We start from the raw sequence: 54,703 nt of genomic DNA, 5'->3' as shown, positions 1-54,703 counted from the left end.
CGGTCTCGTGCAGGTGATGAGCCGCAGTGCGGGGCGCATTTCCGCCGCACTCGGCCACAAACCGCGGTGAGCGTGGGCCCTCCGGTCCCGGTCAGCCGCCGAAGTGGTGGATGGCGGTGCGCACGGCGGTCTCGTCCAGTCCGGTGCCGGGGAACCGCGCAAGGCGGACGCGTGGGATGGCGCGCAGCATCCGGCCGTGCTCCGGGTCGGTGAGCGCCTCGCCCATGCCCATGCCGTCGAACTGCTGCAACAGCCACTCGCGGGCGTCGGCGCGGGCCAGGAAGTCCTCGGCGGTCGCGTCCATCGACAGCGGCGCCGCGCTGCCGTCGCCGTCGAGGTGCACCGTTGCCGTGCACCGGATGTCGCGGCTCGAGGACCGGTGGTCGACATGTCCGGGAGCGAGCCCGCCTCCACCGTAACCGCGTGGCCGGGGGCGGCCGCCGGACGTAGATTGGTCGGCGACCCCCCGTACGAGCACCCAGGAGCCAGCACCCTCATGCGAACCGTCCCGTTCGGACCGACCGGCCGGAATGCCGCCAACATCGTCGCCGGGATGATGCGGATCTCCGGCAGCACGGACGAGGAGATCCGTGCGCTCTACACCGCCGCGCGCGAGGCTGGGGTGGACGTGTTCGACCACGCCGACATCTACGGCGGCGAGCGGCATCTGTGCGAGCGCATGTTCGGCCGGGCGGTGACGCTGACACCGTCCGAACGCGAGCAGATCATGCTGCAGAGCAAGACCGGCATCATCGCCGGCGAGTCGTACTACGATTCCTCCTACGAGCACATCGTCACCTCGGCCGAGGAGTCGTTGACCGCGCTCGGCACCGACTACCTCGACGTGCTGCTCATCCACCGGCCCGACGCGCTCGTCGAACCCGACGAGGTGGCGCGGGCGTTCGACGACCTCGAGGCGAGCGGCAAGGTGCGGGCGTTCGGGGTGTCGAACCACACGCCGCGGCAGATCGACCTGCTCAGGACGGCGGTCACCCAGCCCATCACGGTCAACCAGATCCAGCTGTCGATCACCCATTCCACGGTCGTCGCGCAGGGCCTGGCGTCCAACATGGCCGGTGAGGAGGACTCGGTCACGCGCGACGGCGGCGGCATCCTCGACTACTGCCGACTGCACGGCATCACCGTGCAGGCCTGGTCGCCGTTCCAGAAGGGCGTCGAGCCCGGCGTGTTCCTCGGCGCCGACGAGTATCCGCAGCTGAACGCCGAACTGGACCGGCTCGCCGCCGCCTACGACGTCACGCCCACGGCCGTCGCCACGGCGTGGATCACGCGCCACCCGGCAGGCATGCAGGTCGTGCTCGGCACGACCAGGCCGGAACGCATCGGTGAGGCCGCCGCCGGATCGGACCTCCCGCTCACCCGCGCCGAGTGGTACGGCCTGCTGAAAGCTGCCGGACACACCATCCCCTGACACACGTCCACACGGCGGCGAGGCAAGTGCCGTCGCAGTGCCGCGTCCGCTCGGTGCTCCCACCGCCCCTCGGGTGACACCGTCCCTCGGATGTCCGATTTTTCTCGAAAATCCCTTGTGATCTCGAGAGGCCCGTGCTTACCGTCGGGGTGGGCAGATTGCCGCGGCACGAGGAGGTCGTCGGATGTCCGAGGGCATCGAGCGCAAGCGGGTGGCGCTGACGTTCGACAACGGGCCCACGCCCGGTGTCACCGAGGCGGTACTCGACGAGCTGGCGGCGCGGGACATCACCGCCACGTTCTTCATGGTCGGCACCCGACTCCGGGAACCCGGTGGGTACGACCTCGCCCGGCGGGTCGCGGCCGCCGGGCACCGGATCGGGCACCACACCGCCACCCACACCGTGCAACTGGCTCCGCCGACGACCCGGAGGAGGCCGTGGCCGCCGAGATCAGCGCCATCGAGTCCGACATCGACGCCCTGTCCGGGGCGAGCGACACCACCGGCGAGCGGCTCTTCCGGCCCTACGCCGGCGGAGGCGTCCTCGGCACGCACGTGTTCAGTCCGGCAGCCGTGGACTACCTGCAGCAGCACCGCTACACGTGCGTGCTGTGGAACGTCCTGCCCCACGACTGGGACGACCCGACCGGCTGGGTCGACACCGGATTCGAGCAGACCGCCGGCACCGACTGGTCGGTGGTCGTCCTGCACGACATCGACACCGGTGCCATGCGGCGGCTTCCGGAATTCCTCGACGGCCTCGACGCCCAGGGCGCCGAGTTCGTCACCGAATTCCCCGGTTCGTGCGTGCCCATCAAACAGGGCCGGCCGCAATGGTCCATGGCCCACCTCACCAGCAGCCCCGATCACAGGCGACGGAGTTGATCAGGATGACCCAGACCCTTCCCGCCCGACTGCACCATCACGCGTGGATGGTCGAGGACCAGGAAGTCAATCGGCAGTTCTACGAGGACATCATCGGTTTGCCGCTGGTGGCCACGTGGAGCGAGACCGAGGAGCTGTTCGGCGCCGAACGCGTGTACTGCCACACGTTCTTCGGCCTCGCCGACGGCAGCGCCCTCGCCTTCTTCCAGTTCGCCGATCCGGAGGACCAGAAGGAGTTCAAGACCGACGTCAACTTCACCCCGATGCGCCACCTCGCGCTCAAGGTGGACCAGGACGTGCAGGACTCCATTCGGAAACGCATTGCCGACGCCGGATACACCGAACCCGACACGTTCGTCCTCGACCACGGATATTGCGTGTCGCTCTACATCAAGGATCCCAACGGATTGATGCTCGAATTCGTCGTCGATCACCCCGACATCGAACGGATCAACGCCGAACGGGCGAAGACCGCGCACGCCGACCTCGAACGGTGGCTCGGCGGCGACCACACCACCAACAACGATTTCCGCTGACGGGTCGACGATGCCACCGGGCCGGACCAAAGCCGACGCGCTCTTCACCCGCCTCCGCGGCGACATCCTGACCGGCGCACTGCAGCCGGGACAGCGCTTGCGGTACGGGCAGCTGTGCGAGCATTACGGCACGAGCATGGGTGTGCTGCGCGAGACGCTGGTCCGGCTCGCCGAACTGGGCCTGGTGCGCGGTGAGCAGCAACAAGGCTTCCAGGTGACCCCGCTGTCGGCGGCAGACCTTCGGGAACTCACCGACACCCGCGAGGAGATCGAGGGTCTGGCGGTCCGCCGCGCCATCACCGACGGCGACGTCACCTGGGAGTCCGAGCTGCTCGCCGCGCACCACCGGCTCGAACGCACCCCCGTCACCGGAGGCGACGGCGAGGCGGCCGATCCGCCCCAGGTCAGCGAGGACTGGGCCGAGGCGCACGCCTGTTTCCACCACACCCTGCTCGACGGGTGCGACAACCGGCGACTCAAGACCTACGCCGCGTCCCTGCGCGACGCCGCCGAGGTGTACCGCCGCTGGGCCTTCACGGTCGGCCACGACCAGGACCGCGACATCGCGGCCGAGCACGCCGCCATCCTGGAGGCGGCCCTGCAACGCGACGCCGACCTGGCCGTGGCGCTGCTCCGCGCGCACATCCGGCGCACGACCACCACGCTGCTTGCCGCGATGGAACGGCAGTGGCCGGACCAGGCCTGACCAGATTTTCGAGAATCCGACCGAGGTCCACCAGCCGAGGAGTCCGCACCCATGCGCATCGCCAACGTCGAAGGGCGGCTGACCCTGCTGACCGCCGGTGGGGGCGTCGACGTCGCCACCGCGTCGAACGGCCGGTTCTCCGCCGACCCGCAGGCCGCGTACGAGGCGTGGGACGAACTGCGCCACTGGGCCGCCACGTCGGGCGCGCAGGAGTCCACAGTGGACATCGATGCGGCGGCGTTCGGCCCGCCGGCGCCGTGGCCCCGGCAGGTGTTCGCCGTCGGCCTCAACTACCGCGAACACGCCGCGGAGGGCGGCTACACCACGCTGCCCGACGAACCGGTCGTGTTCACGAAGTACGCCAGTTCGCTGACCGGGCCGGTCACCGAGGTCGTGCTGCCGGAGGGGTCGGTCGACTGGGAGGTCGAACTGGTCGCCGTCGTGGGCCGCACCGCGCGGCACGTCGACGCCGGCCGGGCGTGGGACCACATCGCCGGACTGACCGTGGGGCAGGACCTGTCCGAACGACAGCGGCAGAAGTGCGGCCCGGCACCACAGTTCGGCCTGGCCAAGTCGCACCCCGGTTTCTCGCCGACCGGCCCGGTGCTCGTGACCCCCGACGAACTGGCCGATCCCGACGACGTCGCGATCGGCTGCGCGCTGGGCGGTGAGGAGATGCAGAAGGCGCGGACCTCGGACATGATCTTCCCGATTCCGCACCTCGTGGCGCACCTGTCGTCGCTCCTGACCCTGCTGCCCGGCGACCTGATCTTCACCGGCACGCCGGCCGGGGTGGGCGTGGGCCGCACGCCACAGCGGTTCCTCGCCCCGGGCGAGGAACTCGTCAGCTGGGTCGACGGCATCGGCGAACTCCGCCAACGCTTCACCTGACCGCCTCGCGTACTTGATCGTCGTGGAATCGGTAGGACCGACGTGGCGTTGTCGTCAGCATGAGTCTTGACGACGAGCGCATAGAGATCGTTCGCGACTACTTTCGCAAGATCGACGGCGGCGACCCGAGCGTGATGGACCTCTACACCGAGGACGTCGAGTTGTATTTCCCCAAATTCGGTTACGGCACAGGCAAGGCCGATATGGCGGAGTTCGCCCGTAGGCTCGGGCAGGAGCTCGGCTCGTTGGAACACGACATCGATGGACTCGAGATCATCGTTGCTGGTGATCGTATCGTCGTGGAGGGCCGCGAGTGGGGGACAACCGCCGACGGCAGGTCCTGGCCGGACGGGATCATTTCGACGGGCCGCTTCTGCAACGTGTTCACCTTCCGCGACACGCTGATCAGCAGCGTCCACATCTATGTCGATCCGGACTTCACCAGCAGCCACAGGGAGAAGGTCGATCAACTCCACCGTGGGTGAACTGCGGTGGTCGGGCGCGTCGTTAGCCGGCGCGGTCCTGGGCGTGGAGTGCGGCGAGCAGGTCGTCGCGAGCGCGGGCGATCCGGGAGCGCAGGGTGCCGACGGGGCAGCCGCAGATCTCGGCGGCCTCGGCGTAGCTGTAGCCGAGGATCTGGGTCAGCACCAGCGCTTCGCGGCGGTCGGGTTCGAGTTGGTCGAGCAGCAGCTGGGTATCGACGGCGGCCTCGAACCCGGTCGCCCGGTCGTCCCCGGTGGTCGGCAGCTGCTCGGCCACGTCCTCCCAGGTGCGGTGGGCGCTGCGGGGTCGCACCGTCTCGCGCCGGACGGTGTCGACGAACACCCGGCGCGCGATGGACAACAACCACGTCCGCGACGACGCCCGGCCCGCGAACCGGGGGAGCGCCGTCACCGCGCGCAGATACGTCTCCTGCGTGAGGTCGTCGGCGGTCCGTGGACCGTTCAGGTGCACGAGAAAGCGCCACACCTCGGCCTGGGTCGCTCTGACCCACGCCTCGAACGCGGCCCGGTCACCCCGGGCCGCGGCGATCGCCAACTCGGTCACCTGCTCGTCATCGCGCTGTGCACGAACACTCACGCTCGGTGACCCTAGCGTAGTCCGGCCCTGCCCGGGAACTGCCGATCCCGAATGTCCGACCATTGCGGTGTGGACTGTACGAATTATCGGGATGCACTGTCCGCGCGCCTGGACGGCGAGGACGAGCATCGGGACCCCGTGGCTCCCACCGGCGCCACGGGCGCGGGGGACACCGCGGCGGTGGATCGGCACCTCGCCTCGTGCGGGTCCTGCCGCGACTGGTGGGACCACAGCAACCGGTTGCGCCGCATGATGCGCCTGACGCCGGCGCCGGACGTGCCCGATCTGACCGACCGGATCACCGCGGTCGCCGTCCCGCCGCGGCGGGAACACTGGGGGCTGCGGATCCCGCTTGCCGTCGTCGGACTGCTCCAAAGTGGACTCGGATTGTCCCAATTGCTCGGTTCGCCCGACGGCCACGGGGCGGTCTCCGGCATGGCGGCCCACCTGGGACACGAGAGTGCCGCATGGAACCTCGCCATCGGGTTCGCCCTGCTGTGGGCGGCGCTGCGGCCCCACGCGACCACCGGCCTGCTGCCGCTGTTGACGGTGTTCACCGGCGTGCTGGGGGTCGTGTCGGTCGTCGACCTCATCGGGGGCGCCGCCACGGCCGGACGGGTCCTGTCTCACGGCATCGTCGTGGCCGGGGTCTGCCTGCTGGCGCTCCTGCGCCGCCGGGACCGCGACAACGGCCCCACCCCGGCGTCGGTGGAACCGGCCGCCGACACGGCGGGGCGCGCCGCCACCGGCGTGACGTCCGCGGCCTGACGTCAAGGGTTCTGTGACATGACTCCAAACCCCGCGCCGCCGTGAACTCCGGGCCCTGGCCCGGCGACCACTGCGACGGACCGCACCGGTGAGGAGGCCGTGTCGTGATCGATGCTCCGGTACTGCGTTGGCTGTTGACCCTGCTGTTCGTCGGCACGACCCTGTGGCACGCGGCCGTGGCCGTCCTGCCGCGCGTGCGCTCGGCCGTGCGGGTCGACGCCGTGTGTCACACGTTGATGGGCGCGGCGATGGTGGCGATGGTGTGGCCGTGGGGGATGGCCGTGCTCACCGTCCCGCAGACCGTCCTGTTCGTCCTGGCCTGCGGCTGGTTCCTCGGCCGCACCGTCGTCGGATCCGGCCACGACCACGCCGACGCGTTCGCCGTGACCCGCGGCGCGGGGGTGCATCACGCCGCGATGATGGCGGCCATGGCGTGGATGGTCGCCAGCATGCCCAGCCTGATGGGCGGACACGGATCCGGCGGCGGGCACCACCACCATGCGCTCGGCACGACCGCGGCGGTCGGGGCCGAGCCGGCCGTCCTGGCGGCACCGGCCGCGATGATCACCGCGAACGTCGTCCTCGGTGTCGTGTTCGTCCTGGCATGTCTGCCATGGCTCGCGCAGGCCTTCGACCTCGGCCGCCGACTGCCCGATCCGCAGGCACCGGGGCTGGGCCGGGTCGTCGCCGACCGCACCTGTCACGCCGGCATGACCCTCGGCATGGGCGTCATGTTCCTCGCCACCGGCGGCTGAACCACGCCGTGGTCATCCGATCGGGTCAGTTCCGGATTTCCGTGTGGCGCCCGGGAACTCGGCACCCGCTCCGCCCGACCTCCTCGCGTGTGGACCGGACGACGACAAGGACGGATGAACCGGTGAATCAGACGACGTACACGGTGGCCGGGATGACCTGCTCACACTGCGTGGCCTCGGTGACCGAGGAACTGACCGCGGTGAGCGGCGTCGAGCAGGTCGACGTCGACCTCGAGACCGCCCAGGTACGCGTGACGAGCGACAGGGTCCTGCCGCTCGAGGTCATCGGTCAGGCCGTCACCGAGGCCGGCTACGAGCTGGTCGGCTGAGAAGGAGAGAACCATGGAACACATCGCGACGTTCTGCGGGAACTGCGACTGCGGATGCCCGGAGCTGTACGTGAATCCGGACGCCGCCGAGGAGCGGCGGATCGTGATCACCGACGACTTCGGGCAGCGGATCGAGATGAGCCGCGAACAGCTGGCGGTGCTCGTGGCCGACATCAAGGCCGGCGCCGTCGACGGGGCGGCCGAACCGGTCACCGCCTGACGGGAACCGCCTGATGGTGGCCGCCTGACTGGAACTGCCTCAGGCGCTGCAGGGGATTCAGCCGGGCGTTCCCGCCCGCTCGGGACGCCCGGCGCGTCCTCGCCGTCCGGGGCGAACACCTCGCGTGGTTCGGGGAATGCCCACAACAGAAGCGGATACAGCGTGGCGGCCGTGCCGAGCGTGACCACCATGCTGATGTCCACGCCGCCGGCGATGTCGCGCAGCGGTCCGGCGATCATCGGGGTGTTGGCCGTGAGCAGACCGAGTGCGGTCGCGGGCAGCCACGCGCCCATCGCGCGCCAGTTCACCCCGCCGGTGAACCAGTAGCGCCCGCCCTTGCGGCCCTCGTTGAACACCTGCAGATCGTCCGGGTCGTAGTAGCCGCGCCGTGTGACGTAGCCGATCATCATGATCACCATCCACGGCGAGGTGGACAGCACGATCAGCGTGGCGAACGCGTTGATGCTGCCGACCATGTCGAGCGCGAACGTGCCGACGAACACCAGCGCCACGGCCAGGGAGCCGACGAGCAACGTCGCGCGCACCCGGCTCAGTCGTGGCACGAGCGAGCTGAAGTCCAGTCCCGTCCCGTAGAGCGCGGTGGTTCCGGTGGACAGGCCGCCGATGAGCGCCACGACGATCAGCGGGAACGCGTACCAACCGGGGGAGATCTGCGTGAGCCCGGTGATGTAGTTGTGCACGTCCGGCACCAGCGTGGCCGTGGCCAGTCCGAAGCCGAACGGCAGCAACGTGGCCACCTGGGCCACCAGCGGCGCCGCCAGCAGCGAGCGCGTGCTGTGGGTGGCCGGGATGTAGCGCGACCAGTCGCCGAGGAACGCGCCGAACGAGACGGGGTTGGCCATCACCGTCAACGCGGCGAGCAGCCACGTGGGCCAGAAATCGCCGAGTGCGTAGTCGCCCGTGCCCGCGTAACCCGGATCGAACTGCCCGCCGTAGGCCACGAACCCGAGCAGCATGATGAGGCTGCCCAACACCACCGCGACCCGGTTGACCAGCAGCATGAACCGGTATCCGTACAGGCACACCACGAGCACGGCCACGGCGATCACCCCGTAGGCGACGCCGCGCAGAACGGCGCCACCGTCCACACCGAACAGTCGGTGCGCGGCGCCGGCGACCGCGTCACCGCTGACCCATACCGAGATCGCGAAGAACGTCACCGCGGTCAACAGGGACAGCAACGAGCCCACACAACGCCCCACGACACCGAAATGCGCGCCCGAGGACACCGCGTTGTTGGTGCGGGTACGTGGTCCGAACAACGCCATCGGCGCGAGCACGAGTGCACCGACGAGCACGCCGGCCACCGTCGCGGCCGCCGCCTCCGCGAAACCGAGCCCGAACGCGATCGGCAGCGTGCCGAGGATGATCGTGGCGAAGGTGTTGGCGCCGCCGAAGGCCAGCCGGAACAGGTCCCGCGGGCGGGAGGTCTGCTCCCGCGGCGGGATCGGATTGATGCCGTGCTCCTCGACCTCGGTGACCCTGGCCGTGCTGCTCATGGTGTCCACAGTGTCCGTAATGCCGCTCAGTGCCGGCTCATGACGTGCTTGACGCGGGTGTACTCGGTCAGCGAGTAGGCCGACAGGTCCTTGCCGTGTCCGGAGTGGCCGAACCCGCCGTGCGGCATCTCCGGAACCAGCGGGCCGTGGGTGTTGAGCCAGACGCAGCCGAAGTCCAATGCGGACGACACGCGCATGGCCCGGCCGTGGTTGGCGGTCCACACCGACGACGCCAGCCCGTGGCGGACGTCGTTGGCCAACGCGATCGCCTCGTCCTCGTCGGTGAACGGCTGCACGGTGACGACGGGGGCGAAGATCTCCTCCTGCACGATCTCGTCGTCCTGCGCGGCGCCGGTGATCACGGTGGGGGAGAAGAGGAATCCGTGCTCACCGACGGCCGTGCCGCCGGTGCGGATCTCCGTGTGCGGGCCGAGCCGGTCGACGAGTCCCTGCACGCGCGCCAACTGGGCGGCGCTGTTGAGCGGTCCGAAGTCGACGCCCGGGCGCGTTGCCGCCGCGACGGCGGTCAGCTCGGCCACCAACGCGTCGTGGACGGACTCGTGCACGAGCACGCGGCTGCCCGCGGTGCAGTCCTGGCCCGCGTTGTAGAACGCGGCGTCGCAGATGCCGCGGGCGGTCTCGGCCACGTCGACGTCGTCGAAGACGACCAACGGTGCGTTCCCACCGAGTTCCAGATGGGTCCGGGTGAGGTCGGCCGCCGCGGTCGTGGCGACGTCGATGCCCGCGCGGGTCGACCCGGTGATCGACACCAGTTCCGTCGCCGGATGCGCCACCAGCGCGCGCCCGGTGTCCCGGTCGCCGAGCACGACGTTCAGCACGCCCGGCGGCAGGTGTCGGGCGGCCGCCTCGGCGAGCAGCACCGCCGTGCTCGGCGTGGTCTCCGCAGGCTTGAGCACGATCGTGTTGCCCGCGGCCAACGCCGGTCCGATCTTCCACGCCGCCATCATCAGCGGGTAGTTCCACGGCGCGATCTGCACGCAGACGCCCACGGGCTCCGTGCGGATGAACGAGGTGTGCCCCGGCAGGTACTCGGCGGCCGCCGAACCCTCCAGCAGTCGCGCCGCACCGGCGAAGAACCGCAGCGAGCTCACCGACTCGGGGATCTCCTCGTCGAGCACGACGGCGCGGGGTTTGCCCGTCTCGCGGATCTCCGCGTCGGCGAACGCCTCGGCGTTCCGCTCGATCTCGTCGGCGATGGCCAACAGGGCGCGTTGCCGGTCGGCGGGCGTCGCGCGGCGCCACGTCGCGAACGCCTCGGCCGCGGCCGTCATGGCCCTGTCCACATCGGACTCGGTCGAGTTGACCGTCGACCCGCACGGCCTGCCCGTCGCCGGGTCGACCAACTCCAGCATGGCGGTGCCGTCGGCAGGAACGGCCCGGCCGCCGACGATGTTGGTGAGCATTCACTCCTCCAGATGGGTGGGGGCGAACAGGCGCTGCTGCGCCGGCAGGACGACGACGTGCGGGCCCGGTGCGGCGAACGCGGCGGCGACATCCGCGCGCAGGGTGTCCACGGACGACACGGTGGCCGGAACGCCGAACGCCGCGGCAAGCGCGGCGAAGTCGGGCCGCGCCAATTCGGTGGCGGTCGTCTGTCCGAACGCACCGGTGAGGTACTCGCGCAGGATGCCGTAACCGCCGTCGTCGACCACGAGCCACGTGACGTCGAGCTCGTGCTGCACCGCGGTGGCCAATTCGGCGAGGCCGTACATCGCGCCGCCGTCGCCCGACACGGCCAGTGCGGGACCGCCGGTCGCCGCGGCCGAACCCAGGGCCGCCGGCAGACCGAATCCGAGCCCGCCCGCGCCCTGCGCGCTGTGCATCGGCGCGTCGTCGGGATTCCACGCCGACCACGCCCAGTACCCGAGGATCGTCATGTCCCAGAAGCTCGGCGTCCCCGGCGGCAGCGCGGCGCGGACGTCGGCGAGTACGCGCCGTTCGATGTCGAGGTCCTGGTCGTCGAGTCGCTGCCGCACGCGGGCGAGCAGGTCCGCGACGGCGGCCTCGGCGCGCCCGTCCGCCTCCCGCGGCGGCACCCGCTCGGCCAGTGCCGCGAGGGCGACCCGCGCATCGGCGTGGATACCGAGCGCGGGATGGTTGGCGCCGAGCACGCCGGCGTCGGCGTCGATGTGGATCACGCGCCCGCGCGGGGCGAACGTGCGGTAGTTCGTGGACAGTTCGCCGAGCCCGGACCCGACGACGAGCAGGGCGTCGGCGTCCTCGAGGAACTCCGTGGAGTACCGGTCCTCGAGCCACGACTGGCCGGACAGCGGATGGTCCCAGCCGAACGCCCCCTTGCCGCCGAACGTCGACAGCACCGGCGCGCGCAGCGCCACGGCGAGCGTGCGCAGCTCGTCCTGTGCGCCCGCGCGCACGACCCCGCCGCCGGCGAGGACCACCGGATTCCGCGCCGCCGCAAGGAGTTCCGCCGCGCGCTCCACGAGTCCGGGCTGAGGGTTCAGGCGGCGGGGTGCCGCGGGCAGCGAGGAGACCGGCGGGTGATCGGTCGGTTCGAGCAGGACGTCCTCGGGGATCTCCACCCACACCGGACCTGCGGGGCGCTCGCGGCAGCCTCCCACGCCTCGCGCAGTGCCGACGGGATCGCCGCGACCGACCGCACCACGTGTGTCGACTTGACGATGTCGCGGAACGCCGCCTGCTGATCGGGCAGTTCGTGCAGGTAGCCGTGCCGGCCGCCGCCGAGCCCGGCGGTGGGGATCTGGCTGCCGATGCCCAGCACCGGCACCGACGACGACCGCGCCTCCTGCAGGGACGCCAACGTCAGCAGCGCACCCGGACCGGTCGAGACGACCATGGGTGTGACGGCGGCGCGGGTGCGGGCGAACCCGTCGGCGGCGAACGCGAGGTTGTTCTCCACGCGGCCGCCGATCAGGCGCAGGTCGGGTGCCTTGCGCAGCGCCTCGAACAGGCCGAGCGCGTGCTGTCCCGGCAGACCGAACACGGTGTCCGCGCCGAGCGCGCGCAGGGTCTCGACGACGATGTCGCCCCCGATGCGGGTCATCGCTGCTCCTGCAGGGCCAGCAGGCTGACCAGGTCGTAGGCCACGTGCGAGGCGGCGATGGCGGTGATCTCGGCGTGGTCGTAGGCCGGGGCGACCTCGACGACGTCGGCGCCGACGATGGTGCAGTCGCGCAGCCCGCGCAGGATCTCCAACAGCTCCCGGCTGGTCATGCCGCCCGCCTCCGGCGTTCCGGTGCCGGGCGCGTGCGCGGGGTCGAGCACGTCGATGTCCACCGAGATGTACAGCGGCCGGTCGCCGACCCGTTCCTTGAGCGCGGCCACGATCTCCGGCACGCCGCGGTGCAGGACGTCGGCCGAGGTGACGATGCCGAACCCGAGTCGTTCGTCCTCGGCCAGGTCGGCCTTGCCGTACAGCGGGCCGCGGGTGCCGACGTGGCACAGCGCGTCCAGGTCGAGCAGCCCCTCCTCGGAGGCGCGGCGGAACGGCGTGCCGTGGGTGACCGGGGCGCCGAAGTAGGTGTCCCACGTGTCGAGGTGGGCGTCGAAGTGCAGCAGTGCCACCGGACCGTGTTCGGCCGCGGCGGCCCGCAGCAGCGGCAGCGCGATCGTGTGGTCGCCGCCGACCGTCACCAGTCGGCTGCCCGCCGCGGCGAACTCGCCCGCCCGGTGCTGCAGGGTCTCGACCGCTTCGCCGATGTCGAACGGGTTGAGCGCGATGTCCCCGGCGTCGGCGACCTGACAGGTCGCGAACGGCGAGACGTCGAGCCCGGGGTGGTACGGACGCAGCAGGCGGCTCGCCTCGCGGACCGCGGCGGGCCCGAAGCGGGCGCCCGGCCGGTACGAGACGCCGGCGTCGAACGGGACGCCGACCACGGCGATGTCGGCGTGGGAGACCTCGTCGATCCGCGGCAGGCGCGCGAACGTCGCGAACCCGGCGAAGCGCGGAACCTGGGACGAGTCGATGGGTGGAACGGGCATGCGATCCTCTCTGTCGCGGTGTTCTTCGGGTCAGCGTTCGGACGTACCGGCCAGTCGGCGTCGCCAGGTGTCCAGTTCGGAGTCGGGGGTGCGCGGGGTGGCGAGGCTGACCACGACGTAGGCCACCAGGCTGGCACCGAGTCCGAAGTAGATCGGTTCGGTGGCCATCAGTCCCTGCGTGATCATCGAGACGATCACCACGACCGTGCCGGTGACCATCGACGCCAGCGCGCCGGCCCGGGTGCCGCGCCGCCAGAGCAGCGCACCGAGGATCGCGACGAGCAGACCGCCGACGAGGATGTTGTAGGCGACGGTCAGTGCCGCCACGACGTCGCTGACGAGCATCGAGATCCCGATGGCCCCGAGGCCGAGCACGAGCGTCGTGATGCGGTTGGCCGCCACACCGCCACGCTCGCCGCTCGTGGTCGTGTCGCCCGAGTTCTCGCCCGTGGTGTCGGCCGTGGTGTCACCGCCGCGCCGGAGCAGTCGCGGCAGTAGGTCGCTGGTGGTCACGGTCGAGCAGGCGAGCAGTGCGCCGCTGGCGGTCGACATCAGCGCCGACAGGGCGGCGGCGAGCACGAGGCCGCGCACGCCGGTCGGCAGCAGGTCGTTGACGACGGTGGCGAACGCGTCGTCGGCGTTGCCCAGGTTCGGGTACAGCGCCTTGGCCGCCATGCCGATGACCGCGCCGGCGAGGGCGTAGACCACGCAGTACAGCGCCGAGGTGATGCCACCTGCCGTCGCGACCTTCGGACTGCGGGCGGTGAACACCCGTTGCCAGATGTCCTGGCCGATGAGCAGTCCGAAGCCGTACACCAGCACGTAGGTGACGATCGTGGCCCCGCCGATGCTGGTGAACGAGAAGAAATCGGCGTCGAGATCGGCCTCCATGCCGGAGAATCCGCCGGACGCGCTGAGCGTCATCGGCAGCAGGATCAGCAGGAAACCGATCGTCATGATGACGAACTGCGCCATGTCGGTCAGCGTGATCGACCACATGCCGCCGAGCGCGGCGTAGAACACGACGATGCCGCCGCCGATCGCCACGGACGCGGCCGTCGGCAGTCCGTAGAGGACGCTGAAGATCGTCGCGAACGCCAGCATCGAGGTGACGGTGAGCATGAGCGTGTAGCCCCACATCACGACACCCGAGATCGCCGGCGTCGCACCGCCGTAGCGCAGGTGCAGCAGTTCCGAGACGGTGGTGAGCTTCAACCGCACGAGCCGGCGGGCGAACACGGTGTGGAGCACCAGGATGCCGAGGCCGATCGTCAGCACCAGCCAGGCGCCGGAGATGCCGTAGGTGTAGCCGAGGCCCACCCCGCCGATGGTCGACGCGCCGCCCAGCACGACCGCCGACATCGTGCCCGCGTACATGACCCCGCCCAGGCGACGGCCCGCGACGAGATAGTCACCGCGCGTCTTGGCAAGGCGGAGGCTGTACCACCCGATGCCGATCATGCCGGCGATGTAGAGCGCGATCACGGCGTAGTCAGCGGCCATGGCGGCCTCCCTTCCCGGTTTCCGAAACCGTAGATGCGCGGATGCCGATGGTTGAATGGGATATTCCATCCCAATGTCGAGAGATTCAGGTTGAGATGAACAACGATGTATCGGTGCCGTTACGGGTGGTCCTCGACGACGCCGATCTGGCCCTCGAGCTGGTGCCGGAAACCGAGGGTCCCGGCGCCGTCGAGGCCCCGGTCCGCTGGGCGCACGTCAGCGAGCTGCGTGACCCCGCGCCGTACCTGCTGGGCTCCGAGGTGCTGCTGACGGCGGGGGTCAACCTGCCCGCGGCCAGGGCGGAGGTCGACGAGTACGTCCGCAGGCTCCGCGAGGCGGGCGTGACGGCGTTGGGCTTCGGGATCACGCCGACCGTGCACGACGAGCTGCCGCCGCGGCTGCGGCACGCGTGCGCGCGGCACCGGCTGCCGTTGCTGGTCGCGGCGCCGAGCACGCCGTTCCTGGCGATCAGCCGGGCGGTGGCGATGGCGCTGGAGGAGGCCCGGCACCGCGAACAGCATCGCGTCACCGAGGCCTGGGAGGCGTTGACCCGGTCGGCGGCCGGGGGACTGCGTGAGGTGGCGCGCGGACTGGCCCGGCGACTGTCTGGCTGGGTCGCGTTGGCCGGTCCGGACGATCAGCCCGTCGTCGAGGACGGTGCGCCGCGGCCCTGGCCGCCCGAGATCCGCGAGATGCTGGCCCGACTGCGGTCCGGGACCGGCATCCGCAGCGCGACGACCGAACTGCCCGACGGCACGGTCGTCGTGGGGCAGCCGGTGTACCCGCAGGCGACGGCGGCGCACCTGCTCGTGGTGGGCCGCGCGGCCCGCTTCTCGGCCGCCGACCGGTCGATCGCCGCCGCGGGCGCGGCGCTGTTGGGGCTCGCCGCGAACGCCGGTACGGAGGCCGCCCGGCTCGGCGCGGTGACGACGGCGCTGCTGACCGGCGAGGCGGCCGAGGACCCGTTGGCGGGCATGTTCACCGCCGACGCCTACCGGGTCGTCGCGGGCGTCCGCGCGCGAACAGCGCCGAGTGGCACAGACCCCGAGGCCGAGCACGGCTGGTTGCGTGCGGCGCTGGGGACGCCGCTCGTGCGACTCGAGAGCCACCGGTTCACGGCGGTCGCGCCGTCGGCGCCGGGCGCCGCGGCGGTCGACGACCTCGAGTCCCACGGCTGGCTGGTCGTGGCGGCGGCGCCGCGCCCCGCGCACCGACTGGCCGAGGCGCGCGGCGAGGTCGCCCTACTGCTGGAACGCGCACGCGTGCTCGGTACGGCCGTGACCGAGGTGGGCGAGGACCTGGCCGATCTCGTCTCCCGCGATGCCGGGGAGGGTTTCGCCGAGCGGATGTTGGCCCCGTTGTCCGCGCGCGGGGACCAGGCCGCGTTGGTGCCGACGCTGCGCACCTGGCTGGCCTGCCACGGCCGCTGGGATCGCGCCGCCGCCGCGCTCGGCGTGCACCGCAACAGCGTGCGGCACCGCATCGGCCAGGTCGAACGCGCGCTGGGCGTGGATCTGGCCGACCCCGACGTGCGGATGCGGCTCTGGTTCGCCCTGCGCTGGTCCGAGTAACGGCCGCCGCGGCTCAGTCGGCGGCGGGCGGCCGGGGCAGGATCACCGGGGCGCCCGTGCGCGGGTCGTCGATGACGTCGCAGTTGAGGGCGAAGACCGCGGCGATCGTCTCGGGGGTGAGGACGTCGGCGGGCGCGCCCTCCGCGGCGATCCGTCCGTCGGTGACGGCCACGAGGTGGTCGGCGTAGCGGGCGGCCAGGTTCAGGTCGTGCAGGACGAGCACGGTCGTGCGCCCGGGGCGCCCTGGGTGGTGGTGCCGTTGAGCCGCGTGAGCAGTTCGAGCACCTCGATCTGGTGGGCCAGATCGAGGTAGGTGGTGGGCTCGTCGAGCAGCATGACGTCGGGGTCCTGTGCGACGGCCAGGGCGAGCCACACGCGCTGGCGCTGCCCGCCGGACAGCTCGTCCACCGGACGGTCGGCCAGCTCGGCCACGCCCGTGGCCGCCATGGCGTCGGCGACGGCCGCGGCGTCGGCGTCGCTGAGGTGCCGGAACCAGCGCTGGTGTGGATGCCGGCCGCGGCCCACCAGGTCGGCCACCGTGATGCCGTCCGGTGCAAGCGGTTGCTGGGGCAGCAGGCCCAGCCGCTGCGCGAGGGTCTTCGGGGGTAGCCGGGCGATGTCCTGGCCGTCGAGCAGCACCGCGCCGCGGCGCGGGTTCATCAGCCGGGCCAGGCCGCGCAGCAGCGTGGACTTGCCGCTGCCGTTGGCGCCGATGATCGCGGTGATCCGGCCCGGCGGCACCGTCAACGAGACGTCGCGGACGATCGCCTCGGCGCCGTAGCCGAGCGTCAGGTCCGTTGTGGACAGTTCGGTCGCCGCGGTGGTCTCGGTGGCCGCGGCAGGGTTCGCGGTCGAGGTGGTGCTGGGGTTCATCCGGTGCGTCCGATCCGGTTGGCGCGGGCGAGGAGGTAGAAGAGCACCGGAGCGCCGAGGACTCCGGTGACGGCCCCGACGGGAAGCTCGGTCGGGGCGAAGGCCAGGCGGGCGAGCAGGTCCGAGGCGATGAGCAGCAGCGCGCCGACGGCGGCGGTCGGCGCGAGGGGGACCGGCTGGTGCGGAACGAGCCGACGAGTGATCTGCGGGGCGACGAGCGCGATGAACGCGATCGGCCCGGCCGAGGCCGTCGCCATGGCCGCCAGCACGACCGCGATGCCGATCAACGCGAGGCGGATGCGGTGGGGCCCTCCGGTGAGCGCGCGGGCGAGGTCGTCGCCGAGCTCGAGGACCCGCAGGTGCCGGCTCAGCACCAGCAATGCCGGCACGAGGATCGCCAGGGTGGTCCCGATGACCGTCACGTGCAGGGCGCTGCGGTTGGCGAGGCTGCCGGTCAGCCACGCCGCGGCGCTGATGATCTGGTGGTAGTTCGTCTGCGCCAGCAGGTAGGACGTCGCCGACGAGAGCATCGCCGCGATGCCGATGCCGACCAGCACGAGGCGGTAGCCGGTGAGGCCCTGTTTGAGTGCGATGAGGACGATCGCCGTGCCGGTGGCCGCCGCGCCGGCCAGCGCGCCCAGCACGAGGCCGGCTCCCGCGCCGCCCAGCACGGTCATCACCAACAGCGCCCCGAACGAGGCGCCGGTGTTGATGCCGATGATGTCCGGGCTGACCAGCGGGTTGGCGGCGATCCGTTGCAGGATCGCACCGGAGAGGGCGAAGGCGGCACCCACGGCCAGCGCCGTGACGACCCGGGGCAGCCGGTCGCCGACCACGACGTCGTACTCGATGAGCGTGCCGCCACCGCCGAGCACGCGCAGCGTGTCGGCCCACGTCAGCTCGAACTCGCCCATACCGAGCGACAGCGACGCCAGCGTCAGTGCACCCGCCCACGCGAGCACGGCCACGCGTGTCGAACGCAGGCTCAGACGCAGCACGACGGTGTCGGTGCCGCCACGCAGGAACACGGTGTCCCGTTGGGGCGTCACAGGGCAGCCACCTTCCGGTTGCGCACCAGATAAAGGAAGAACGGCGCGCCCGCGAGACCGGTCACGATGCCGACCTGCAGCTGCTCCGGTTGCACCGCCACGCGGCCGAGCACGTCGGCGGCCAGCAGCAGGATCGGGCCGATCAGCGCGCAGTAGGGCAGGATCCACCGGTAATCGGGACCGGCGATCGCCCGCGCGATGTGCGGTACGGCCAGGCCGATGAACGCGATCGGACCGGCGATCACGGTCGCCGCCCCGGCCAGGAGCAGCACCGACACCGCCGAGAGCACCCGCACGGCGACGAGGCGGGCGCCCAGACTGCGCGCCATGTCGTCGCCCAATGCGACCACGTTGAGGCTGCCGCTCGCCGCGAGCGCCAGCACGAAACCGACCAGCAGGAACGGGGCGACCGCCGACAGGTCGCCGCCGTCGGCGCGGGTCAGCGAACCGATGACCCAGAACCGGTAGTCATTGAGGGTCGCAGCGTCGAGCAGCGTCACGATCGTCGTCATCGACCCGACCATGGCGCTGAACGCCGCGCCCGCCAGCGCCAGTTTCACCGGCGTGGCACCGCCCTGGCCGAGGGAACCGAGGGTGTACACGAACGCGGCGGCCACGCCCGCGCCGGCGAACGCGAACCACAGGTACCCCTCGACCGCGGTCACGCCGAGCGCGAGCGCCACGACCACGGCCAACGACGCGCCGGCGTTGATGCCGAGAATTCCCGGACCCGCCAACGGATTGCGCGTCAGCCCCTGCATCACGCGCGGCGACGCCGAGCGCGGCCCCGGCCAGCAGGCCCGTGAGCGTGCGGGGAATCCGCACCTCCCGCACGACCCGGTCGACCTCGCCGGCGCGGGGGAGAAGACCGCCGTCAGAGCCTCGGTCACCGGTGCCGGATAGTTCCCGACCACAATGGACAGTACGCACGTCGCGGCGACGGCCGGCAGCAACCACAGCGGATGCAGCGGTGCCCGATTAGTGGACACCGCACCCGGGAGCGTCTCGGGCCGCGGGGCCCGCTGCGCGTTCGACACGGCCCGGTCAGTCGACAAGCTCGGGGTGGATCCTGGCGGCGACCTGCTCGATGCTGTGGGCGGCGCGCACACCGGCACTGCGGTCGGCGAACAGGAACGGATACACCGCCTCGTGCTCGACCGCCGTCAACCCGGCCAGCGCCGGATCGCGCAGCAGGGTGTCGACATCGGACTGTGCGTCCTTCTCGGTCAGCTGCGCATCACAGCACAGGTCGGTGAGGATCACGTCCGGGTCCCGCTTGAGGAGTTCCTCGACGCCGACGTCCATGTTGCGCTGCCGGGTCAGATCGCCGAACGCGTTGGTGCCGCCGGCCCTCTCGATGATGTGGGAACCGAAGTCCATGCCGCTGGCGATCCGGTAGTTTCCGTCCTCACCGGGGGACACGATCGCGACCGACGGACGGTCCGCGCCCGCGACGGCCTCCTCGACGGCGGCGATCCGCGTGCGGAGGTCGTCGACCACCTCCTCGGCCCGCTCCTCGACACCGAACAGCGTGCCGAGATCGCGCACATCCTCGTAGATGCTCTCGACGGTGACCGTGGCCGGATCGATCGACTGGTCGGTGAGCCCGTCCTCGCTGGGGCACACCGGCGACAGGATCCAGCTCTGCACGCCCAGTTCGCGCAGGCTCGCGCGCGTGCCGACGGAACTGTCCGGGCTCTCGTGGGCGAAGAACCCGTTGAAGCCCGACAGCACGAAGTCCGGATCGGTCTGCAGCAGGGCCTCCCTGCTCGGCAGACTCGGTACGTACTCGACCTCGGCCTGCTGCTCGGCGTACTCCGGCAGCACCTTGGCGTCCAGGAACGCCGTGCCGACCAGTCGATCGCTGACGCCCAGCGCATGGGCGAGCTCGATCGCCGGATGGTAGGCGGCGTAGATCCGCTCGGGCGGTTCGTCGACCGCCACGTCGATCCCGCAGTTCTCGCGGCTCAGCGCCGCCGCGCCGCCGGCTTCCTCCTGCCCGTCGGGCTCGGGTGGCGCGCAGCCGGTCAGGACCAGTGCGCACACGGACAGGATCGCAACGGAAATACGTGTAGACGGCGACATCGTCAGCCCGCCCCTCCAGCTCCTCGTGGATTCGGGTCGTTCGGTGCCGTGGCCGGTCTCCTGGCTGACGGGTACTACCGCGGATGCGTCGGCCTTCCCGGAACTCGCGTTCCAGTGGCTGCCGCCGAACCGGCGACGAATGACGCAGCGCTTCCCGAATCACAGTGGCGAGGGCCGCTCCGGTTTTCCACCGGATTCCCGTGCACCACGGCTCGACGAACCTAACACCCCGGCCGCCGGGTCGGGCTGTGTGTACTCCCACAGGCCAGGACCCAGCGGCCGCTTCCGAGGGGTGCTCACGCGGTGAGGCACGAGGTGGGTTGGGCCTCAGCCGGCTTCGGCGACCCGCTTGAGGTGGGCGAGCGTGGGTTCGGTGGAGGATTCGAGTTCGTCGGCGTGCTGCGCGCCGCCGCCCAGCAACAGGCCGGCGAACAGCTTGCCCATCGCGGTCAGCTGCCGCGGCACGCTGCGCCGCTGTACGAGCCGCGTGCCGCCGTCCTCGGTCAACAGTTCGAAGCTCCACCGGGCACCGCTGGTGGTTGTCACCCAACTGAGCCGGGACGGCGCGGCGACGTCGTCGATCACGTTGCGCGTGGGCCAAACCACGACCTTGCGCCGGTTCCAGCCGATGTACCACTGGCCCCTGCGCAGCCCGCCCGGTTTGACGGGCGTCATGGCCAGCAGCTCCGGACTCGCCGCCGCGAGATGGCGGAAATCGGTGAGCACGGCCCACACCCGCTCGGGCGGGGCGTCGATCAGCACCTCGGCGTAGAACTCCCGTTCGGTGCTGACGTCCCGTTCGGTGCTCATGCGCGCGATTCCTCCTGTGCGGCGGACTCGAGTCCGCGGGCCACGGTGTAGCGGTAGCCGGCCTCGGCCGGGCCGGCCTTCTGGTAACGGCGGTCGGAGGTCACGTCGTGCTGGTAGCCCAGCGCGTGGATGTCCGGGTTCTCGCCGAGCCTGCTGAACTGCGAGACCCACGTGCGGCTCAGATTGGTCTTGCGGAACCGCTCCGTGCCGCGCATCGCGGCCATGCCCGCGCAGAGCGCCTTGTGCACACCGGGCCACGCCGGGTCGGCGTCGACCGCCTGCTTCGTCATCGGCGACAGGCCGGCGGTGAGTACGTGCGGTGCGAGGATCCTGGTGGGGCCGGGGAAGTAGCGCGAGAAGCTGCGCGTCTGTCCCCGGTAGATCTCCCGCGCCGCCTTCGAAGGCTTGAAGGTCCTGCGCTCGAAGTCCTCCACCCACAGCTGGAACTCGTGGTACGAGCCGGGGATGTCGGTGATGCCCATACCCGTGCCGACGCCCTTCCAGAAGTTGTAGCGGGCGTACTTCTCCCGGTCGGTGAAGAACCCGGGCGCGCCGAGACCTTCGACGTAGCGGTCCGGTTCGAAGGTCAGCAGTCCCAGGATGTGCAGCTGCAGGTCGTTGTGCAGGCCGTTGACGTCGTGGTGGATCTGCTGGACACGGTCGAACACGGCCTGCGCGGCGTCGCTGCGGTAACCCTCGCGCATGAACAGGCCGAAGAACGCGAGCGTGTCGTTGTCGCGGTGGTGCGGGCGGACGATGCCGTCGCCGGTGCCCTTGCGGTAGCCCACGGTCGCCTCGGCGGGGTGGATCATGCCGCGCGCCGTGCCACCCGTGAAGGCGGCGTGCGCGAACATCGGCGGCACGACGACCTCGAGCGACAGGTGGGTGATCTCCACGTCGTTGTCCACCGGGTCGAGCTCGGTGATGAGCTTCCGGACATCGGCCACCGACATGGTCCGGTCTTCCCAGTACTCGGCCAGGGGCTGACGCCGCTCCTGCGCACCGGCCTGCGGGCCCGACTCCGACGACACCGACGACACCATTGACGACCACTCCTCGCCGCGTCCGTGCGGCACGGTTGACAGTAAACTTGAGTCTGACTCTAAATTGCTCGGATCGCCGCACGCAAGGCCGGGCACCGGACCCTCGACGGCCTACGGTGTGGCCATGTCCGGCTCAGCAGAGGATCCCGCCCCCGAACAGCGTGCCTCCGAACACGGGGCTGCGGCCCGGGATTCGGAACCCCGTGCCCGCGGTGCGCGCCGGCGCGCGCGTACCCGCACCGCGATCCTCGACGCCGCCGAGCAGGCGTTGGCCGACGCGCCCGATCTGAACGTCCGGATCGAGGAGGTCGCCGAGCGCGCCGGGGTGTCGGCGGCGACGATCTACCTGCACTTCGGTACGAAGGACGCCCTCATCGCCGCGACGATGCAGCGCCTGCTCGAGGTGGCGATGGAGGACCTCACGGCCGCCTACGCGGCGGAGGGCACACCCGCCGAACAGGTCGTCGCCGCGGGAGCGACGTATCTGCAACTGCTCGTCGACCATCCCGCGTTGGTGCGCTACCTGTGCACCGCCGGCACGCGGGAGACGGCCACCGCGTTCGACGTCGAGGTCGACGAGCGCATCGAGGAGCTGCGCGCCGCGTTCGAGGCGCGTATTCAGGCCGCCGTGGACGCAGGTCAGGCGGCGCCGCTGGACGCGCGACTGATGTCGTTCTTCCTCTTCGGCGCCTGGAACGGGGTCGCCGCACTGGCGCTCGGGGGCGCGCGGGCGAGGCTCAGTCCCGAGGACGTCGTCGCCGTCGTTCAGCAGGGGACGCAGGTGCTGGCCGCGGGCGGACTCGCCCAGTCGGTGGGCGAATAGCCCGCTGAGCTGCACATTCGTTCACGCCGACCACAATTCGGCCACGCCTGCTTGGCTCCACCTGTGACTTCGAGTTACAGTTACTTCAAGTAACGCCGATGGGGTCGTAGGAGGCGAATGTCATGGCGGACGTGCGCGCGGGAACGCGGAACACGGGTGGACACACCGGTGACGTGGTGAAGCCCCACGCCGACGCCGGGTTCTTCGGTCCCGGGTCGGTGGCCTGGAAGGTCTGGCTGTACCCGACGGCGATGCTGCACGGGTTCATCCGTGCCACGGTCATCGAGGAGTTGGACCCCTATCTGGTCGCCTCCGTCGACCACTCGGGCCAGGTCAAGCAGCGTCCGGCGCTGCGCTACGACCGGACGATGCAGTACTTCGCGACGGTGATGTTCGCCGACGCCAAGACCGTGCTCGATTCGGCCGAACTGCTCGTGAAGATCCACTCGCGGGCGATCGGTCCGGAGCCGGTCACGGGCGGGCAGTACGACGCGAACGACCCGGATTCGCAGCTGTGGATCCACATGACGGCGTGGCACTCGATTCTCTACACCTACGAGATGTTCGGTCCGGGCAAGCTCAGCGAGGCCGAGGAGGCCGAGTACTGGGAGGCCTGCGCGATCGCCGCGGCGTTCCAGACGATCGACCCCGAGGCGGTGCCGCGGAGCCGGGACGAGGTGCGCCGGTACTTCGAGGACTGGCGGCCGCGCCTGGCCGGTACCGAGGTCGCGCAGGACATGATGGACTTCATCCTCTACGCCAGCCAGTACCTCGTGCCCAAGCCCGTGCCCAAGGTTCTACGCCGGGTCGTGTCGCGGTTCGTCGGTGCCGGGGTGAAGGCGACCATGCCGCACTGGATGCGCAAGATCGGGGCGACCCCGCAGTCGCGCGTCATGGACAGCGTGATCATCGCGCTCACGCGTCCGGTGATGCGCCTGATGGCGCGCGGCAACCGGAAGTTGCAGCTGGATGCCCTGCGCCGGATCACGCCGCGTTCGGCCCCGGTCATCGCGCCGGCGCTGCTGGAGGTGCCGCCGACCTCGCCGAAGAAGTGGACGCCCGCCGAGGCGTACGAGCACTTCGAGATGACCACCCCCCGCAAGCAGTACGAGGCTGTGCGCGACGCCAAGCGCGAGCCGTACCGCAAGCACCACCACGAGCCGGTGCTGGAGTTCCAGACCACCCCGGCCGGCAAGGCGAGCTGAGGCTCCCCGGGACGAGGAGGCGACAACCATGGCGACGGGACGCGCGGCACGGATCGCGGCCGCCCAGACCGAGGTGGTTCCGCGCGCCGATGCCGGGTTCTTCGGCCCGGGCTCGGTGGCGTGGAAGGTGTGGGGCTACCCGACGTCGATGTTGCACGGGTTCATCCGTGCGACGGTGATCGAGGAGTTGGACCCCAATCTGGTCGCCTCGGTCGAGCACTCCGGTCAGGTCAAGCAGCGTCCGGCGTTGCGGTACGACCGGACGATGCAGTACTTCGCGACCGTGATGTTCGCCGACGCCAAGACCGTGCTCGACTCGGCCGAGCTGCTGGTGAAGATCCACTCGCGGGCCATCGGGCCGGAGCCGGTCACGGGCGGTCAGTACGACGCCAACGATCCGGATTCGCAGTTGTGGATCCACATGACGGCGTGGCACTCGATCCTCTACACCTACGAGGTGTTCGGCCCCGGCACGTTGAGCGAGGCCGAGGAGAACGAGTACTGGGAGGCCTGCGCGGTGGCGGCGGCGTTCCAGACGATCGATCCGGACACGGTGCCGCGCACGCGTGCCGAGGTGCGCCGGTACTTCGAGGACTGGCGGCCGCGCCTGGTCGGGTCCGAGGTCGCGCAGGACATGATGGACTTCATCCTGCACGTGAGCCAGCACGTCGTGCCGAAGCCGGTGCCGCGGGCGCTGGCCTGGGTCATCTCGCGGTTCATCGCAGCCGGAGTGAAGGCGACCATGCCGCACTGGATGCGCAAGCTCGGTGCGACCCGCCAGTCGCGGCTCATGGACGCCGTCGCGATCGGGATCACCCGGCCGCTCATGCGCCTCTACGGCCGCAACCGGAAGGCGCAGATCGCCGTGCTGCGCCGGACCACGCCGCGGTCGACGCCGGTCATCGCGCCGGCGCTGCTGGGCGTGCCGCCGGTCTCGCCCAAGAAGTGGACGCCGGCCGAGGCCTACGAACACTTCGAGATGACCTCGCCGCGTGCACAGTACGAGGCGCTGCAGGAGCGCACGCCCTACGACAAGCACCACCACGAGCCGGTGCTGGAGTTCCAGACCACCCCGGCCGGCAAGGCGAGCTGAGCCGCACGGCTGCAGCACGGGACACACGGAGGATGAGGTCGTCGTGAGCGAACGGATCACGCGCTTCGCGCGCGGCGACCTCACCTTCGACGTCGTCGACTCCGGGCCGCTCGACGGCGATCCGGTGGTGCTGCTGCACGGTTTCCCCGAACGTGCGAGGTCGTGGGACCGGGTGGTGCCGCGGTTGCACGAGGCCGGGCTGCGCACGTTCGCGCCCGACCAACGGGGCTATTCGCCGGGCGCCCGTCCCGCGGGCCGGGCGCGGTATCGACTGTCGGTGTTGGCCGACGACGTGGCGGCACTCGCCGATGCCATCGGAGGTCCGGTGCATCTGGTGGGGCACGACTGGGGTGCCGCCGCAGCCTGGACGCTCGCCGCGCGGAGGCCGGAGCGAGTGCGGACGTGACGGCCCTGTCGGTGCCGCATCCGAGCGCGTTCGTGCGGTCGTTGGCGGGCCGACAGGGGCTCAAGTCGTGGTACATGGCCTACTTCAACCTGCCCTGGATACCGGAGCGGGCCGTGAGCATGCTCATCCGGCAACTGCGGGCCAGCGGCATGACCGCCGACGACATCGACCGGTTCCGCCGCGACGTCGTCGACGAGGGCGCGTTGCCGGGCGGGCTGGCCTGGTACCGGGCGATGCCGTTCACCGTGCCCGTCGGCCGGGTCGGCGTGCCCACCACGATGGTGTGGAGCGACGGCGACATCGCCGTCGACCGCATCGGGGTCGACGCTACCGCAAACTGGGTCACCGGGCCGTACGAGCTCGTCGTCCTGAACGGCGTGACGCACTGGATTCCCACGCAGGCACCGGACGCGGCCGCCGAGGCGATCCTCGCGCGCGTGCAGTCGACCGTGTCCTGAGGCGCGGCTGCCTGCTTCAGAGGTTTTCCCTGGCGTCGTCGCGCAGCTGCGTGAGGGTGCGGCGGGTGCGTGCGGTGTCGGGCAGAACGGCCACCAACAACCCGGGGTCGTCGCCGTCGCCTGCGGAGTCGTTGCCGCGTTCGACGAGGCTGCGTACCCATTCCATGCCCTCGGCCAGTTCGGCGAGCGCGTCGGTCCGCCCCTCGCTGCGCACCCAGTTGCCCAGTGCCGACCGGTGGATGCCGTCGATGAGCGCGGCGAGTGCCACGGATTGGAAGTGGGGGCTGCCGGCCGGCAGGTGTTCGCGGAGGAACGCGCGCTGGCAGCGGACGTAGCGTTCGTTCTCGATGACCTCCCGATCGCGTAGTTGCGGCACGATGCGGGTCAGCTGGTAGCGGCGCACGGCCAGTTCGGGGCGGCGCAGGAAGTCCCGTAGCGATGCCTCGGTGGCGGCGATGACCGCCTCCACCGGGTCCACTGTGGGCGCCAGTTCGGCGAGTCTGCTCTCGACGAGGTGGATCCGCTCGGTGTGATCGGGGAACGCGAGCTCGTCCTTGCTGTCGAAGTACCGGAAGATCGTCCGCCGGGACACGCCCACGGCCTCGGCCACGTCCTCGACGGTGACGTTCTCGTATCCCCGCTCGAGGAACAGCCCCATCGCGGTCTCGGAGATGTCGTACTTCGTCTCCGCCGACCGCTGTGTCGTCGGGCGCGGCGTCGTCGGGCGCTGTGTTGTCCGGGGCTGCGTTGTGGGGTGTGGTGTCATCGGTGACCGGCTTTCGCGTCGAGCGGATCGGCTGGGCCGGCCGGGTGGTCCGGGTCGGCCGTGGCTGGTGCGTGGTTGCCACCCATGATGTCGTCGAGGGTGCGTTGGGTCTCCGGCCGGACGTCGACCTCGAAATACGGTTCGTAGGCCTCGCGCGGGGGCTTGGGGGTCCACAGGATCGCGGCGAGGACGCCGGCGCCGGCGACGCCGAGTGCGATGAGGAACGGGTTTCCGGCGCCCATCGCCTGCGCGATCCCGAAGGTGCCGAGCCCGAGGATGATGTTGGCGTAGGCGGCCATCCGGTTCATGCGCTTGGTGTAGAGGCCGAAGTAGACGACGAAGAAGAACGCCGCGCCGAATCCGCCGTAGACGTAGGTGAAGCCCATGGCCAGCAGCATCGGCGGGTTGATCGCGCTGAGCACGGCGAGCACGCCGAGGACGAGCACCACGATCCGCAGCTGCGTGCGGGTGCGGTCCGTCCCGCCGGCCGACGGGGCCTTGCGGCGGGCGAACGTGGCGTAGATGTCGGTGTGGACCGAGGTTCCGCAGTGCAGCAGCATCGAGTTCGCGGTCGACACGGCGGCACCGGCGAGCGCCACCAACGTGAGCGCACCGACGAGCGGATGCGTGTACTCGATGATGACGAACGGCATGATGTAGTCGGTCGTGCGGCCCTCGGGCAGGGTCGGCACGAGGGTCTTGGCGCCGAGTCCGATGACGATGAGCGGCACGAAGATCATGACGAGCACGCCGAGCGAGATCATCACCTGCACGACGGCGGTCTTGACGTTGCGCGGCACCATCATGCGCGTCACCCAGTGCGGCGCGACCGACGCGCCGAGCGAGTTGGCCACGAAGATCGACAGCAGGGCGCCGAAGCCGAACGTGCCGAGCGGGGTGAGCAGGACGCCCGCCTCCATCGGTGCCTCACCCTCGACCGCGGGGGCCGTGGACGTCTCGAGCGTCGCGACGATGGTGCTCCACCCACCCGCGGCGTCGAGGACGGCGAACGCGCCGAGCGTGACACCGGTGACGATGAGGACCGTGTTGACCGCGTCGGTGGCGGCCACCGACCAGAACCCGCCGAGGCTCGTGACGAGCAGGATCGCCAGGAAGGCGAAGATCGCGACCTCGTACGGCACCCCGGTGACGGTTTCGAAGACGATGCCGAAACCCACCACCTGCAGGTGGACGAAGATGAAGTAGCCGACGAGCATGAGCGCCGCGACGAGCACACGCAGACCGCTGCGGCGTTGCCGTGGTTCGTAGCGCATCTGCACGAACTCGGGGAACGTGCGCGCGGGAGTCTTCGGGCGGCGTACCTTGTAGGCGACGATCGGGATGAGCGCGGAGCCGAAGAACCAGCCGGCCACCCAGCCGATGATCGCGGCGACGCCGGTGCTGTAGAGGTAGCCGGGCACGCCCAGGACCGAGGCGACGCTAACCCAGGTCGCGGTCGTCGTGCCGACGCCGACCCACAGGCCCATGCGGTGCCCGCCGCTCGTGAAGTCGGCGTTCGACTCGACCTTCCGCAGGCTGATCAGGCACGAGCCGAGCAGGAAGGCGAGGTAGAGGACGAAGACGGTGAGGTACCAGGCGTTCACGAGCGCACCGCCTCGGCGTCGTCACCGGCACCGTGCGGTCCCGTTTCGGACGTCCGGGTTCCGTAGAGCCGTCCGCCGGCGCCCCACCGCCGGACACCGGAGCGTTCGACGCGCCAGCACAGCAGCGTGCCGATGACGAGGCCGCTGGTGAGCGCGATGACCCAGACCGCGATCGCGATGATCATGCCGACTCCCTTGTTGGCACGTAGTGTCAGGTATCTGACACGTGGTGCCAGACCTTGCCCGGGTGTCGGAGTCGTTGTCAACCCTGGGACGAGAGTCCTGCGCGGGCCGCGGGTCAGCGTGGTGGGTTGGCGCAGCTGGGGTTGAGCAGTGTGCGGACCTCGGGATCGTCCACATTGTCCTTCGTGATGATCGTCGCCCCGGTGTCGGTGGACCGGTCGGACGTGCCGTGCCGGATGGTCTCGACGGCCGCCTGGACCCCCTTGTAGCCCATGGCGAACGGGTTCTGAGCGATCAGCCCGGTCACGACCCCTTCGCGGAGCGCGTCGACCTGCCCCTCCGCGGTGTCCCAGCCGACGATCTTGATGTCCCCGGCCTTGCCCGCCTGCCGTACGGCCTCGGCGGCGCCGAGCATGCTCGGCTCGTTACCGGCGTAGATCCCGTCCAGGTTCGGGTTGGCGGTCAGGATGTCCTGGGTCACCTGCAGCGCCTTGTTGTAGTCGCTGTCGCTCGACTGCCGCGCCACCAACCGGAGACCCTGATGCTTGGCCAGGCCCCGCTCGAAGCCCTCACCGCGCGTGTCGTTCGTGCTCGTGCCGGGCTGGAACTCGACGAACGCCACGGTGCCGCGGCCGCCGAGCTGCTCGGCCAGCAGGTCCGTGCCCCGTTCGGCCGCCTGCACGTTGTCGGTGGCGTAGACCGGGACCTCCTTCGGCTGCGGCGTCGTGCCCGAGTCGATGTTGACCACCGTGGTGCCCTGGTCGACGGCCGTATTGCTCACATTGGACAGTGCCTGCGCGTCGGTGGCCGCGTAGACGAGGCCGTCGACGCCCTGGGCGAGGAAGTCCTGGAGCAGACTCTGCTGTCCGCTGACGTCGTCCTCGGAGGTCACCCCGTCCCAGTGCATCGTGACCTCACGATGCTTCGAGGCGGCACACTCGGCGCCGATGCGGACCTGCTCCCAGAAGTCGAACCCGATGGCCTTGGGTACGACCGCCAGCCGCAGCGCGTCCCCGGGCTCGGCGGCACCGGTCGGCTGCCGGACCTCGACACCGCAGCCGGCGGCGACCGTCAGGGTCAGTGTCACGCCGAGGGCGAGTAGCTTGCGCATGGTTACCCCGTATCGCCACTGAGTTTGCGCCGTTGGTAGCGGTCCCACCACACGGCGATCCAGATGATCACTCCGATGAGGACGTTCTGGTAGAAGGTCCCGATGTTGAGCTGGACGGCGCCGTTGCGAATGACCGCGACGAGGAAGGCGCCGATGAGCGAGCCGATCACCGTGCCGCGGCCACCGAACAGGCTCGCCCCTCCGATCACGACCGCGGCGATGACGTCGAGTTCGAGGCCCTCGCCGAAGTTCGGCTGACCCGAGTTGATCCGCGACGCGGCGATCATGCCGCCGAGGCCGGCCAGCGCACCGGACAGGACGTAGACCGACGTCGTGTACGACCGGACGGGAACACCGGAGAGCCGAGCGGCCTCCATGTTCGAGCCCATGACGTAGGCGTAGCGCCCCAGTTTCGTCCGGGTCAGCACGAGATACCCGGCCGCGGCCACCACGATGATCAGCAGGACCGGTATCGGGAACCCGCCGATCACACCCTGGCCGAGCAGGCGGAACGAATCGGGAGCGCCGAACACGGCGACCGCTCCCGTCGCGATCAGCACCAGCCCACGGGCCACACTGAGCATGCCGAGGGTGGCGATGAACGGTGGGAGGCCGACGACCGACACCAACAGTCCGTTGACCAGGCCGGCGGTGGCACCGACGAGGATGCCGCCCGTGATCGCCAGCGTCGGCGCGAAGCCGTACTCGGCCATGAGCAGCACGCCGACCACGCCCGACAGCGCCGCGACCGATCCCACCGACAGGTCGATGCCACCCGTGATGATCACCAGGGTCACGCCCACGGCCATGACCGCGTTCACGGAGGTTTGCGACCCCAGGTTGAACAGGTTGTCGGCGGTCAGGAACGACGGTGCGACGATCGAGAGCACGACGAAGACGACGATGAGCGCACCGGCCGCCGCGACCTGGGAGACCGCGCCGGTCATCCGGTCGGACAATCCCCGGCTCGTCCGTTGATCAGTCATTTTGGTCCTTTGCTCGGGTCGCGAGTGCGACGACGCGCTCCTCGGAGAACTCCTCCTTCGCGAGTTCGCCCGCGACACGTCCGCCGCGCATGACGAGGATGCGATCGCACATGTTGAGCAATTCGGGTAGATAGCTGGAGATGAACACGACCGCCTTGCCGTGACCGGCCAACCTGTCCATCTCGCGGAACATGTCCGCCTTGGCTCCCACGTCCATGCCGCGGCCGGGCTCGTCGAAGAACAGCACCTCGGCCTTCGTCTCGAGCCACCGCGCGAGGACGACCTTCTGCTGGTTGCCACCCGAGAGGGCCTGCACCGGACGGCCGACCCACGGGACCCGGATTCCCAGCTCGTCGCGCCGCCGGGTGGCGACGGACCGTTCGGCGCGGAGGTTGATGAGCCCGTTCCACATCGGTAGCCTCGCCATCGTGATGTTCTTGTCGACGCCGAGTTGCAGTGCCAGCCCTTCGGTCTTTCTGCTCTCGGTGAGATAGCCGATACCGGCGTCGATGGCGTCCGCCGGGCGTCTGATGTGGACTTGCGTGCCGTCGAGCGTGACTGTGCCGTGGTCGCGGGGGTCGGCACCGAACACCAGGCGGGCGACGTCGGTGCGACCCGCGCCGACGAGTCCTGCCATCCCGAGGATCTCGCCGCCGCGGACGTCGAAGGACACGTCGTCGACGACGTCGCGGCGGGTCAGGTTCCGTACCTCGAGCCGGACCGGGCCGGGCCGGGCGTGTTGGCGCGGATAGAGGTTGTCCACGGCGCGCCCGACCATGAGTGTGACGAGAGCGTTCTCGTCCAGTTCGGACACCGGCCGGGTGGTGACCACCGCGCCGTCGCGCATCACGGTGACGCGGTCACCGATCTCGAAGATCTCGTCGAGCCGGTGGGAGATGTAGAGCACGGCGATGCCGGAGGCGGTGAGGTCGCGGACGATCGCGAACAACTCCTCGGTCTGGTTCCGGGTGAGGGTCGCGGTGGGTTCGTCGAGGATCAGGACGCTCGCCTCGACCGCCAGTGCCTTCGCCATTTCGACCCGTTGCTGCGCCGCGGTCGAGAGGGCGCCCACCCGGCGGTCGGGATCGATGTCCGCGCCCACCCGGGACAGCAGGGTGCGCGCCTGGCGGCGCTGCCGGCCCCGGGAGATCCACCCGCCGCGTCCGGGTTCCCCGCCGATGAACAGGTTCTCGCCCACGGTGAGATCGGGCGCGAGCGCGAACTCCTGGTGCACCATCGCGACCCCGACGTCGCGGGCGTGCCCGGGGCCGCGGAACCGCATCGGCGTGCCGTGGAGCTCGATCACGCCGGAACTCGGCTCCTCGACCTGAGCCAGGAGTTTCATCAGCGTCGACTTGCCTGCGCCGTTCTCGCCGGCGAACACGTGGACCTCACCCGGCGCCACCTCCAGGTCGACGTCGTCGACCGCGTGCACCCCCGGGAAGGTCTTGCTCACCCGGTCGAACCTCACCGCGGGCGCTCGTGCCTCGCGTGTCACGGTTGCCTCCTCGCGATCGTCGTTGATCCGGCGAGTGGTCGGACTGCTGCGGAGTCAGGTCTGCTGGGCTGCTGCTCGCTGTTGCCGAGCCAGGAAGTGGGCGATGCCCCGCGTGGACTCGTAGAGCTGCCGGTATGCCTGGTAGTACTCGTCGTACAGGTCGTGCCGCCGCGGATCCGGCCGGACGGTGGCGACGACCGGGTTCCACGTGTCGGTGTCGTCGGAGATGCCGGTCGCGGCGGCCGCCAGCATCGCGTCGCCGTAGCAGGCGCCGACCGTTTCGCGCGCGATCTCCTGCGGTGCACCGGTGACGTCGGAGACGATCCGGGTCCACAGCCCGCCCCGGGTGCCGCCACCGACCGCGCGCAGGCGCGCGACGGAGCCGCCCGCGTCGGTCATGGCCTCGAGGTTGTGCCGGACGCCGAAGGCGATTCCCTCGAGCGCGGCGCGATACAGCTCCGCGCGGGTGTGCTCGAGCGTCAATCCGGCGACGATGCCACGGGCGTCGGGGTCGAACAGGGGAGTGCGTTCCCCCGCGAAGTACGGCAACAGCAGCAGGCCGCGGCTTCCGGCGGGAACCGCAGCCGCCTCGTCGACGAGGGCGGTGAAGTCGCCGCCGACGAGTCCGCGCAGCCAGTCGGTGACCGCGCCGGAGGTGGCCATGCCGGCCGCGAGCGTGTACGTACCGGGAAACGCACCCGAGGTCCCCCACAGCCCGCGGTGCGGGCGGGGATCGGTGAGGACCTGGACGAGGAACATCGTCGTGCCGTACATGACCATGGTGTCGCCGGGTGTGCGGACGCCGACACTGGTCGCCTCGGCCCAGGCGTCGATCGTGCCCGCGGTCACGGGAAGTCCGGCGGGAAGTCCCGTTTCCTCGGCGGCGCGTGGGGTCACCTCGCCGACGACCTCGGTCGGCCACACCAGCTCGGGCAGCGTGATGCCCGGTGCGATCCGGCCGGCCAGATCCTCGGCCCAGGCGCGGGCCCCCAGGTCGTAGAGCGGATCGGTCTGGCTGGCGGAATGATGATCGAGGACGTACCGCCCGGTGAGCCGGTGCACGAGGTACGACGAACACATGAGGAGTTTGTCGGTGCGCCGGTAGGCCTCGGGTTCGTGCTCGGCGAGCCACCGGATCTTCGGCCCGACGGCCTGCGAGGTGAGCACCGACCCGCCGCGTTCGAGCAGGGCCTGTTCGCCGATCTCCGCGGTGATCGCATCGATCTGCTCGGTCGCCCGGGTGTCCACTCCGTACAGAATGGCCGGACGCAGGGGAGCGCCGGACTCGTCAGCCGGCAGCAGGGTCGGTCCGATCCCGCTGACGGCGAGGCCGGACAGTGTGGCGTCCGGCCCGGCGGTGTCGGCGGCTGCGGACAACTCACCGGCCAGGTCCACGAAATCGGCCCACCACACGGCTTCCGCGTCGTGTTCCACCCACCCTGGACGCGGCATCGACACCCCGTGCGGCCGGCCGGCACGCGCCCGGATGACGCCGTGTTCGTCGACGAGCACGCCCTTGGAACTCGAGGTGCCGATGTCGATGCCGATGACCAGCCGTGTCATGGTGCCGATTCCCGGGTGAACTCGTCGACGGTGATGCCGAGCATGGCCGCGGCCGCGCGCAGGGTGTCGCGGTGGTCGCCGGGTACGGCGTGGATGTGGTTGGACCCGAAGCGCGTCAGGAACGTCTGCGCGGACGTGTCGATCCTGGCGAACGCGTGGGGCCACTCCGGTGTGGACGCGGTGACCAGACGGTGGGTCGTGTCGGTGTCGAAGAGCTGGAAGTCACCGCGCATCAGATGGAGCCGGTACTCGCCGTGCAGTCTCGTGAACCGTGCGAGCGTCATCTCGCCCGGTGCCGCGATGTGCTGGACCGAGGCGCCGCCTGCCGGGAAGAAGAACACCTCCGGATGCAGGGTGACGCCTGCCAGGTTCTCGGACGGATCGTCGCTCCGGGCGGCGTACCACGTGGCGTGCTGCCCGGAGTTGCACAGATCCCAGACGTCGAGGTCCGGGTGATAGTGGCGCACGTCGGCGAACAACACCGGAACCCCGGCGATGCGGTGGAGCAGCTGCATCGTGAGGGCACCATCCATATCGGCCTCGGTGGCGCAGATGTGCGGGTGCTTCGGACCGTTCCAGTCGTAGGGGTCGTTGAGGAACGCCTCGGTGACGTCCATCGTGGCGAAGTTCTCGGTGAGTTCGGGCTGAGCCTTGATACCGGAGAAGTCGATGGCGCGTTCGGCGATGATGTCGCGGACGGCGAGGTACGACCGGAGCTGACGTTCCAACAGCTCGGGCGTCAAGGCGCTGCCGTCGTAGCGCACCGCGGCGGCGTGCTTCTCCAGCCACCGGCGGGCGTGCGCGGCCTCGGCCGGATCCGCCTTGTCGGCGCGGAGGACCAGTTCGTACTGGTCGATCTCCTCGACGTCGATACCGAACAGACGCATCCACTGGTCGGTGTTGGCGACGGCGGTGTTCATGCCCATGGGACGGCCGCCGAAACGTCCGAACGTCGAGCCGCGCAGCGACGCCACCGCCGATGCCGCCGTGGCCTGCGAGGTGATCGCGGCGATCAGGTCGGGGGAGTCGGGTCCGCCGGCCAGCCGGGTATGCGCGCGGCCGATCTGGTCGAGCGCACCGCCCGCGGCGAGACTGCCCACGAGGCCGGGTTCGGTGGGATCGGTGCTGGCCACGAGGACGAGCGGACTGCGGGTCGCATCCGCGGCGAGCATGGTGAAGTGCGGGAAGGCCCAGACCGCGTAGTAGAAGACGGTGAGGTCCACGTCGGACGCGGCGACCTGCCGCGCCACGCTGGTGGCCGCCTCGTTGGTCGCCACGATGTCCCGGCCCTGCACGATCTCGTGGCCGGCGTCAGCCAGTGCTTCGGCGAGGGCGTTCTGCTTGCTGGTGATGAAGTCGGCGTTGCGCGCGTGCACGTGACCGCGGCCGTCGGAGATGCTCACCAGACCGATTCGTGCCATCGATCCTCCAGGTCGCATACGGCGATGGATGCTCAACTGGATTGTCCGGGCGGCGCCCACGAAGACCCTGGTCCTGTCGAGGCCACTGGGCGAGTAATCGTTTTCTTGAAGCTATGCCTCGTCACCCGGTAGTGTCAATAGGACGTTCGGATCCGATCGTCGGCGATCGGCAGGGGAGGAGCTGGCGTGATCACGATCAACGACGTGGCCGCCCGTGCCGGGGTGTCGACGGCGACCGTCTCACGCGTCCTCAACGGCAAGTCCACTGTGGATCAACGGCTGGCCGACCGGGTGCTGGCCGTGGCGAAGGAGCTGGGATATCGGCGGAACGGCCCCGCCCGGAATCTGCGCACCCGGTCCACGGCCGTGCTCGCGTTGGTGATCTCGGACGTCGAGAACCCGTTCTTCACCGCGATCGCGCGCGGGGTCGAGGACATCGCCCGGGAAGCGGGCTACTCGGTCGTTCTGTGCAATTCGGACGACAATGCCGAGAAGGAGGCCCGCTACGTCGACGTCGCCGTGGCCGAACAGGTCGCCGGTGTGATCGTGTCGCCGACGACCGTCGAAGCGAGCTTCGTCCCGCTGCGGGAAGCGCGCGTTCCGATCGTCGCGGTGGACCGGCCGGTTCCCGGCGAGCCGACCGACACGGTGCTGGTCGACAGCCGCATGGGTGCACGGGTGGCCACCGAGCATCTGCTCGCCCAGGGCTACACCGCGGTGGCGTGCCTGACCGGACCGCGGGGCGTGCCCACGGCCGACGACCGTGCGGCCGGCTACCGGGACGCGTTGCGTGCCGCCGGCCGAGGGTCGCGGCGGGCGGTCGTGGCGCGTGCCGAGTACCGGGCGTCGGGGGCGCGTGCGGCGGCGGCGAAGCTGTTCGGCAGGCGGGAACGTCCGGACGCGGTGGTGGTCGCGAACAACGCGATGGCCATCGGCGCGCTGGAGGCGTTGCGCGAACTGGGGGTGCGGCCGGGAACGGACGTGGGCGTGGTGACCTTCGACGAGGCCCCGTGGACGGCACTGATCGACCCACCGCTGACGGTCGTGGCCCAGCCCGCGTACGACATCGGCCGGCATGCCGCGCAGATGCTGCTCGAGCGGATCGCCGACCCGGTGCGGCAGGTGCGGACGGTGACGCTGCAGACCTCCCTCGTCGAACGTGCCAGCAGTCTGCGCGGCGACCGTGCGCGGTGACATGGCGGACGTCGGCTAGGTTGCGGGGTCGTGGACGGGACACAGCAGCACGGGGACTCGGAGAACGGGGTCCCGGAGCAGGGCGGAACTGCGGAGCGGCGACGGATCGTCGTCGTCGCGCACAATCTGCGTTCGGCACACAACGTCGGATCGGTGATGCGCACCGGGGACGTGTTCGCCGTCGAGGCCGTGTACGTCACCGGGTTCACGCCGTACCCGCAGCAGCCGGACGACGAGCGCGATCCGATCGTGGCGGCGAGGCAGACGCGCCGGTTGGCCAAGCTGCCGCCGGGGCCGAGCAGACGATGCCGCTGCGCCGGCACGACGACGTCCACGCGCTGCTGGATTCGTTGCGCGGCGAGGGTTTCACGATCGTCGGGCTCGAGATCGACCCGGCCGCGGTGGCTCTGGGCGAGTACGAGCCACCGGCGAACGTGGCGCTGTTGCTCGGCGACGAGGTCCGCGGGATCGCCCCGGACCTGCGCGACCGGTGCGACGTGCTGCTGGAGATTCCCATGCACGGCACGAAAACCTCGCTGAACGTCAGCGTCGCCGCCGGCATCGCGCTCCACGCACTGCGTGCGGCGTAACCCGACGGCTCAGGCCCGGCGTTCGATCGCGGCGTCGATGAGCCCGTCGAGTCGGGTGAGTGTGGTGGTGAGCTTCTCGATCTGGGTGCTGATGCGCGCATGTTCGGCGCGGAGCATCGCGATCTGGTGATCGGTGGTGGTGTCGGTGTCCATGCAGGGGATCAGCTCGGCGATCCGGCTGCTGGACAGGCCCGCGGCGTAGAGCTGCTGGATGGTGCGGACGCGCTCCGCGGCGTCCTCGGTGTAGGTGCGCTGCCCAGCCGGCGTGCGCTCGGGGACGAGGAGTCGCTGTTCCTCGTAGTAGCGCAGTGCACGAACGCTGACGCCGCTGCGTCGCGCGAGTTCTCCGATACGCACGGGCCCTCCCTGCGGTTTCGGCATGCGGACTTGCCCCTCACGCGGACGTGAGGTTCTAGCGTACGCGCCATGACGACATTCGACAGCGGCCAGCACACTCCGACCGATGCAGCTCGCAGCAGGCGGATCCATGGTGCGACAGCGCTCGTCACCGGCGCAACCGCGGATTGGGCCGTCATTTCGCCGGGCAGCTCGTGGAACGGGGCGCTCGCCGCGTGTACGCCGCGGCCCGACGGCCGGAGACGGTCGATCTGCCCGGTGTCGTGCCCGTTCGACTGGACGTGACCGACGAGGAGAGTGTGCGCGCCGCGGCCGCCGTGGCCGGGGACGTAACGATCCTGATCAACAACGCCGGCATCAGCCGTTTCACCAATCTTGTTTCCGGTGATCCGGCCGAGATTCGCGCGGAGATGGACACGAACTTCTGGGGCACGCTCGCCGTTGTGCGTGCCTTCGCCCCGGTGCTCGTGGCCGGTGGTGGCGGCGCGATCCTGAACGTGTTGTCGGCGCAGTCGTGGCATGCCTACCCGGGAACCAACGGCTACCACGCGGCCAAAGCGGCCCAGTGGGCATTGACGAACGGTGTGCGGACCGAACTGGCCGAGCGCGGCACGGTGGTCACCGGTCTACACCTGGGCGCTATCGACACGGACTTCAGCGCGGGTTACGACGGGCCCAAGGGCGACCCGGCTGCCGTCGCCCGTGCGGGTCTCGACGGGATCGAGGCAGGGGCGGCGGAGGTGCTCGCCGACGCATGGAGCGCGCACGTCAAGAGGTCGCTGGCCGGCGACCCGGAACGCCTGCAGGCCGAGATTCTCGGCGGGGCGGTCTGAGCCGGGCCCGGCGTTCCGATCGTTCCGTACGCGCCACGGCACCTGCGACAAGCCTCGCCCCGTGCTCGAGCACGTTTCGCCGGTGCCCGGCCGTGCTAGCCATGGCGCAGCGTCGGCGACCCGGCCGGGCGAACGGGATGGAGGTTGTCATGGTCTACGAGGATCACCGCGACCCCGCCACGGACGACCGGTCGGTGGCGCAGCTGGTCGAGGAGCTTTCCGCCGAGGTGAGCCGGCTCGTCCGGGACGAGTTGACCCTCGCGACGGCCGAGCTGCGCAGCAAAGGCATGCGGTACGGCCTCGGCGCGGGTCTCGGTGGTGCTGCCGCCGTGGCAGCGCTGTTCGGCGGAGCGACGCTCGTCGCCGCCGCCGTCCTCGCGCTGGCGTTGGTCGTGCCCGGATGGGCGGCCGCGCTCCTCGTCGGCGGGGGCCTGCTGGTGGTGGCGGGCGTGCTCGCGCTGGCCGGACGCCGGTCGGTGACCAAGGCGGGCCCGCCGGTGCCGACCGAAGCCGCCGAGAGTGTGCGAGCCGACGTGGCGAGTGTGAAGGAGTCGATGCGGCGATGAACGAACGCGACGAGTCGTCCTTTCCCAAGGATCCGCACCAGGCGCGGGTGGACATCGAGCTCACCCGCAAGGAGCTCGGTGAGACGGCACGGGCGCTGGCGTACAAGTTGGACGTGCCGAACCGTGCGAAGGATCTGGCCGCGGAGCGCACCGCCACTGTCCGCAGCCGGCTGCGGACAGTGGCAGTCGCGGCCGCGGCGCACGCGCAAGGTCGGATCGACCGCCTGCGGTCGTCCTCGGTGGACACCCGGGGCCCGGTCGTCGTGGCCACGCTCGCCGTGCTCGTGTGCGGCGGTGTGATCGTGTGGAGGGCGACCCGATGAAGATGCTGTACAAGGCGCTCAGTATCCCCGTCGGCGCCGCGGGTGGAATGCTGGCGACGACGCTGTTCGGGCAGGTGTGGAAACGCATCAGCGACGAGGACACCGCACCGCAGGCCACCGATCGCCGGTATCCCGCGTGGGAGGTCGTGCTCGCGGGTGCGCTGCAGGGCGCGGTGTTCGGCGCCGTCAAGGCGGCGGTGGACCGGGCCGGCGCCTCTGGTTACGAGCACGCCACGGGCTCCTGGCCCGGCGACGACCAGGCACGGGGCAGCTCTGCAGTCCGGTGAGGACGCACGGATCCGGCCCGTGGCCCATGTCCGTGTGGATCGGGCGGCGATCCCGCAGTGGTTCGCCGCCCGATCCACGTCGACGGGTGCTCACAGTTCCCATTCGGGCCGCCAGTCGGCATGCCCGGCGTAGACCGAGGCGATGAGCCTCAGCGTGTCGGGGTCGCCGTGGTCGGTGACCTCGCGGCGGAGGTAGGTCACCTTGTCGGGAAACGGGACCGGCGCCCGTTCCTCCTGCGCTGCCAGCGGGCCCGCCGCCAGGTGCAGTCCCTGTCCGTCGTCGGTGCGCATGATGCGGATCCGCCCGCGGCGCTCGGCCTCGTCCAGGTACGGCAGCAGCTGCTGGGCGTGCCGCTGTTCGTCCTCGTCCAGGCGGGTTCGGACGAATGTCACCAGGTCGTTGTGATCGTCGGTCATGTCCCTGGGCTTCCCCCGCACACGCGGCGTACACGTCGGATGCGGTGCCGGATGTGACGGATTTCGCCCGAAGTGTCCCGTGTGGATCGGTGAATCGGCACCGTCCTGTGTGAACCGCACGTGGACTGGTAACCCATGGCGGCGTCGAACCCGGAAGGCTGCGGAAGAGGGGACCACGACGATGCAGGCGCGACCGCGTGGACGCGGCGTGGCCGGTGCGCTGGCCTCCCTGGCGTGCGTCTGCACGTTGGCGGCCTGCGCCAGCTCGGCGCCGGCACCGCACGAACTGGAACGTGCGGGAGGGACGGTGTACTCGCAGGCACAGGTGATGGTGCTGGTGGCGGAGGCGGCGATGCGCGGGGACGCTCCCCGCCCCGCACTCGGTGTGATGCTGGACGACGCGGCCCAGACGCTCGACGACGAGCGGCAGAAGATCGCCGGTCTCACCGAGTCCGATCCGCGCACGCCTGCGCTGCTCCGGGTGGCTGGCCGCCTTCAGGACGCGATGCCTCCGCTCATGGCCGCCACCGAGTCCGGGGACCGCGGGCGGCTGTCCCGTCTGCACGCCGAACTGGAACCGGCGGCGACCCGTCTCGAGCGACTGGGGCTGTCGTGAGGAAGCTGATGACCCTGACGTTGGGGGTGCTCACCGCGATCGGCGGGTTCGTCGACATCGGTGACATCGTCGCCAACGCGACCATCGGCGCCCGCTACGGCCTCAGCCTGTCGTGGGTGCTGGTGCTCGGCGTGATCGGCATCTGTGTCTTCGCCGAGATGTCCGGGCGGGTCGTCGCCGCGTCGGGACGGCCGGTCTACGGGCTGATCCGCGACAAGCTCGGGCCCCGTGCCGCCTTGGCGAACCTCATCGCATCGTTCCTGGTCACCCTGCTGACGCTGGCCGCACAGATGGGCGGCGTGGCGTTGGTGATCGAACTCGCCAGCGGCATCCCGCACATCGTGTGGATCCTGCCGGTCGCGGTGCTGCTGTGGCTCGTGGTGTGGCGGGTGAAGTTCGCCGCGATGGAACAGGCGCTGGGACTGGCCGGACTCGCGATCGTCGCGTTCGCTCTGGCGCTCTGGTGGATCGACCCGGACTGGGCGGCCCTGGCCGGCCAGGCGACGAGTGTCGCGCCGCCCGCGGGTGAGCCGCTGCCGACCTACCTGTACTACGCGGTGGCGTTGTTCGCCGCGGCGATGACGCCGTACGAGGTGTTCTTCTTCAGTTCCGGTGGTGCGGAGGAGAACTGGCGACCCGAGGACATTCCGAGCCAGCGCGTGAACGTGCTCATCGGCTTTCCGCTGGGCGGGCTGTTGTCGCTGAGTATCGCCGCCGTCTCGGCGGCCGTGTTGCTACCCGCGGGCATGGACGTCGAGACACTCGGACAGGTCGTGCTGCCGATCGCACTGTCGATGGGAGTGGCCGGTACGGCCGTGGTGCTGTTCGGGTTCTTCATGGCCACGGTGGGAGCCGCGTTGGAGACCGCGTTGTCCTGCGGCTACATGCTCGCGCAGTACTTCGCTGGCCGTGGGGCAAGCGGCTGCGCCCGGTGCGGGCCGCACGGTTCCACATCACGGTGGCGCTGTGTCTGCTGGTCGGTGCGCTGGTGGTGCAGACCGGCATCGATCCGATCATGATCACCGAGTACTCGCTGATCTTCTCCGCGGTGGCGCTGCCGTTGACGTACCTGCCGGTGCTCATCGCCGCCAACGACAGCGACTACCTCGGCGAGCACGTCAACGGCAGGCTGAGCAACGGACTCGGGATCGCGGTGCTGGCCGTGGTGATCGTCGCCGCGGTCGCCGCGGTTCCGCTTCTGGTGGTGACGGGGATGGGCGCATGACCGACTGGCACGGACGGGAAACACTGGACCTCGGCACGGAGCTGATGGATCGGCAACTCGTCGACCCGCACGGCGTCTCGGTGGGCATGGTCGACGACGTCGAGCTTCGCCTGCGCGACGACGGACGGCTCGAGGTGGTCGCGCTCCTCACCGGCATCGCGACGTTGCAGCGACGGCTTCCACGGTGGATCGCGCGGCCGCTGGCTGCGGCGGCGGCGCTCGTCGGCGGGGCGGATCCCGAGCGACGCGTGCCCGTCGAGACGGTCACGGGCGTCGAGTCGGAGATCCGCCTCACCACCGCGGGCGCGGAGGCGACGGCGAACCCCGCGACCGACCGTGCTCGCCGGATCGTCGCGCGGATTCCGGGGGCGGGACATGCGAGCGGATGAGCTGCTCGGCGCGCCCGTGTACGACCGTGAAGGCCGACGCGGTGTGGTCATCGACGTGCGGGTGCGTGCCGACCACGAGCTCGGACGGGGCACCGTGCTGATGGTCGACGGGTTCGTGGTCGGCAACAGGGACTGGCGGTTGTTCGGCTACGAACGCATCGAGGAGCGTGGCCCCGCGCTGCTGCAGGCGCTGATCCGGTGGTTGCACCGCCACACCCGGTACGCCCCGTGGGACACGGTGGACCTGCAGGCTCTGGAGGCTGAGGGCCTGGAGGCGGCGACGGTGCAGCTGCGATGTCCGTGGACCGAACTCCCGAGGTTCACCGAGGTCTGACACGCCACCGGCGCCGGGCGATGGTGACCACATCGGACAGCGCTCGCGCGTCGGCGGCAGCGTGGACGAGCTCGTCGACACCCTGGGCGAGTGGATCCTGTGACAGCCTCTGCTGCGGCCGGGCAGCGTTTGGTGAGGAACGGTCGCGGGGGCACGGGTCATCCGGGTCCGTGCCGCCGCGCCAGCTCCACCATGCGTTCGGCGCCGTCGGTCCACGGCCGGCCGTGGCCGACCAGCACCGTCCGCGCCCCGGTGTCGGCGATCCCGTCCAGTGACTCGAGGGCCCGTTCGGGATCCGCGGTCGCTGCGCCGGAGACGATGCGCGGTCCGGTCGTCGCGCGATACGGGTCGAGCGTGACGACGGCGTCCCCGGCGATCACCGCGTCGCGGTCGGGAAAGTGGAAGGCGCAGTGACCCAGCGTGTGGCCGGGGGTGAAGACGACCCTGGGTCCGCCGGGCACCGTCAGCTGCTTCTCGCGGAGGCGGTGCACCTCGCGCACCGGCCGCGGCCACCAGGCGCGATTCCTCAGCAAGCCGGCGGCCAGGGGTAGCGCACGGAACTGAGTGGCCAGGTACGTGCTGACCGGGCGCGCGCGGCCGTACCGACGCGGATGACGGGTCAACGGGACGTCGTTGTCGTGCACGAGGACCGGAACGTCCAGTTCGGACCGGAGGCGTTCGGCGATGCCCAGGTGGTCGAAATGGCCGTGGGTGAGCAGGAGTGCCGTGATGTCCCGCAGGGGCCTGCCCACCTCGGCCATGGCGCCGCGAAGACGGTCCCAGGACGTCGGAAGCCCCGCGTCGACGACGGTGACGCCGTCGTCGTCCTCGACGAGGAACCAGTTGACGTGCGCGTGTTCGATGCGGTGGATACCGTCCGCGACGTTCGTCGTCAGCATGCCGACCTCCCGGTGCCGGGGGTGCGTTCGTGGTCGGGGGCTACCCGGACGAACGGAGAGCATGCGCGCCCCAATCGCTCGCCGGCGCGCGCGATCCCCGCGGACAGCCGTCCGCGGTGCGACGATGACGGCGGCGGGAAGGGTCCCGGCCCGCATCACCGGCCGCGGGCGGCGACCACCTCGTGCATCGGTGCCGTGCGCACCCCTTCCCGTTCGAAGCGGGCGCGGATGGCCTGGGCGATCTCGACCGAGTTGGGACGGTCGCCGTGCAGGCAGATCGTGTCGGCGTCGACGTCGATCGCCGTGCCGTTCACGGACGTGACGCCGCCGCGGAGGACGTCGATCGCCTGCTGCGCGCACGCCTCGGGGTCCTTCGCCTCCGGAACGGGCTCGATGATGATGTGGCCGTTGTCGTCGTAGTCGAGGTCGGCGAACGCCTCGCGCGCCACCGGAAAGCCGTCGGCCAGCACGCGTTCGGCGGTCGGCCCTGCCAACAGCACCAGCAGCAGGTTGGGATCGGCCTTGGTGATCGACTCGGCGATGGCGGTGGCCGCGTCCGGTTCGCGCAGGGTCAACCCGTACAGCGCGCCGTGCGGTTTGACGTGCACCAGGTCCACGCCCGCCTCGTCGGCGAACCCACGCAGCGCGCCGTACTGGTAGAGGCAGGTGTCGGCCGCGTCGGCGGGGCTCAGCGCCATAGCCCGCCGGCCGAACCCCGCGAGATCGGGAAACCCCGGGTGCGCACCGAGCGCCACCCCGTTGGCGGCGGCCAACGCCACCGAGCGGCGCATCGTCGCCGGATCGCCGGCATGCCAGCCGCAGGCGACGTTGACCGAGCTGACGTGGGGAAGCAGTGCGGCATCGTCGCCGAGTTTCCAGCGACCGAAGCTCTCGCCGGCGTCGGCATTGAGGTCGATGAGCGTCTTCATGGCCTGTCCCACCTTTCACGCGTCCTGTCACGTTAGGACACGAGGCGGATCGCCAGCCAGAGTTGCGCGCGCACATCGGGGGAGTCGAGATCGCAGTCGAGCAGCGCGGCCACCTTGCCCATCCGGTACCGCAGCGTGTGGCGGTGCACGCCGAGCTCGGTCGCCGCGGGGTCCCAGTGACCGTGGTGCGCGAGCCAGACGCGCAACGAGCGCACCAGTTCGCCGCGTTGCCGCTCGTCGTGCTCGCGCAACGGACGCAGCACCGCCTCGGCGCGGCCCACGACCTCCGGATCGGCGGCGTCGGGCAGCAGTCCGACGCCGATGTCGTCGAAGCGCACCACCGCGGCGTCCCGGCGGGTGGCCTCCGCCAACGCCTGCGCCGCCTGTCGGCGGGCGACCGGCAGGCCGCCGAAACCGGTCGGCGCCGATACCCCCAGATGCCGTGCCGAGGGCAGGTGTTGTGAGGCCGAGGCGACGGCGATCAACTGCCCGTCGAGCTGCCCGGCCACGAGGTCGGCCGCGGCACCGGAATCCACGAGCGTGGGCGAATGCCCCGACCCGGCCAGCACGACCACCGGCGGCTCGGGCAGCCGCAGCCCGAGCGGACCGGCGAGCTCGTCGAACGCGGCCCGCTGCCCGGACAACAGCAGCGTCAACGCGACCGTCCGCAGCCGCACGTCGGCCGCGGTCCGGGTTCGGGTCAACGCGATCGACAGCAGCGAGACCGCCGCGTGCGTGACGTGGTGGTCGACCGGGCAGAACGGCTCGGCCCGGCCGACCACGAGGAAGCCCGCCAGGGTGCTGCCGCCGCCCAGCGAATGCGCCGCCACGTGCTCACCGGCCGTCGACATGCCGATGCTCGAAGGCGGGCGCACGGTGCGGAGCCGGTCGAGGTCGGCGACCACGGAGGCCGTGCGTTCGGCCGCGTCCGCCGGCCGGGCGTGCACGACCCTGCCGTCGGGCTCGAGCAGCATCGCCCACCCCGCGAGCTCGACGGACAACCGGTTGATCACGCCGCCGAGGTCCTCGCCGTACATGGCGGCGGTCGTCAACGCCGTGCGGGCCGACTCGAACCGGTGCGTCTCGGCACTGCGGGCGTCGGCCAATGCCTGCGAGACCGCCTTGCCGATCTCGATGAACGGCGTGCGGTGCGGAACCTCGAGCACCGGCAACCCGGCACGCTCGGCCGCCGTCAACAACGTCTCCGGGATCGTGTCGTGGCCGAGCTCGATGCCGAACCCGAGCCCGGACAACCCCGCCGCGGCGAGTCGGCCGACGTAGGCGGCCTGCCCGTCGGCGCCGCGGGGCAACGCGATTCCGGTGGTCAGCAGCAGCTCGCCGCCGGCGAGGAACGGCGTGGGGTCGTCGAGTTCGCTGGAGTGCACCCACGAGATCGGCCGATCCGCGCCGCCGTCACCCGCACGCAGGGTCAACCCCAGCTGCGGGTCCCGGGTCAGCTCGCGCGCGGTGGGCATACCCAGCACTTTCGCACAGTTCGGCCAAGTCCGCGCCGTCGTTTTGTGCAGAGTGTCGATAGCGGGAACGTCGCCACGCGGTGCACCCTGATGTGATCGCCGACACAGGGAGGCAGGACGATGGCGGAGAAGATCCAGCTGCCGCCCCCGCGCTACGAGTACGGCGGGGACGAGTTCGTCTTCGTGGAATTGGACCAGGCCATGAGCCTGGAGGCGAACTTCGCCGGGATGGCCGTCACCAACGCCCTGCGTGAGGAGGGCATCGACGGCATCGTCGACATCTGCCCGTCGAACGCGTCCTACATGGTCCAGGTGGACCCCGACCGGCTCGACCCGCGCGAGCTCGTCGAGGAGCTGCGCCGGCTCGAGTCGACCGTCGGTTCGTTGCCCGACGACTACGTGCTCAAGACCCGCGTGGTGGACGTGCCGGTGCTGTTCGACGACCCGTGGACCCACGAGACGCTCATGCGGTTCCGCGACCGCCACCAGGACCCCGAGGCCACCGACCTCGAGTACGCGGCGCGCATCAACGGTTTCGACGCCGTGCAGGGCGTCATCGACGCGATGACCGGCGCCCCGTGGATCGTCACGATGCTGGGCTTCGTGCCCGGCCTGCCGTTCTGCTACCAGCTGGTGCCCCGGGAACGGCAGATCGAAGTGCCCAAGTACGTCCGTCCCCGCACCGACACCCCCGAGCGCACGTTCGGGTTCGGCGGCGCCTTCGCCGTCGTCTACCCGGTGCGCGGGGCCGGCGGGTACCAGATGTTCGGGATGCGCCGGCGCCGGTGTTCGACCTGTCGCAGAGCCTGCCCGACTTCGCCGACGACATCTGCTTCCCGAAGGCCAACGACGTCCTGCGGTACCGGGCGATCGACATGGCCGAGTTCGAGCAGACGCGCGCGGAGGTCGAGAACGGCACGTTCCGCTACCGGATCCGCGAGGTCGAGTTCGAACCGGCCGCGCTGCTGGCCGACCCCGACGCGGTCAACCGCGAGCTGCTGGAGGTGCTGTACCGATGAGCGACCTGCTGGTGCGATCCGGTGGTCTGTACACGACGGTGCAGGACACGGGCCGGTTCGGCTACTACCACACGGGCATGCCGCCCTCCGGTGCGATGGACGCCTACGCGGCGGTCGTGGCCAACCTGCTCGTCGGCAATCCCGACGGGGCCGGGGTGCTCGAAGGCACCTACATCGGCCCGACGCTGGAGTTCACCGACGAGCGGCTGGTGGCCGTCACCGGCGCCGACGTGCCCGTGACCGTCAACGACGAACCCGTCGAACCGTGGACCGCGGTGCGCGTCGGACCGGGCGACGTACTCGCGTTCGCCATGATCCGCGCGGGCTGCCGGGCCTACGTCGCGGTCAGCGGCGGCGTCGACGTGCCGGTATATCTGGGGTCGCGCTCGACGTACACGTTGACCGGCATCGGCGGCCACCACGGGCGCAAGCTCGTCGACGACGAGACACTCCCGCTGGGAGCCGCCACCGGATCGGGCCGCGCCGGCGCGGCGATTCCGCAGGATCTGCAGCCGGACCTGAGCGCGCCCGCCGAGCTGCGCACGGTCATCGGGCTGTGCTCCTACCGGCTCACCGAGGAGGCGCTGGCCTCGTTCCTCGACACCGACTGGAAGGTCACCAAGGACGCCGACCGGGTCGGCTACCGGCTGCGCGGCGGGCGGCTCGACTTCACCGAACGGCAGCAGCCCTTCGGCGCCGGCAGCGATCCGGCCAACGTCGTCGACCTGGGCTACCCGGTCGGCTCGATCCAGGTCCCCGGTGGCGACGAGCCGATCGTCCTGCTCAACGACGCCGTCACCGGCGGCGGCTACGCCACGATCGGCACCGTCATCTCGGTGGACCGCGACCGCATCGCGCAGACCAAGACCGGCGACACGGTGCGGTTCACCTCGGTGGACCTGGACACGGCGTTGGCGGCCCGACGGGACCGCCGGGAGCGGATCGAACGGGTCCGCCGCGAACTCGCACGGTAGGAGGCAGGAGCGAATCATGACGACGATCAAGGCCCAGATGCCGGGTGTGTTCTACCGGCGGCCCGCCCCGGACAAGCCCGTCTACGTCGAGGACGGTGCGCCGATCAGCGCGGGCCAGACCATCGCCCTGATCGAGGTGATGAAGACGTTCAACGAGGTCAAGGCCGACGCGGAGGGTGCCGCGGCAGAGTTTCTCGTCGAGGACGGGGACGAGGTCGACGTGGGTCAGGACCTCGTGCGGCTGGGTGGCACATGAGACGCGTTCTCGTGGCCAACCGCGGTGAGATCGCGGTGCGCATCATCCGCGCCGCGCACGCCGAGGGCCTGGAGACGGTCGCCGTCTACTCCGACGCCGATGAGCAGAGCCGGTGGGTGCAGCTGGCCGGCACCGCGGTGCACATCGGCAAGTCGGCCGCAGCCAAGTCGTACCTCAACTCGACCGCCCTGGTGGAGGCCGCGCGGTCGACCGGCGCCGACGCCGTCCATCCCGGCTACGGGTTCCTGTCCGAGCGGGCCGGGGCCGTCAAGGAGTTCACCGACGCGGGCCTGACGTTCGTCGGACCCGGCGTGTCGACGATCGAGACGATGGGCGACAAGGCGGCCGCCCGCGCGGCCGCGCGACGCGCCGACGTCCCGGTCGTACCGGGCAGCGGCCCGGTCGACGACATCGAGGCGGCCCAGGCGCCGCCGACGACATCGGTTACCCGGTGCTCATCAAGGCGGCGGCCGGCGGTGGGGGACGGGGCATCCGCCCGGTGTCCACACCGGACGAACTGGCCGACGCCCTGCCCGCGGCGCGCGCGAGGCGCGCTCGGCGTTCGGCGACGACACGGTGTACCTGGAACGCGCGATCCACGGCGCCCGCCACATCGAGGTGCAGGTCCTGGCCGATGCGGCCGGCACCGTGGTGCACACGTTCGAACGGGACTGCTCGGTGCAGCGGCGTCGGCAGAAGCTCATCGAGGAGGCTCCGGCTCCGGGGTTGTCGCCGCAGACGCGGACGGAGATCAACGAGGCCGCGGTCCGGTTGGCGCGCCAGGTGGGCTATCTGGGCGCGGGCACGGTCGAGTTCCTGCTGACGCCCGGCGGCGAGTTCTTCTTCATCGAGATGAACACGCGGATCCAGGTCGAGCACCCGATCAGCGAGGCGATCACGGGCGTGGACCTGGTGCGCGAGCAGTTGCGCATCGCGGCCGGCCGGCCGATCTCGTTCGCCCAGGACGAGGTGGAGGTCCGCGGCGCGGCCGTGGAACTGCGCATCAACGCCGAGGATCCGGACGAGGGATTCCGGCCGACCCCGGGAACGCTGTCGCGTATGGACCTTCCCGGTGGTCCGGGCGTGCGGGTGGACACCGGCTTCGTCGCCGGCGACCGCATCAGCCCGTTCTACGACTCGATGATCGCCAAGCTCGTCTGCTTCGGGCCCGATCGGGACACCGCGCTCGCCCGCGCTCGCCAGGCCCTGGCCGAACTGCGGGTCGAAGGGGTGGCCACGACGGTGCCGATCCACCGCCGGCTGCTCGACGAACCCGACCTCCGCGCCGGAGCCGTGCACACCCGGTGGCTGGAGGAACTGTTGCCGGATTCGACGTAGCCGCACGAGGTCGCCGGCCCGATCCCCACGGACACCGCACCACCGTCGGTTCGACAGCGTCAGACGCTTCTGCAGAAAGGGTGAACCATGACCGAGACCGAGGTCCGGACCACAGCCCGTCCGAATGTGGGAACTGCGGTCCCGCGTCGGGAAGATCCGCAACTGCTCGCCGGGAAGGGCAATTGGACCGGCAACATCGCCCCGCCGGGCACCGTGCACGTCGCCGTCCTGCGCAGTCCGTTCGCGCGCGCCCGCATCGCGTCGATCGACGTCACCGAGGCCGCGGGGATGCCGGGCGTGGTCGCCGTCTACACCGGTGCCGACCTCGCCGACGAGTGGGCCGGCATCCCGTGCGCGTGGCCGGTGACCGAGGACATCCGGATCCCCGAGCACCTGCCCGTCGCCGTGGACCACGTGCGGTTCGCGGGCGAGGCAGTTGCGGTGGTCGCCGCGGCCGACGCCGCCGCGGCCCAGGACGCGCTCGAGCACATCGACGTCGACTACGAGCCGGCCGACCCGGCTCTCGACGTGGAGGAGAGCCTCGCCGGTGGACCACATGTGCACGAGGAGTTCGGCACCAACGAGAGCTACACGTGGGAACTGGCCACGGGCGAGGTGGACGCCGCGTTCGCCGAGGCCGACGTGCACGTCGCGGAGCGCTACGTGCAGCAGCGGCTGCAGCCCACGCCGATGGAGCAACGCGCGATCGTGGCGGTGCCGGAACCGACCGGTTCGGGTTTCACGCTGTACTCCTCGACGCAGATCCCGCACATCCTGCGCAGCGTGCTGGCCGGGGTGTGCTCGGTGCCCGAGCAGGATCTGCGCGTCGTGGCGCCCGACGTCGGCGGCGGGTTCGGCGGCAAGCTCAACGTCTATCCCGAGGAATGCATCGGCATCGTTCTGGCCCGCCGGCTGTCCCGGCCGGTGAAGTGGGTCGCGGGCCGCACCGAGGACGGTCAGACGATGACGCACGGGCGGGGGCAGGTGCAGTACGTGGAGCTGGCGGCGCGCAACGACGGCACGCTGTTGGGCATGCGCGTGCGCATCCTCGCCGACATGGGTGCCTATCTGCAGTTGTTGACGCCCGGGATCCCGTTGTTGAGCGCGTTCATCTTCCCCGGCGTGTATTCGTTCGGTGCGTTCTCCATCGAGTGCAAGGGCGTGTTCACGAACAAGACGCCGACCGATTCGTATCGCGGCGCGGGCCGGACCGAGGGCATCTACGGCGTGGAGCGGGCGATGGACGCGCTGGCCCGCCGGCTGGGGATGGACCCGGCCGAGGTCCGCCGGCGCAACTATCACCCGCCGTTCGACAACGGCGCGGCCACGCCGGCGGGTTTGGAGATGGACTCCGGCAACTATCCGCTCGCGCTCGACAAGGTTCTCGACCTGGCCGGTTACGACCGGTTGCGCGCCGAGCAGCGCCGCCGGCGGGAGGCAGGCGAGCGGGTCCAGCTGGGCATCGGACTGTGCAGCTACACCGAGAACGGTGGCCTGTCGCCGTCGAAGATGACCGCCGCGTTGCGTCTCGGAGCGCCGGGGTGGGAGATGGCGAGCGTGCGCATGCTGTCCACGGGCGCGGTGCAGGTGGTGACGGGAACGTCGCCGCACGGCCAGGGGCACGAGACGACGTGGGCGCAGATCGTCGCGGATCGTCTGGGTGTGCCGATGGACAGCGTCCAGGTGGTGCACAGCGACACCCGGGCGGCGCCGTACGGTTTGGACACCTACGGTTCGCGCAGTGCCGCTGTCGGTGGCACGGCGGTGTATCTGGCGTGCGAGAAGGTCGTGACGAAGGCGCGCACGTTGGCTGCGCACATGTTGGAGGCGTCCGAACAGGACCTCGAGTTCACCGACGGCGCGTTCTCGGTGGCGGGAGTGTCGGGCGGTAGCAGTGTGACGATCCAGGAGGTCGCGGGTGCGGCGTACCTGGCGGCGGATCTGCCGGAGGGTATGGAACCGGGTCTGTCCGAGGAACAGTTCTTCGACCCGCCGAACTTCACCTACCCGTTCGGTACGCACATTTGTGTCGTCGATGTGGACACCGAGACCGGCCGGGTCACGATTCCTGAGTACTACGCGCTCGACGACTGCGGCACCGTGATCAATCCGGCCATTGTGGATGGTCAGATGCACGGTGGGATCGCACAGGGCATCGGTCAGGCGTTGTACGAGGACGCGGTGTACGACGACGACGGCAACCTCACGAGCGCGTCGATGGCCGACTACCTCGTGCCGGGCGCCCCGGACCTGCCCGACTTCACGCTCGACCACACGGTGACGCCGTCGCCGACGAACGCGCTCGGCGCCAAGGGTGCGGGGGAGTCGGGTTCGATCGCCTCCACACCCGCGGTCGTCAACGCCGTCATCGACGCGTTGCAGCCGTTGGGCGTCAACCACGTCGACATGCCGGTGACCCCGTTCCGGGTATGGGAGGCGATCACGTCGGCACAGCGGTCGTCGCGGTAGTGCTCATCGCAGTAGTGGGCGTAGGAATCGTCAGGAAGCGGTGGCGGTGGTGTCCTCGGTGCGTTCTTCGGCGGCGAGGGCACGCACCGCCGGCATCGTGATGAGCGCCGCCAGTCCGATCCCCAGTATGCCGCCGACGAGTTTGCCCACCAGCAGCGGCAGGATGAGGTTCGGTTGGAAGTTCGCTGTGAACGCCAGGTGGTCGCCCACCAGGAACGCCGCACAGACGGCGAACGCGATGCACAGCACCTTGTCCTTCGGCGGCATGTGCCGCACGAGGCGGAACAGGGCCAGTACGTTGGCCATGGCGGCCAGCAGTCCGGCGGTGCCCTCGGCGCTCATCCCGACGCGGCGTCCCAACGCGCCCAGCGGGCGCGCCAGTCCCTTGCGTAGGACGTACACCATGGGGAACGCTCCGGCGAGCATGATGCCGATGTTGCCGGCGACCTCGAGTGCGCGGTACTGGTCCTCGGCGTCGGCGATGATCGGATCGAATCCCCAGCCACCGAAAACGGCGGAGAACACGCCGGTGAAGTGCTCGATGATGCTCACGGCCAGCACGAGCTTGAGCAGCGCGTCGAGAATGCGTCCGAACCAGATGAACAGTCGGATCATGAGCTCGGGCGCGAACCAGAGTGCCGCGGCGAGTGCGACGACGAAGACGGCCAACGGCAGCAGGTTGAGCAGGATCGCGCCGGTGTCCAAACCCGACAGCGGTGCGTTCGAGGCGCTGTCGCCGGACACGTCGCCGCGGACGGTCGTCGACGTCGCGACGAGCATGGTCGTGGTGATGAGGACGCCGATCGGGATGGCCAGGACGCCGGCCATGACGCCGAGTGCCATGTACCGGTGGTCGCGGCGGTCCACCATGGCGAGGCCGACCGGAATGGTGAAGATGATCGTGGCGCCTGCCATGTAACCGACGACGCTGGCCATGATCCATCCGCCGGTGGTGGCGGCGGTCTCGTGGGCCAGTTGGTATCCGCCCATGTCGACCGCGATCAGACTGGTCGCGGCGATCGCCGGGTCGGCGCCGATGGCGTCGAACAGCGGGCCCGCGACGGATTCGACGAGTGCCGACAGGTAGGGGATGGCGGCCATGATCCCGGCGACAGGGATGAAGATGGCCCCGATGGAGTGCAGGCCTTCCTTGAATTCCTTACCGAGTCCGTGCTGGTCGTTGCGGATCGAGGCGACGGCGCCGATGATGACGAACGCCATCATGATGTAGATGACTACGTTCCCGAAGGACTCCATTGTCCTTGTCCTCTCCTCCCGCGCGGGGCGATGGCGCGCGGGGCGGCGATGTCACCGCAGTAGTGGGCGTAGGTGGTCGTTGAGGAAGGTTCCGTCGGGGTCGAATTCCCGGCGGACGGCGAGGAAGGTGTCGAATTCGGGGAACAGTTCGCCGAGCCGGTCGCGGGTCATGAAGTGGATCTTTCCCCAGTGCGGGCGGGCCTGGTACTCCTGCAGGCGTTGGTCGACGGCGCGCAGGAACGGCCAGTAGTCGGTGCCCGGCGCGCCGGACACGGAGATGACCATGGTGGCGCGCTGGTAGTTCGGGGACAGGTAGGCGTCGTCGCCGGCGGTCCAGCGCACCTCGATGGGGTAGAGCTGGTCGGGGAACTCGTCGAGCATGAGTCGGCGGATCTTGTTCAGCGCCTCGAGGCCGTGCTCGGCGGGCACCATGTATTCCATCTCGTGGAAGGGTTCGTCGTAACCGCCGGGGTAGACGCGGTATGCGCGGTCGGTGCGGTTGCCGACGTCGTCGGACACGATCCCGTCGGGTTCGGTGATCTCGACCTCGTCGTAGATCTTGACGTAGCAGTGGTTGCGCATCGGCTGGTCGGGCGGCGCGGGGAGTTGGTACAGGTCGACGGAGTGGTCGGCGGGGCACCAGAAGAACGAGAAGTGCCGGTGGTTGGCGATCAGTTCGTCCCAGGAGGATTCGATCTCCTCCCACGGCCGGTAGCTGATTTCCTCGGTGATGTAGTACGCGGGGGAGACGGCCAGTTCGACCTCGAGCATCACGCCGAGCGAGCCGATGGCGACCTGTGCGGCGCGTAGTTCGCGCAGGTCGTTCTCGCCGATTTCGACGATGTCGCCGTGTCCGTTGATGAGCCGCACGCCCGTCATGGCGGCGGACATGTTGGGCAGTTCGATGCCGGAGCCGTGCGTGGCGGTCGCGATGGCGCCGGCGATGACCTGTTTGTCGATGTCACCCTGGTTGGACAGGGACAGTCCGGCGTCCCACAGCGGGTCGCCGAGTTGGCCGACGGTGGTGCCGGCGAGCGCCGAGGCGCGCAGCCGCGCGGGGTCGGTGGAGGTGACGCCGCTGAGCCCGGTGAGGTCGAGCATGAGTCCGCCGGTGGGCACGATCGGGGTGAACGAGTGTCCCGTCCCGGCGACGCGCACGTTCATGCCCTGCCCGATCGCGTACCGCACCGCTTCGACGGCTTCGGCCTCGTCGCGTGGCCGCGAGTACATGGCGGCGGTGGCGGTGTGGTTGCCGGCCCAGTTGGTCCAGACCCGGTCGTAGCTAGTCGGCGCGGACAGCGGCGGCTCGGTCACGTCAATGCTCCGATCTCACGGTCGTCGACCGTGTGCAGGCGAGCGCGATCATGTCGTCGGCACCCGACTAGGACGTCCGAGCAGGCAACATAGATCAGCCTCGTGCGTGCTGACAAGGCCAGGTCAGAACGGTGGTGGGTCGTTGTGAACCGTACTGGGTCTTGTTCCGATCTATGTGATTCAGGAGGATCGGATTATGACCAGGAACAGAACGTCTTATACCCCGGAGTTCAAGGACCGGGCGCTGCGGATGATGGAAGATCACCGCAGAGTGCAGGAATCCTCGCGATGGAGGGCTGCTGAAGCCACAGGTGAGAAACTCGGCGTCTCACCGCACACGCTGCATAACTGGGCCAAGCAATCACGCAGGGATGCTGGGGAAGAGCCCGGTCCCTCCAGTGATGAACTCGATGAGCTGAAGCGGCTACGGCGTGAGAACCGCGAGTTGAAGAGAGCCAATGAGATCCTGAAGTCTGCTTCGGCGTTTT

Annotated in this window: 60 protein-coding genes, 6 pseudogenes and 1 riboswitch (1 of these 67 cut by a window edge); of the genes and pseudogenes, 37 read left to right on the top strand and 29 right to left on the bottom strand. The window is 70.3% G+C overall.

The window, feature by feature from the left end:
• On the top strand, window positions 1–70 hold the end of the coding sequence (locus BJF85_RS10285; RefSeq protein WP_075846881.1) for an IclR family transcriptional regulator. The gene continues 701 nt to the left of window position 1, outside the view; 70 of the gene's 771 nt are visible here — the last part of the coding sequence; its start codon lies beyond the left edge, outside the window; its stop codon occupies window positions 68–70.
• 21 nt (window positions 71–91) lie between these two features.
• On the opposite strand, the gene BJF85_RS10280 is transcribed toward BJF85_RS10285, so the two are convergent.
• Window positions 92–478 (bottom strand): hypothetical protein, encoded by a 387-nt coding sequence (locus BJF85_RS10280; RefSeq protein ID WP_139320565.1) that lies wholly within the window; start codon window positions 476–478, stop codon window positions 92–94.
• A gap of 18 nt (window positions 479–496) precedes the next feature.
• Here BJF85_RS10280 and BJF85_RS10275 point away from each other — a divergent pair, with 18 nt between their 5' ends.
• The 7 genes and pseudogenes from BJF85_RS10275 to BJF85_RS10250 all read left to right on the top strand — a co-directional run bounded on the left by BJF85_RS10275 (window position 497) and on the right by BJF85_RS10250 (window position 4,935).
• On the top strand, window positions 497–1,432 hold the full coding sequence (locus tag BJF85_RS10275) for an aldo/keto reductase family oxidoreductase (RefSeq protein WP_075846878.1): 936 nt from the start codon (window positions 497–499) through the stop codon (window positions 1,430–1,432).
• Between the two features lie 184 nt (window positions 1,433–1,616).
• Window positions 1,617–1,823 (top strand): annotated as a pseudogene (locus BJF85_RS31340) (polysaccharide deacetylase family protein); the annotation flags it as partial.
• Window positions 1,824–1,870: 47 nt separating this feature from the next.
• The gene (locus tag BJF85_RS26535; protein WP_083666202.1) at window positions 1,871–2,317 is read left to right on the top strand and encodes a hypothetical protein; all 447 of its coding nucleotides are present in this window, start codon (window positions 1,871–1,873) and stop codon (window positions 2,315–2,317) included.
• Between the two features lie 5 nt (window positions 2,318–2,322).
• Window positions 2,323–2,853 carry a VOC family protein gene (locus BJF85_RS10265; protein ID WP_075846876.1) on the top strand — a complete coding sequence of 177 codons (531 nt, stop codon included), beginning with the start codon at window positions 2,323–2,325 and terminating at the stop codon, window positions 2,851–2,853.
• Between the two features lie 10 nt (window positions 2,854–2,863).
• Complete coding sequence (locus BJF85_RS10260; RefSeq protein ID WP_075846874.1) at window positions 2,864–3,559, top strand: GntR family transcriptional regulator; 696 nt, start codon at window positions 2,864–2,866, stop codon at window positions 3,557–3,559.
• 51 nt (window positions 3,560–3,610) lie between these two features.
• Entirely contained in the window at window positions 3,611–4,450 is an 840-nt protein-coding gene (locus tag BJF85_RS10255) for a fumarylacetoacetate hydrolase family protein (RefSeq protein WP_075846872.1), read from the top strand.
• Between the two features lie 59 nt (window positions 4,451–4,509).
• Window positions 4,510–4,935, top strand: coding sequence for a nuclear transport factor 2 family protein (locus tag BJF85_RS10250; RefSeq protein ID WP_075846870.1), 426 nt, complete (start codon window positions 4,510–4,512; stop codon window positions 4,933–4,935).
• Between the two features lie 22 nt (window positions 4,936–4,957).
• Here BJF85_RS10250 and BJF85_RS10245 read toward each other — a convergent pair whose 3' ends face one another.
• Window positions 4,958–5,530, bottom strand: coding sequence for a sigma-70 family RNA polymerase sigma factor (locus BJF85_RS10245; protein ID WP_075846868.1), 573 nt, complete (start codon window positions 5,528–5,530; stop codon window positions 4,958–4,960).
• A gap of 69 nt (window positions 5,531–5,599) precedes the next feature.
• Here BJF85_RS10245 and BJF85_RS10240 point away from each other — a divergent pair, with 69 nt between their 5' ends.
• From BJF85_RS10240 to BJF85_RS10230, 3 genes are all read left to right on the top strand, one after another.
• A complete protein-coding gene (locus BJF85_RS10240) occupies window positions 5,600–6,298 on the top strand; it encodes a hypothetical protein (protein ID WP_083666198.1) in 699 nt (232 codons plus the stop codon).
• Window positions 6,299–6,402: 104 nt separating this feature from the next.
• Window positions 6,403–7,053 (top strand): DUF5134 domain-containing protein, encoded by a 651-nt coding sequence (locus BJF85_RS10235; protein WP_075846864.1) that lies wholly within the window; start codon window positions 6,403–6,405, stop codon window positions 7,051–7,053.
• A gap of 152 nt (window positions 7,054–7,205) precedes the next feature.
• Window positions 7,206–7,382 carry a heavy-metal-associated domain-containing protein gene (locus tag BJF85_RS10230; protein ID WP_369822140.1) on the top strand — a complete coding sequence of 59 codons (177 nt, stop codon included), beginning with the start codon at window positions 7,206–7,208 and terminating at the stop codon, window positions 7,380–7,382.
• 330 nt (window positions 7,383–7,712) lie between these two features.
• Here BJF85_RS10230 and BJF85_RS10220 read toward each other — a convergent pair.
• The 5 genes and pseudogenes from BJF85_RS10220 to BJF85_RS10200 form a co-directional block, all read right to left on the bottom strand.
• Window positions 7,713–9,122 (bottom strand): annotated as a pseudogene (locus BJF85_RS10220) (cytosine permease); the annotation flags it as partial.
• A 26-nt stretch (window positions 9,123–9,148) separates the two neighbouring features.
• Complete coding sequence (locus tag BJF85_RS10215) at window positions 9,149–10,546, bottom strand: aminobutyraldehyde dehydrogenase (RefSeq protein WP_075846860.1); 1,398 nt, start codon at window positions 10,544–10,546, stop codon at window positions 9,149–9,151.
• A pseudogene (locus tag BJF85_RS10210) lies at window positions 10,547–12,165 on the bottom strand (thiamine pyrophosphate-binding protein). It lies immediately after the preceding gene.
• A complete protein-coding gene (gene speB / locus BJF85_RS10205; protein ID WP_075846859.1) occupies window positions 12,162–13,103 on the bottom strand; it encodes an agmatinase in 942 nt (313 codons plus the stop codon). Before speB ends, BJF85_RS10210 begins: the two are co-directional and overlap by 4 nt.
• Window positions 13,104–13,133: 30 nt before the next feature.
• On the bottom strand, window positions 13,134–14,606 hold the full coding sequence (locus tag BJF85_RS10200) for a sodium:solute symporter (RefSeq protein WP_075846857.1): 1,473 nt from the start codon (window positions 14,604–14,606) through the stop codon (window positions 13,134–13,136).
• Window positions 14,607–14,701: 95 nt separating this feature from the next.
• Here BJF85_RS10200 and BJF85_RS28415 point away from each other — a divergent pair, with 95 nt between their 5' ends.
• A complete protein-coding gene (locus tag BJF85_RS28415; RefSeq protein ID WP_187346896.1) occupies window positions 14,702–16,177 on the top strand; it encodes a PucR family transcriptional regulator in 1,476 nt (491 codons plus the stop codon).
• 13 nt (window positions 16,178–16,190) lie between these two features.
• On the opposite strand, the gene BJF85_RS31335 is transcribed toward BJF85_RS28415, so the two are convergent.
• The 7 genes from BJF85_RS31335 to BJF85_RS10160 all read right to left on the bottom strand — a co-directional run bounded on the left by BJF85_RS31335 (window position 16,191) and on the right by BJF85_RS10160 (window position 22,025).
• Entirely contained in the window at window positions 16,191–16,400 is a 210-nt protein-coding gene (locus tag BJF85_RS31335; protein ID WP_369822138.1) for a hypothetical protein, read from the bottom strand.
• Window positions 16,379–17,050 carry an ABC transporter ATP-binding protein gene (locus BJF85_RS10185; RefSeq protein WP_369822137.1) on the bottom strand — a complete coding sequence of 224 codons (672 nt, stop codon included), beginning with the start codon at window positions 17,048–17,050 and terminating at the stop codon, window positions 16,379–16,381. The genes BJF85_RS31335 and BJF85_RS10185 overlap by 22 nt, the downstream gene beginning before the upstream one ends.
• On the bottom strand, window positions 17,047–18,099 hold the full coding sequence (locus BJF85_RS10180) for an iron chelate uptake ABC transporter family permease subunit (protein ID WP_075846854.1): 1,053 nt from the start codon (window positions 18,097–18,099) through the stop codon (window positions 17,047–17,049). The genes BJF85_RS10185 and BJF85_RS10180 overlap by 4 nt, the downstream gene beginning before the upstream one ends.
• A complete protein-coding gene (locus BJF85_RS10175; protein ID WP_255375536.1) occupies window positions 18,096–19,154 on the bottom strand; it encodes an iron ABC transporter permease in 1,059 nt (352 codons plus the stop codon). Before BJF85_RS10175 ends, BJF85_RS10180 begins: the two co-directional genes overlap by 4 nt.
• A complete protein-coding gene (locus tag BJF85_RS10170; protein WP_075846850.1) occupies window positions 19,144–20,184 on the bottom strand; it encodes an ABC transporter substrate-binding protein in 1,041 nt (346 codons plus the stop codon). Before BJF85_RS10170 ends, BJF85_RS10175 begins: the two co-directional genes overlap by 11 nt.
• Window positions 20,185–20,216: 32 nt before the next feature.
• A riboswitch (cobalamin riboswitch) is annotated at window positions 20,217–20,409 on the bottom strand.
• 102 nt (window positions 20,410–20,511) lie between these two features.
• Window positions 20,512–20,994 (bottom strand): SRPBCC family protein, encoded by a 483-nt coding sequence (locus tag BJF85_RS10165; protein WP_075846849.1) that lies wholly within the window; start codon window positions 20,992–20,994, stop codon window positions 20,512–20,514.
• Entirely contained in the window at window positions 20,991–22,025 is a 1,035-nt protein-coding gene (locus tag BJF85_RS10160; RefSeq protein ID WP_158056868.1) for an oxygenase MpaB family protein, read from the bottom strand. Before BJF85_RS10160 ends, BJF85_RS10165 begins: the two co-directional genes overlap by 4 nt.
• 136 nt (window positions 22,026–22,161) lie before the next feature.
• Between BJF85_RS10160 and BJF85_RS27925 the strand changes: the two genes are divergently transcribed.
• From BJF85_RS27925 to BJF85_RS29970, 5 genes are all read left to right on the top strand, one after another.
• Window positions 22,162–22,860 carry a TetR/AcrR family transcriptional regulator gene (locus BJF85_RS27925; RefSeq protein WP_158056866.1) on the top strand — a complete coding sequence of 233 codons (699 nt, stop codon included), beginning with the start codon at window positions 22,162–22,164 and terminating at the stop codon, window positions 22,858–22,860.
• Between the two features lie 122 nt (window positions 22,861–22,982).
• Complete coding sequence (locus BJF85_RS10150) at window positions 22,983–24,065, top strand: oxygenase MpaB family protein (protein ID WP_075846843.1); 1,083 nt, start codon at window positions 22,983–22,985, stop codon at window positions 24,063–24,065.
• Window positions 24,066–24,093: 28 nt separating this feature from the next.
• Window positions 24,094–25,158 carry an oxygenase MpaB family protein gene (locus BJF85_RS10145; RefSeq protein ID WP_075846841.1) on the top strand — a complete coding sequence of 355 codons (1,065 nt, stop codon included), beginning with the start codon at window positions 24,094–24,096 and terminating at the stop codon, window positions 25,156–25,158.
• 43 nt (window positions 25,159–25,201) lie between these two features.
• Entirely contained in the window at window positions 25,202–25,564 is a 363-nt protein-coding gene (locus tag BJF85_RS29975) for an alpha/beta fold hydrolase (RefSeq protein ID WP_255375535.1), read from the top strand.
• The gene (locus BJF85_RS29970) at window positions 25,561–26,022 is read left to right on the top strand and encodes a hypothetical protein (RefSeq protein WP_255375534.1); all 462 of its coding nucleotides are present in this window, start codon (window positions 25,561–25,563) and stop codon (window positions 26,020–26,022) included. Before BJF85_RS29975 ends, BJF85_RS29970 begins: the two co-directional genes overlap by 4 nt.
• 16 nt (window positions 26,023–26,038) lie before the next feature.
• On the opposite strand, the gene BJF85_RS10135 is transcribed toward BJF85_RS29970, so the two are convergent.
• From BJF85_RS10135 to BJF85_RS10100, 8 genes are all read right to left on the bottom strand, one after another.
• Window positions 26,039–26,788 carry a TetR/AcrR family transcriptional regulator gene (locus tag BJF85_RS10135; RefSeq protein ID WP_083666196.1) on the bottom strand — a complete coding sequence of 250 codons (750 nt, stop codon included), beginning with the start codon at window positions 26,786–26,788 and terminating at the stop codon, window positions 26,039–26,041.
• Window positions 26,785–28,392, bottom strand: a complete 1,608-nt coding sequence (locus BJF85_RS10130; RefSeq protein WP_075846837.1) for a sodium:solute symporter — start codon at window positions 28,390–28,392, stop codon at window positions 26,785–26,787. The genes BJF85_RS10135 and BJF85_RS10130 overlap by 4 nt, the downstream gene beginning before the upstream one ends.
• Window positions 28,389–28,577 (bottom strand): hypothetical protein, encoded by a 189-nt coding sequence (locus BJF85_RS10125; RefSeq protein WP_075846835.1) that lies wholly within the window; start codon window positions 28,575–28,577, stop codon window positions 28,389–28,391. The genes BJF85_RS10130 and BJF85_RS10125 overlap by 4 nt, the downstream gene beginning before the upstream one ends.
• Window positions 28,578–28,690: 113 nt before the next feature.
• Window positions 28,691–29,686 (bottom strand): substrate-binding domain-containing protein, encoded by a 996-nt coding sequence (locus BJF85_RS10120; protein WP_075846833.1) that lies wholly within the window; start codon window positions 29,684–29,686, stop codon window positions 28,691–28,693.
• A 2-nt stretch (window positions 29,687–29,688) separates the two neighbouring features.
• Window positions 29,689–30,672, bottom strand: coding sequence for an ABC transporter permease (locus BJF85_RS10115; RefSeq protein WP_075846831.1), 984 nt, complete (start codon window positions 30,670–30,672; stop codon window positions 29,689–29,691).
• Window positions 30,665–32,128, bottom strand: coding sequence for a sugar ABC transporter ATP-binding protein (locus tag BJF85_RS10110; RefSeq protein WP_075846900.1), 1,464 nt, complete (start codon window positions 32,126–32,128; stop codon window positions 30,665–30,667). Before BJF85_RS10110 ends, BJF85_RS10115 begins: the two co-directional genes overlap by 8 nt.
• 96 nt (window positions 32,129–32,224) lie before the next feature.
• On the bottom strand, window positions 32,225–33,733 hold the full coding sequence (locus BJF85_RS10105) for an FGGY-family carbohydrate kinase (protein ID WP_075846829.1): 1,509 nt from the start codon (window positions 33,731–33,733) through the stop codon (window positions 32,225–32,227).
• Window positions 33,730–35,154 (bottom strand): L-fucose/L-arabinose isomerase family protein, encoded by a 1,425-nt coding sequence (locus tag BJF85_RS10100; protein WP_075846827.1) that lies wholly within the window; start codon window positions 35,152–35,154, stop codon window positions 33,730–33,732. The genes BJF85_RS10105 and BJF85_RS10100 overlap by 4 nt, the downstream gene beginning before the upstream one ends.
• Before the next feature lie 186 nt (window positions 35,155–35,340).
• Here BJF85_RS10100 and BJF85_RS10095 point away from each other — a divergent pair, with 186 nt between their 5' ends.
• Window positions 35,341–36,348, top strand: a complete 1,008-nt coding sequence (locus BJF85_RS10095) for a LacI family DNA-binding transcriptional regulator (RefSeq protein WP_075846825.1) — start codon at window positions 35,341–35,343, stop codon at window positions 36,346–36,348.
• Between the two features lie 305 nt (window positions 36,349–36,653).
• Window positions 36,654–36,938 (top strand): TrmH family RNA methyltransferase, encoded by a 285-nt coding sequence (locus BJF85_RS10090; RefSeq protein ID WP_255375533.1) that lies wholly within the window; start codon window positions 36,654–36,656, stop codon window positions 36,936–36,938.
• A 9-nt stretch (window positions 36,939–36,947) separates the two neighbouring features.
• On the opposite strand, the gene BJF85_RS10085 is transcribed toward BJF85_RS10090, so the two are convergent.
• Window positions 36,948–37,295, bottom strand: coding sequence for a MerR family transcriptional regulator (locus BJF85_RS10085; RefSeq protein WP_075846898.1), 348 nt, complete (start codon window positions 37,293–37,295; stop codon window positions 36,948–36,950).
• 194 nt (window positions 37,296–37,489) lie between these two features.
• Between BJF85_RS10085 and BJF85_RS10080 the strand changes: the two genes are divergently transcribed.
• The 4 genes from BJF85_RS10080 to BJF85_RS10065 all read left to right on the top strand — a co-directional run bounded on the left by BJF85_RS10080 (window position 37,490) and on the right by BJF85_RS10065 (window position 39,304).
• On the top strand, window positions 37,490–38,128 hold the full coding sequence (locus tag BJF85_RS10080; protein ID WP_369822136.1) for an SDR family oxidoreductase: 639 nt from the start codon (window positions 37,490–37,492) through the stop codon (window positions 38,126–38,128).
• A 149-nt stretch (window positions 38,129–38,277) separates the two neighbouring features.
• Window positions 38,278–38,694, top strand: coding sequence for a phage holin family protein (locus tag BJF85_RS10075; protein ID WP_075846823.1), 417 nt, complete (start codon window positions 38,278–38,280; stop codon window positions 38,692–38,694).
• The gene (locus BJF85_RS10070; protein ID WP_075846821.1) at window positions 38,691–39,017 is read left to right on the top strand and encodes a DUF3618 domain-containing protein; all 327 of its coding nucleotides are present in this window, start codon (window positions 38,691–38,693) and stop codon (window positions 39,015–39,017) included. Before BJF85_RS10075 ends, BJF85_RS10070 begins: the two co-directional genes overlap by 4 nt.
• A complete protein-coding gene (locus tag BJF85_RS10065) occupies window positions 39,014–39,304 on the top strand; it encodes a DUF4235 domain-containing protein (RefSeq protein ID WP_075846896.1) in 291 nt (96 codons plus the stop codon). Before BJF85_RS10070 ends, BJF85_RS10065 begins: the two co-directional genes overlap by 4 nt.
• 90 nt (window positions 39,305–39,394) lie before the next feature.
• Here BJF85_RS10065 and BJF85_RS10060 read toward each other — a convergent pair whose 3' ends face one another.
• Window positions 39,395–39,721 (bottom strand): DUF6221 family protein, encoded by a 327-nt coding sequence (locus BJF85_RS10060; protein ID WP_075846819.1) that lies wholly within the window; start codon window positions 39,719–39,721, stop codon window positions 39,395–39,397.
• A gap of 181 nt (window positions 39,722–39,902) precedes the next feature.
• Here BJF85_RS10060 and BJF85_RS10055 point away from each other — a divergent pair, with 181 nt between their 5' ends.
• Genes BJF85_RS10055 through BJF85_RS10040 form a run of 5 tightly spaced genes read left to right on the top strand, consistent with a single transcriptional unit; the run spans window position 39,903 to window position 42,285 of the window.
• Window positions 39,903–40,337, top strand: a complete 435-nt coding sequence (locus BJF85_RS10055) for a hypothetical protein (RefSeq protein WP_139320563.1) — start codon at window positions 39,903–39,905, stop codon at window positions 40,335–40,337.
• An 8-nt stretch (window positions 40,338–40,345) separates the two neighbouring features.
• The gene (locus tag BJF85_RS10050) at window positions 40,346–41,356 is read left to right on the top strand and encodes an NRAMP family divalent metal transporter (protein WP_255375532.1); all 1,011 of its coding nucleotides are present in this window, start codon (window positions 40,346–40,348) and stop codon (window positions 41,354–41,356) included.
• Window positions 41,326–41,562, top strand: a complete 237-nt coding sequence (locus BJF85_RS29965) for a hypothetical protein (protein WP_255375531.1) — start codon at window positions 41,326–41,328, stop codon at window positions 41,560–41,562. Before BJF85_RS10050 ends, BJF85_RS29965 begins: the two co-directional genes overlap by 31 nt.
• A complete protein-coding gene (locus BJF85_RS10045) occupies window positions 41,559–41,951 on the top strand; it encodes a hypothetical protein (RefSeq protein WP_075846815.1) in 393 nt (130 codons plus the stop codon). Before BJF85_RS29965 ends, BJF85_RS10045 begins: the two co-directional genes overlap by 4 nt.
• A complete protein-coding gene (locus BJF85_RS10040; protein ID WP_075846813.1) occupies window positions 41,938–42,285 on the top strand; it encodes a hypothetical protein in 348 nt (115 codons plus the stop codon). Before BJF85_RS10045 ends, BJF85_RS10040 begins: the two co-directional genes overlap by 14 nt.
• Before the next feature lie 158 nt (window positions 42,286–42,443).
• Here the strand turns inward: BJF85_RS10040 and BJF85_RS10035 are convergent, their stop codons facing one another.
• The 3 genes from BJF85_RS10035 to BJF85_RS10025 all read right to left on the bottom strand — a co-directional run bounded on the left by BJF85_RS10035 (window position 42,444) and on the right by BJF85_RS10025 (window position 45,588).
• Window positions 42,444–43,184, bottom strand: coding sequence for an MBL fold metallo-hydrolase (locus tag BJF85_RS10035; RefSeq protein ID WP_075846811.1), 741 nt, complete (start codon window positions 43,182–43,184; stop codon window positions 42,444–42,446).
• A 155-nt stretch (window positions 43,185–43,339) separates the two neighbouring features.
• Entirely contained in the window at window positions 43,340–44,113 is a 774-nt protein-coding gene (locus BJF85_RS10030; RefSeq protein ID WP_075846809.1) for a LamB/YcsF family protein, read from the bottom strand.
• Window positions 44,114–44,145: 32 nt separating this feature from the next.
• Window positions 44,146–45,588, bottom strand: coding sequence for a PucR family transcriptional regulator (locus tag BJF85_RS10025; RefSeq protein ID WP_075846894.1), 1,443 nt, complete (start codon window positions 45,586–45,588; stop codon window positions 44,146–44,148).
• 120 nt (window positions 45,589–45,708) lie between these two features.
• Between BJF85_RS10025 and BJF85_RS29960 the strand changes: the two are divergent.
• The 8 genes and pseudogenes from BJF85_RS29960 to BJF85_RS10000 form a co-directional block, all read left to right on the top strand.
• A pseudogene (locus tag BJF85_RS29960) lies at window positions 45,709–46,299 on the top strand (allophanate hydrolase subunit 1); the annotation flags it as partial.
• 74 nt (window positions 46,300–46,373) lie between these two features.
• Entirely contained in the window at window positions 46,374–46,607 is a 234-nt protein-coding gene (locus BJF85_RS29955; RefSeq protein WP_255375530.1) for a hypothetical protein, read from the top strand.
• On the top strand, window positions 46,604–47,581 hold the full coding sequence (locus tag BJF85_RS10015; RefSeq protein WP_075846807.1) for a biotin-dependent carboxyltransferase family protein: 978 nt from the start codon (window positions 46,604–46,606) through the stop codon (window positions 47,579–47,581). The genes BJF85_RS29955 and BJF85_RS10015 overlap by 4 nt, the downstream gene beginning before the upstream one ends.
• 16 nt (window positions 47,582–47,597) lie before the next feature.
• The gene (locus BJF85_RS10010) at window positions 47,598–47,837 is read left to right on the top strand and encodes an acetyl-CoA carboxylase (protein WP_075846805.1); all 240 of its coding nucleotides are present in this window, start codon (window positions 47,598–47,600) and stop codon (window positions 47,835–47,837) included.
• Window positions 47,834–48,097: pseudogene (locus BJF85_RS29950) on the top strand (biotin carboxylase N-terminal domain-containing protein); the annotation flags it as partial. The gene BJF85_RS10010 and the pseudogene BJF85_RS29950, both read left to right, overlap by 4 nt.
• A gap of 191 nt (window positions 48,098–48,288) precedes the next feature.
• A pseudogene (locus BJF85_RS31330) lies at window positions 48,289–48,728 on the top strand (acetyl-CoA carboxylase biotin carboxylase subunit); the annotation flags it as partial.
• A 12-nt stretch (window positions 48,729–48,740) separates the two neighbouring features.
• Window positions 48,741–49,175 carry a hypothetical protein gene (locus tag BJF85_RS31325; RefSeq protein ID WP_369822139.1) on the top strand — a complete coding sequence of 145 codons (435 nt, stop codon included), beginning with the start codon at window positions 48,741–48,743 and terminating at the stop codon, window positions 49,173–49,175.
• Between the two features lie 87 nt (window positions 49,176–49,262).
• On the top strand, window positions 49,263–51,644 hold the full coding sequence (locus BJF85_RS10000) for a xanthine dehydrogenase family protein molybdopterin-binding subunit (RefSeq protein ID WP_075846803.1): 2,382 nt from the start codon (window positions 49,263–49,265) through the stop codon (window positions 51,642–51,644).
• A 30-nt stretch (window positions 51,645–51,674) separates the two neighbouring features.
• On the opposite strand, the gene eutH is transcribed toward BJF85_RS10000, so the two are convergent.
• A complete protein-coding gene (eutH, locus tag BJF85_RS09995; RefSeq protein ID WP_075846801.1) occupies window positions 51,675–52,901 on the bottom strand; it encodes an ethanolamine utilization protein EutH in 1,227 nt (408 codons plus the stop codon).
• 51 nt (window positions 52,902–52,952) lie between these two features.
• Entirely contained in the window at window positions 52,953–54,215 is a 1,263-nt protein-coding gene (locus tag BJF85_RS09990) for a D-arabinono-1,4-lactone oxidase (RefSeq protein WP_075846800.1), read from the bottom strand.
• A gap of 196 nt (window positions 54,216–54,411) precedes the next feature.
• On the opposite strand from BJF85_RS09990, the gene BJF85_RS09985 reads away from it, so the two are divergent.
• The coding region (locus tag BJF85_RS09985; protein WP_139320562.1) for a transposase at window positions 54,412–54,703 on the top strand (292 nt) is incomplete at its 3' end.

It is taken from the genome of Saccharomonospora sp. CUA-673, assembly GCF_001942305.1.
Lineage (GTDB): Bacteria > Actinomycetota > Actinomycetes > Mycobacteriales > Pseudonocardiaceae > Prauserella.
Note: the sequence above shows the minus strand (reverse complement) of the source record. Positions and strands in the feature narration are given on the sequence as shown.

What these genes read in the sequence shown, in the direction of transcription:
- BJF85_RS10275 (WP_075846878.1), top strand. Translation starts at nt 497, where the DNA reads ATGCGAACCGTCCCGTTCGGACCGACCGGCCGGAATGCCGCCAACATC.
- BJF85_RS10265 (WP_075846876.1), top strand. Translation starts at nt 2,323, where the DNA reads ATGACCCAGACCCTTCCCGCCCGACTGCACCATCACGCGTGGATGGTC.
- BJF85_RS10260 (WP_075846874.1), top strand. Translation starts at nt 2,864, where the DNA reads ATGCCACCGGGCCGGACCAAAGCCGACGCGCTCTTCACCCGCCTCCGC.
- BJF85_RS10255 (WP_075846872.1), top strand. Translation starts at nt 3,611, where the DNA reads ATGCGCATCGCCAACGTCGAAGGGCGGCTGACCCTGCTGACCGCCGGT.
- BJF85_RS10250 (WP_075846870.1), top strand. Translation starts at nt 4,510, where the DNA reads ATGAGTCTTGACGACGAGCGCATAGAGATCGTTCGCGACTACTTTCGC.
- BJF85_RS10230 (WP_369822140.1), top strand. Translation starts at nt 7,206, where the DNA reads ATGACCTGCTCACACTGCGTGGCCTCGGTGACCGAGGAACTGACCGCG.
- BJF85_RS10215 (WP_075846860.1), bottom strand. Translation starts at nt 10,546, where the DNA reads ATGCTCACCAACATCGTCGGCGGCCGGGCCGTTCCTGCCGACGGCACC.
- speB (WP_075846859.1), bottom strand. Translation starts at nt 13,103, where the DNA reads ATGCCCGTTCCACCCATCGACTCGTCCCAGGTTCCGCGCTTCGCCGGG.
- BJF85_RS10200 (WP_075846857.1), bottom strand. Translation starts at nt 14,606, where the DNA reads ATGGCCGCTGACTACGCCGTGATCGCGCTCTACATCGCCGGCATGATC.
- BJF85_RS28415 (WP_187346896.1), top strand. Translation starts at nt 14,702, where the DNA reads ATGAACAACGATGTATCGGTGCCGTTACGGGTGGTCCTCGACGACGCC.
- BJF85_RS10185 (WP_369822137.1), bottom strand. Translation starts at nt 17,050, where the DNA reads ATGAACCCCAGCACCACCTCGACCGCGAACCCTGCCGCGGCCACCGAG.
- BJF85_RS10170 (WP_075846850.1), bottom strand. Translation starts at nt 20,184, where the DNA reads ATGTCGCCGTCTACACGTATTTCCGTTGCGATCCTGTCCGTGTGCGCA.
- BJF85_RS10165 (WP_075846849.1), bottom strand. Translation starts at nt 20,994, where the DNA reads ATGAGCACCGAACGGGACGTCAGCACCGAACGGGAGTTCTACGCCGAG.
- BJF85_RS27925 (WP_158056866.1), top strand. Translation starts at nt 22,162, where the DNA reads ATGTCCGGCTCAGCAGAGGATCCCGCCCCCGAACAGCGTGCCTCCGAA.
- BJF85_RS10150 (WP_075846843.1), top strand. Translation starts at nt 22,983, where the DNA reads ATGGCGGACGTGCGCGCGGGAACGCGGAACACGGGTGGACACACCGGT.
- BJF85_RS10145 (WP_075846841.1), top strand. Translation starts at nt 24,094, where the DNA reads ATGGCGACGGGACGCGCGGCACGGATCGCGGCCGCCCAGACCGAGGTG.
- BJF85_RS10135 (WP_083666196.1), bottom strand. Translation starts at nt 26,788, where the DNA reads ATGACACCACACCCCACAACGCAGCCCCGGACAACACAGCGCCCGACG.
- BJF85_RS10125 (WP_075846835.1), bottom strand. Translation starts at nt 28,577, where the DNA reads ATGATCATCGCGATCGCGGTCTGGGTCATCGCGCTCACCAGCGGCCTC.
- BJF85_RS10120 (WP_075846833.1), bottom strand. Translation starts at nt 29,686, where the DNA reads ATGCGCAAGCTACTCGCCCTCGGCGTGACACTGACCCTGACGGTCGCC.
- BJF85_RS10115 (WP_075846831.1), bottom strand. Translation starts at nt 30,672, where the DNA reads ATGACTGATCAACGGACGAGCCGGGGATTGTCCGACCGGATGACCGGC.
- BJF85_RS10105 (WP_075846829.1), bottom strand. Translation starts at nt 33,733, where the DNA reads ATGACACGGCTGGTCATCGGCATCGACATCGGCACCTCGAGTTCCAAG.
- BJF85_RS10100 (WP_075846827.1), bottom strand. Translation starts at nt 35,154, where the DNA reads ATGGCACGAATCGGTCTGGTGAGCATCTCCGACGGCCGCGGTCACGTG.
- BJF85_RS10090 (WP_255375533.1), top strand. Translation starts at nt 36,654, where the DNA reads ATGCCGCTGCGCCGGCACGACGACGTCCACGCGCTGCTGGATTCGTTG.
- BJF85_RS10075 (WP_075846823.1), top strand. Translation starts at nt 38,278, where the DNA reads ATGGTCTACGAGGATCACCGCGACCCCGCCACGGACGACCGGTCGGTG.
- BJF85_RS10070 (WP_075846821.1), top strand. Translation starts at nt 38,691, where the DNA reads ATGAACGAACGCGACGAGTCGTCCTTTCCCAAGGATCCGCACCAGGCG.
- BJF85_RS10065 (WP_075846896.1), top strand. Translation starts at nt 39,014, where the DNA reads ATGAAGATGCTGTACAAGGCGCTCAGTATCCCCGTCGGCGCCGCGGGT.
- BJF85_RS10060 (WP_075846819.1), bottom strand. Translation starts at nt 39,721, where the DNA reads ATGACCGACGATCACAACGACCTGGTGACATTCGTCCGAACCCGCCTG.
- BJF85_RS10055 (WP_139320563.1), top strand. Translation starts at nt 39,903, where the DNA reads ATGCAGGCGCGACCGCGTGGACGCGGCGTGGCCGGTGCGCTGGCCTCC.
- BJF85_RS10050 (WP_255375532.1), top strand. Translation starts at nt 40,346, where the DNA reads ATGACCCTGACGTTGGGGGTGCTCACCGCGATCGGCGGGTTCGTCGAC.
- BJF85_RS10045 (WP_075846815.1), top strand. Translation starts at nt 41,559, where the DNA reads ATGACCGACTGGCACGGACGGGAAACACTGGACCTCGGCACGGAGCTG.
- BJF85_RS10040 (WP_075846813.1), top strand. Translation starts at nt 41,938, where the DNA reads ATGCGAGCGGATGAGCTGCTCGGCGCGCCCGTGTACGACCGTGAAGGC.
- BJF85_RS10035 (WP_075846811.1), bottom strand. Translation starts at nt 43,184, where the DNA reads ATGCTGACGACGAACGTCGCGGACGGTATCCACCGCATCGAACACGCG.
- BJF85_RS10030 (WP_075846809.1), bottom strand. Translation starts at nt 44,113, where the DNA reads ATGAAGACGCTCATCGACCTCAATGCCGACGCCGGCGAGAGCTTCGGT.
- BJF85_RS10025 (WP_075846894.1), bottom strand. Translation starts at nt 45,588, where the DNA reads ATGCCCACCGCGCGCGAGCTGACCCGGGACCCGCAGCTGGGGTTGACC.
- BJF85_RS10015 (WP_075846807.1), top strand. Translation starts at nt 46,604, where the DNA reads ATGAGCGACCTGCTGGTGCGATCCGGTGGTCTGTACACGACGGTGCAG.
- BJF85_RS10010 (WP_075846805.1), top strand. Translation starts at nt 47,598, where the DNA reads ATGACGACGATCAAGGCCCAGATGCCGGGTGTGTTCTACCGGCGGCCC.
- BJF85_RS10000 (WP_075846803.1), top strand. Translation starts at nt 49,263, where the DNA reads ATGACCGAGACCGAGGTCCGGACCACAGCCCGTCCGAATGTGGGAACT.
- eutH (WP_075846801.1), bottom strand. Translation starts at nt 52,901, where the DNA reads ATGGAGTCCTTCGGGAACGTAGTCATCTACATCATGATGGCGTTCGTC.